56 protein-coding genes, 4 tRNA genes and 1 pseudogene (1 of these 61 cut by a window edge) are annotated in these 54604 nt (G+C 67.5%); 31 read left to right on the top strand and 30 right to left on the bottom strand.

Annotation, left to right across the window (positions count from 1 at the left end; all coding sequences use genetic code 11):
• Both WCE59_RS13095 and lptD read right to left on the bottom strand, forming a co-directional pair.
• Positions 1–49, bottom strand: partial view of a peptidylprolyl isomerase gene (locus tag WCE59_RS13095; protein ID WP_343259212.1) — the start only. The gene continues 1256 nt to the left of window position 1, outside the view; 49 of the gene's 1305 nt are visible here — the first part of the coding sequence; it begins with the start codon at positions 47–49; its stop codon lies off the left edge, out of view.
• 5 nt (positions 50–54) lie between these two features.
• Complete coding sequence (gene lptD, locus WCE59_RS13090) at positions 55–2433, bottom strand: LPS assembly protein LptD (RefSeq protein ID WP_449284168.1); 2379 nt, start codon at positions 2431–2433, stop codon at positions 55–57.
• A gap of 105 nt (positions 2434–2538) precedes the next feature.
• Between lptD and msrB the strand changes: the two genes are divergently transcribed.
• Positions 2539–2946 carry a peptide-methionine (R)-S-oxide reductase MsrB gene (gene msrB / locus WCE59_RS13085; protein ID WP_343259210.1) on the top strand — a complete coding sequence of 136 codons (408 nt, stop codon included), beginning with the start codon at positions 2539–2541 and terminating at the stop codon, positions 2944–2946.
• On the opposite strand, the gene WCE59_RS13080 is transcribed toward msrB, so the two are convergent.
• Genes WCE59_RS13080 through WCE59_RS13070 form a run of 3 tightly spaced genes read right to left on the bottom strand, consistent with a single transcriptional unit; the run spans position 2924 to position 5004 of the window.
• Positions 2924–3850, bottom strand: a complete 927-nt coding sequence (locus tag WCE59_RS13080) for a histone deacetylase family protein (RefSeq protein ID WP_343259231.1) — start codon at positions 3848–3850, stop codon at positions 2924–2926. The two genes, msrB and WCE59_RS13080, sit on opposite strands and share 23 nt — an antisense overlap.
• A gap of 2 nt (positions 3851–3852) precedes the next feature.
• On the bottom strand, positions 3853–4407 hold the full coding sequence (locus tag WCE59_RS13075; protein ID WP_343259209.1) for a cob(I)yrinic acid a,c-diamide adenosyltransferase: 555 nt from the start codon (positions 4405–4407) through the stop codon (positions 3853–3855).
• 12 nt (positions 4408–4419) lie between these two features.
• Complete coding sequence (locus WCE59_RS13070; protein ID WP_343259208.1) at positions 4420–5004, bottom strand: DUF6580 family putative transport protein; 585 nt, start codon at positions 5002–5004, stop codon at positions 4420–4422.
• Positions 5005–5049: 45 nt separating this feature from the next.
• On the opposite strand from WCE59_RS13070, the gene ubiH reads away from it, so the two are divergent.
• Positions 5050–6282 (top strand): 2-octaprenyl-6-methoxyphenyl hydroxylase, encoded by a 1233-nt coding sequence (gene ubiH / locus WCE59_RS13065; protein WP_343259207.1) that lies wholly within the window; start codon positions 5050–5052, stop codon positions 6280–6282.
• Positions 6279–7448, top strand: a complete 1170-nt coding sequence (locus tag WCE59_RS13060; RefSeq protein WP_343259206.1) for an FAD-dependent monooxygenase — start codon at positions 6279–6281, stop codon at positions 7446–7448. Before ubiH ends, WCE59_RS13060 begins: the two co-directional genes overlap by 4 nt.
• Positions 7449–7460: 12 nt before the next feature.
• Here WCE59_RS13060 and WCE59_RS13055 read toward each other — a convergent pair whose 3' ends face one another.
• From WCE59_RS13055 to WCE59_RS13035, 5 genes are all read right to left on the bottom strand, one after another.
• The gene (locus WCE59_RS13055; RefSeq protein ID WP_343259205.1) at positions 7461–7931 is read right to left on the bottom strand and encodes a hypothetical protein; all 471 of its coding nucleotides are present in this window, start codon (positions 7929–7931) and stop codon (positions 7461–7463) included.
• Between the two features lie 131 nt (positions 7932–8062).
• The gene (rlmM, locus tag WCE59_RS13050; RefSeq protein WP_343259204.1) at positions 8063–9112 is read right to left on the bottom strand and encodes a 23S rRNA (cytidine(2498)-2'-O)-methyltransferase RlmM; all 1050 of its coding nucleotides are present in this window, start codon (positions 9110–9112) and stop codon (positions 8063–8065) included.
• A 2-nt stretch (positions 9113–9114) separates the two neighbouring features.
• A complete protein-coding gene (locus WCE59_RS13045) occupies positions 9115–9696 on the bottom strand; it encodes a nucleoside deaminase (RefSeq protein WP_449284172.1) in 582 nt (193 codons plus the stop codon).
• On the bottom strand, positions 9696–10073 hold the full coding sequence (locus tag WCE59_RS13040) for a hypothetical protein (protein WP_343259202.1): 378 nt from the start codon (positions 10071–10073) through the stop codon (positions 9696–9698). Before WCE59_RS13040 ends, WCE59_RS13045 begins: the two co-directional genes overlap by 1 nt.
• A gap of 16 nt (positions 10074–10089) precedes the next feature.
• Positions 10090–11877, bottom strand: coding sequence for a glutamine--tRNA ligase/YqeY domain fusion protein (locus WCE59_RS13035; protein ID WP_343259201.1), 1788 nt, complete (start codon positions 11875–11877; stop codon positions 10090–10092).
• A 212-nt stretch (positions 11878–12089) separates the two neighbouring features.
• Between WCE59_RS13035 and WCE59_RS13030 the strand changes: the two genes are divergently transcribed.
• From WCE59_RS13030 to msrA, 3 genes are read left to right on the top strand one after another with little or no spacing between them, the layout of a single operon-like run.
• On the top strand, positions 12090–14237 hold the full coding sequence (locus tag WCE59_RS13030) for a GGDEF domain-containing protein (RefSeq protein ID WP_343259200.1): 2148 nt from the start codon (positions 12090–12092) through the stop codon (positions 14235–14237).
• Between the two features lie 56 nt (positions 14238–14293).
• Positions 14294–15229: a DMT family transporter gene (locus WCE59_RS13025; RefSeq protein WP_343259199.1), complete on the top strand. Its 936-nt coding sequence runs from the start codon at positions 14294–14296 to the stop codon at positions 15227–15229.
• Between the two features lie 3 nt (positions 15230–15232).
• Positions 15233–15889: a peptide-methionine (S)-S-oxide reductase MsrA gene (gene msrA / locus WCE59_RS13020; protein ID WP_449284171.1), complete on the top strand. Its 657-nt coding sequence runs from the start codon at positions 15233–15235 to the stop codon at positions 15887–15889.
• 19 nt (positions 15890–15908) lie between these two features.
• On the opposite strand, the gene rnk is transcribed toward msrA, so the two are convergent.
• The 4 genes from rnk to ahpC all read right to left on the bottom strand — a co-directional run bounded on the left by rnk (position 15909) and on the right by ahpC (position 19827).
• Positions 15909–16331, bottom strand: coding sequence for a nucleoside diphosphate kinase regulator (gene rnk / locus WCE59_RS13015; RefSeq protein ID WP_343259198.1), 423 nt, complete (start codon positions 16329–16331; stop codon positions 15909–15911).
• A 117-nt stretch (positions 16332–16448) separates the two neighbouring features.
• The gene (gene oxyR, locus WCE59_RS13010) at positions 16449–17402 is read right to left on the bottom strand and encodes a DNA-binding transcriptional regulator OxyR (RefSeq protein WP_343259197.1); all 954 of its coding nucleotides are present in this window, start codon (positions 17400–17402) and stop codon (positions 16449–16451) included.
• Between the two features lie 28 nt (positions 17403–17430).
• A complete protein-coding gene (gene ahpF, locus WCE59_RS13005; protein WP_343259196.1) occupies positions 17431–19023 on the bottom strand; it encodes an alkyl hydroperoxide reductase subunit F in 1593 nt (530 codons plus the stop codon).
• Positions 19024–19263: 240 nt separating this feature from the next.
• Positions 19264–19827 (bottom strand): alkyl hydroperoxide reductase subunit C, encoded by a 564-nt coding sequence (gene ahpC, locus WCE59_RS13000; protein WP_343259195.1) that lies wholly within the window; start codon positions 19825–19827, stop codon positions 19264–19266.
• 248 nt (positions 19828–20075) lie between these two features.
• Between ahpC and prmC the strand changes: the two genes are divergently transcribed.
• Positions 20076–20921, top strand: a complete 846-nt coding sequence (gene prmC, locus WCE59_RS12995) for a peptide chain release factor N(5)-glutamine methyltransferase (RefSeq protein WP_343259229.1) — start codon at positions 20076–20078, stop codon at positions 20919–20921.
• A 47-nt stretch (positions 20922–20968) separates the two neighbouring features.
• The gene (pip, locus tag WCE59_RS12990) at positions 20969–21913 is read left to right on the top strand and encodes a prolyl aminopeptidase (RefSeq protein WP_343259194.1); all 945 of its coding nucleotides are present in this window, start codon (positions 20969–20971) and stop codon (positions 21911–21913) included.
• 26 nt (positions 21914–21939) lie between these two features.
• Here the strand turns inward: pip and WCE59_RS12985 are convergent, their stop codons facing one another.
• The 3 genes from WCE59_RS12985 to WCE59_RS12975 are packed head-to-tail and all read right to left on the bottom strand — an operon-like array spanning position 21940 to position 24037.
• Positions 21940–22494, bottom strand: a complete 555-nt coding sequence (locus tag WCE59_RS12985) for an NUDIX hydrolase (RefSeq protein ID WP_343259193.1) — start codon at positions 22492–22494, stop codon at positions 21940–21942.
• The gene (locus WCE59_RS12980) at positions 22491–23438 is read right to left on the bottom strand and encodes a 5'-3' exonuclease (RefSeq protein WP_343259228.1); all 948 of its coding nucleotides are present in this window, start codon (positions 23436–23438) and stop codon (positions 22491–22493) included. The genes WCE59_RS12985 and WCE59_RS12980 overlap by 4 nt, the downstream gene beginning before the upstream one ends.
• The gene (locus WCE59_RS12975) at positions 23426–24037 is read right to left on the bottom strand and encodes a nitroreductase family protein (RefSeq protein ID WP_343259192.1); all 612 of its coding nucleotides are present in this window, start codon (positions 24035–24037) and stop codon (positions 23426–23428) included. Before WCE59_RS12975 ends, WCE59_RS12980 begins: the two co-directional genes overlap by 13 nt.
• 60 nt (positions 24038–24097) lie before the next feature.
• On the opposite strand from WCE59_RS12975, the gene WCE59_RS12970 reads away from it, so the two are divergent.
• The 3 genes from WCE59_RS12970 to WCE59_RS12960 all read left to right on the top strand — a co-directional run bounded on the left by WCE59_RS12970 (position 24098) and on the right by WCE59_RS12960 (position 29879).
• Positions 24098–26521: a DUF1631 family protein gene (locus WCE59_RS12970; RefSeq protein WP_343259191.1), complete on the top strand. Its 2424-nt coding sequence runs from the start codon at positions 24098–24100 to the stop codon at positions 26519–26521.
• Positions 26522–26617: 96 nt separating this feature from the next.
• Entirely contained in the window at positions 26618–28741 is a 2124-nt protein-coding gene (locus WCE59_RS12965; protein WP_343259190.1) for a DUF1631 family protein, read from the top strand.
• Positions 28742–28781: 40 nt separating this feature from the next.
• Positions 28782–29879, top strand: coding sequence for an NAD(P) transhydrogenase subunit alpha (locus WCE59_RS12960; protein ID WP_343259189.1), 1098 nt, complete (start codon positions 28782–28784; stop codon positions 29877–29879).
• Between the two features lie 14 nt (positions 29880–29893).
• Here WCE59_RS12960 and WCE59_RS12955 read toward each other — a convergent pair whose 3' ends face one another.
• The 3 genes from WCE59_RS12955 to WCE59_RS12945 are packed head-to-tail and all read right to left on the bottom strand — an operon-like array spanning position 29894 to position 31264.
• Positions 29894–30328, bottom strand: coding sequence for a DUF3106 domain-containing protein (locus WCE59_RS12955; protein WP_343259188.1), 435 nt, complete (start codon positions 30326–30328; stop codon positions 29894–29896).
• Positions 30329–30332: 4 nt separating this feature from the next.
• Positions 30333–30728 carry a hypothetical protein gene (locus WCE59_RS12950; protein WP_343259187.1) on the bottom strand — a complete coding sequence of 132 codons (396 nt, stop codon included), beginning with the start codon at positions 30726–30728 and terminating at the stop codon, positions 30333–30335.
• On the bottom strand, positions 30725–31264 hold the full coding sequence (locus WCE59_RS12945) for an RNA polymerase sigma factor (RefSeq protein ID WP_343259227.1): 540 nt from the start codon (positions 31262–31264) through the stop codon (positions 30725–30727). The genes WCE59_RS12950 and WCE59_RS12945 overlap by 4 nt, the downstream gene beginning before the upstream one ends.
• 258 nt (positions 31265–31522) lie before the next feature.
• Between WCE59_RS12945 and WCE59_RS12940 the strand changes: the two genes are divergently transcribed.
• Together WCE59_RS12940 and WCE59_RS12935 are read left to right on the top strand one after the other, a co-directional pair.
• The gene (locus WCE59_RS12940; RefSeq protein WP_343259186.1) at positions 31523–31834 is read left to right on the top strand and encodes an NAD(P) transhydrogenase subunit alpha; all 312 of its coding nucleotides are present in this window, start codon (positions 31523–31525) and stop codon (positions 31832–31834) included.
• Complete coding sequence (locus WCE59_RS12935) at positions 31831–33234, top strand: NAD(P)(+) transhydrogenase (Re/Si-specific) subunit beta (RefSeq protein WP_343259185.1); 1404 nt, start codon at positions 31831–31833, stop codon at positions 33232–33234. The genes WCE59_RS12940 and WCE59_RS12935 overlap by 4 nt, the downstream gene beginning before the upstream one ends.
• A gap of 35 nt (positions 33235–33269) precedes the next feature.
• On the opposite strand, the gene WCE59_RS12930 is transcribed toward WCE59_RS12935, so the two are convergent.
• Positions 33270–33683 (bottom strand): hypothetical protein, encoded by a 414-nt coding sequence (locus tag WCE59_RS12930; RefSeq protein ID WP_343259184.1) that lies wholly within the window; start codon positions 33681–33683, stop codon positions 33270–33272.
• Between the two features lie 99 nt (positions 33684–33782).
• Here WCE59_RS12930 and sufT point away from each other — a divergent pair, with 99 nt between their 5' ends.
• The 4 genes and pseudogenes from sufT to WCE59_RS12910 all read left to right on the top strand — a co-directional run bounded on the left by sufT (position 33783) and on the right by WCE59_RS12910 (position 37150).
• Positions 33783–34334 (top strand): putative Fe-S cluster assembly protein SufT, encoded by a 552-nt coding sequence (sufT, locus tag WCE59_RS12925; protein WP_343259183.1) that lies wholly within the window; start codon positions 33783–33785, stop codon positions 34332–34334.
• Positions 34335–34583: 249 nt separating this feature from the next.
• Positions 34584–36302, top strand: a pseudogene (locus WCE59_RS12920) (S8 family peptidase); the annotation flags it as partial.
• Positions 36303–36344: 42 nt separating this feature from the next.
• Positions 36345–36635 carry a PPC domain-containing protein gene (locus WCE59_RS12915; RefSeq protein ID WP_343259226.1) on the top strand — a complete coding sequence of 97 codons (291 nt, stop codon included), beginning with the start codon at positions 36345–36347 and terminating at the stop codon, positions 36633–36635.
• A 179-nt stretch (positions 36636–36814) separates the two neighbouring features.
• Positions 36815–37150 carry a hypothetical protein gene (locus WCE59_RS12910; protein WP_343259182.1) on the top strand — a complete coding sequence of 112 codons (336 nt, stop codon included), beginning with the start codon at positions 36815–36817 and terminating at the stop codon, positions 37148–37150.
• A gap of 22 nt (positions 37151–37172) precedes the next feature.
• Here WCE59_RS12910 and WCE59_RS12905 read toward each other — a convergent pair whose 3' ends face one another.
• The 3 genes from WCE59_RS12905 to wrbA all read right to left on the bottom strand — a co-directional run bounded on the left by WCE59_RS12905 (position 37173) and on the right by wrbA (position 38697).
• Positions 37173–37661, bottom strand: a complete 489-nt coding sequence (locus tag WCE59_RS12905) for an asparaginase domain-containing protein (protein ID WP_343259225.1) — start codon at positions 37659–37661, stop codon at positions 37173–37175.
• A 104-nt stretch (positions 37662–37765) separates the two neighbouring features.
• Positions 37766–38107, bottom strand: coding sequence for a DUF2069 domain-containing protein (locus tag WCE59_RS12900; protein WP_343259181.1), 342 nt, complete (start codon positions 38105–38107; stop codon positions 37766–37768).
• Positions 38104–38697 (bottom strand): NAD(P)H:quinone oxidoreductase, encoded by a 594-nt coding sequence (gene wrbA, locus WCE59_RS12895; protein WP_343259180.1) that lies wholly within the window; start codon positions 38695–38697, stop codon positions 38104–38106. The genes WCE59_RS12900 and wrbA overlap by 4 nt, the downstream gene beginning before the upstream one ends.
• 97 nt (positions 38698–38794) lie before the next feature.
• Here wrbA and WCE59_RS12890 point away from each other — a divergent pair, with 97 nt between their 5' ends.
• Together WCE59_RS12890 and WCE59_RS12885 are read left to right on the top strand one after the other, a co-directional pair.
• Complete coding sequence (locus tag WCE59_RS12890) at positions 38795–40063, top strand: YihY family inner membrane protein (RefSeq protein ID WP_343259179.1); 1269 nt, start codon at positions 38795–38797, stop codon at positions 40061–40063.
• A gap of 23 nt (positions 40064–40086) precedes the next feature.
• Entirely contained in the window at positions 40087–40665 is a 579-nt protein-coding gene (locus tag WCE59_RS12885; RefSeq protein ID WP_449284170.1) for a redoxin domain-containing protein, read from the top strand.
• Between the two features lie 19 nt (positions 40666–40684).
• Here the strand turns inward: WCE59_RS12885 and WCE59_RS12880 are convergent, their stop codons facing one another.
• The 6 genes from WCE59_RS12880 to hemA all read right to left on the bottom strand — a co-directional run bounded on the left by WCE59_RS12880 (position 40685) and on the right by hemA (position 47006).
• On the bottom strand, positions 40685–41794 hold the full coding sequence (locus WCE59_RS12880; RefSeq protein WP_343259178.1) for an alkene reductase: 1110 nt from the start codon (positions 41792–41794) through the stop codon (positions 40685–40687).
• Between the two features lie 119 nt (positions 41795–41913).
• A complete protein-coding gene (locus WCE59_RS12875) occupies positions 41914–42354 on the bottom strand; it encodes a hypothetical protein (protein ID WP_343259177.1) in 441 nt (146 codons plus the stop codon).
• Positions 42355–42426: 72 nt separating this feature from the next.
• Positions 42427–42945 carry a molybdenum cofactor biosynthesis protein B gene (gene moaB / locus WCE59_RS12870; RefSeq protein WP_343259176.1) on the bottom strand — a complete coding sequence of 173 codons (519 nt, stop codon included), beginning with the start codon at positions 42943–42945 and terminating at the stop codon, positions 42427–42429.
• On the bottom strand, positions 42942–44663 hold the full coding sequence (locus WCE59_RS12865) for an O-linked N-acetylglucosamine transferase, SPINDLY family protein (protein ID WP_343259175.1): 1722 nt from the start codon (positions 44661–44663) through the stop codon (positions 42942–42944). Before WCE59_RS12865 ends, moaB begins: the two co-directional genes overlap by 4 nt.
• Positions 44664–44665: 2 nt before the next feature.
• Positions 44666–45754 carry a peptide chain release factor 1 gene (prfA, locus tag WCE59_RS12860; protein ID WP_343259174.1) on the bottom strand — a complete coding sequence of 363 codons (1089 nt, stop codon included), beginning with the start codon at positions 45752–45754 and terminating at the stop codon, positions 44666–44668.
• Positions 45732–47006 carry a glutamyl-tRNA reductase gene (hemA, locus tag WCE59_RS12855; RefSeq protein ID WP_343259173.1) on the bottom strand — a complete coding sequence of 425 codons (1275 nt, stop codon included), beginning with the start codon at positions 47004–47006 and terminating at the stop codon, positions 45732–45734. Before hemA ends, prfA begins: the two co-directional genes overlap by 23 nt.
• A 79-nt stretch (positions 47007–47085) precedes the next feature.
• Between hemA and WCE59_RS12850 the strand changes: the two genes are divergently transcribed.
• From WCE59_RS12850 to WCE59_RS12795, 12 genes are all read left to right on the top strand, one after another.
• Complete coding sequence (locus tag WCE59_RS12850; protein WP_343259172.1) at positions 47086–48810, top strand: tetratricopeptide repeat protein; 1725 nt, start codon at positions 47086–47088, stop codon at positions 48808–48810.
• Positions 48807–49487: a lipoprotein insertase outer membrane protein LolB gene (gene lolB / locus WCE59_RS12845; protein WP_343259171.1), complete on the top strand. Its 681-nt coding sequence runs from the start codon at positions 48807–48809 to the stop codon at positions 49485–49487. The genes WCE59_RS12850 and lolB overlap by 4 nt, the downstream gene beginning before the upstream one ends.
• 2 nt (positions 49488–49489) lie before the next feature.
• Positions 49490–50398, top strand: coding sequence for a 4-(cytidine 5'-diphospho)-2-C-methyl-D-erythritol kinase (gene ispE, locus WCE59_RS12840; RefSeq protein WP_343259170.1), 909 nt, complete (start codon positions 49490–49492; stop codon positions 50396–50398).
• A tRNA-Gln gene (locus WCE59_RS12835) sits at positions 50361–50437 on the top strand. Before ispE ends, WCE59_RS12835 begins: the two co-directional genes overlap by 38 nt.
• A gap of 31 nt (positions 50438–50468) precedes the next feature.
• Positions 50469–51443, top strand: coding sequence for a ribose-phosphate diphosphokinase (locus WCE59_RS12830; RefSeq protein WP_343259169.1), 975 nt, complete (start codon positions 50469–50471; stop codon positions 51441–51443).
• An 80-nt stretch (positions 51444–51523) separates the two neighbouring features.
• On the top strand, positions 51524–52195 hold the full coding sequence (locus WCE59_RS12825; protein ID WP_343259168.1) for a 50S ribosomal protein L25/general stress protein Ctc: 672 nt from the start codon (positions 51524–51526) through the stop codon (positions 52193–52195).
• A 51-nt stretch (positions 52196–52246) separates the two neighbouring features.
• Positions 52247–52828 carry an aminoacyl-tRNA hydrolase gene (gene pth / locus WCE59_RS12820; protein WP_343259167.1) on the top strand — a complete coding sequence of 194 codons (582 nt, stop codon included), beginning with the start codon at positions 52247–52249 and terminating at the stop codon, positions 52826–52828.
• Between the two features lie 7 nt (positions 52829–52835).
• Positions 52836–53927 carry a redox-regulated ATPase YchF gene (gene ychF / locus WCE59_RS12815; RefSeq protein ID WP_343259166.1) on the top strand — a complete coding sequence of 364 codons (1092 nt, stop codon included), beginning with the start codon at positions 52836–52838 and terminating at the stop codon, positions 53925–53927.
• A 170-nt stretch (positions 53928–54097) separates the two neighbouring features.
• Positions 54098–54183 (top strand) — tRNA-Tyr (locus WCE59_RS12810).
• A gap of 16 nt (positions 54184–54199) precedes the next feature.
• A tRNA-Gly gene (locus WCE59_RS12805) sits at positions 54200–54273 on the top strand.
• A gap of 57 nt (positions 54274–54330) precedes the next feature.
• Positions 54331–54406, top strand: a tRNA-Thr gene (locus WCE59_RS12800).
• Between the two features lie 72 nt (positions 54407–54478).
• Positions 54479–54604: GTP-binding protein (locus tag WCE59_RS12795; RefSeq protein WP_343259224.1), on the top strand; the 126-nt coding region annotated here is incomplete at its 3' end.

Here is a 54604-nt window from a genome sequence, read left to right as displayed (position 1 = left end):
TGCCCGCCAGGGCAGCGGCGGCGAAGAGGGATAGGAGGAGTTTCTTCATGGCCTTCATGGCATGGGATCGAAGTAGTAGTCGTCCCCATCGTTGCCGCGGCCGCCCAATTCGGACGGGGGCACCAGATAGAGGTCGTCACGGTAATAGCCGAGAATAGCACGGCGCAGGCGGTCCTCCATGCCGGGACCGGCCGAGCCCAGGCCCTTCAGTTCAACTTCCAGCTGGATGGAATCGTTGGTTTCGCCCAGCCGATTGCGCACGTAGTGGCGGCCCACCAGGCGGACCGCCAGGCAGCAGCTGTCCCACTGGATGCCGGCGATGCCTTCCAGCGTCTGCTGGTCGCGCAGCGAGTAGTAGTACCGGCCCACGAGGCTCCAGGTGGCGTTGATCGGGTACAGGAAGGAGAAATCCACCTGCTCCAGCTGGCTGCGGCGATAGCGGTATCCGAGGTTGACGATGCCGTCGTCGCCGAGCAGGTAGCGGGTGCGCAGGGCGACCAGGTCGTCGCGCCGGTCCTTGGGATCCCACTGGTAGCCGGCATTGAAGGTCCAGCGATCGTTGACCGCGTAGCTGCCTTCGGCGACCCAGGAAGATTTGCCGTCTTCGATCTGGCCGGATGTGGGAGTCAGTCCCACCCGCGAATCGTCGAAGTAGCGGATCTGGCCCACGCTCAGCGCCAGCTTCTCCTGGCCGTCGGACTCGCGCAGCATGCGCGTGCTCAGGGCCAGGGTGAGCTGGTTGGCGTCGGCCTGGCGGTCGGCGCCGGAGTAGCGGTTGTCGCGGAACAGCTGGCCCCAGCTGAAGGTCAGGTTGCGGGTGTCGAACCGGGGCAGGTCGTCCTGGTAGCGGTAGGGGACGTTCAGGTAGAACAGCCGCGGCTCGAGCGTGTGCAGGTAGTTCTCGCCGCGGAACCGGGTATCGCGATCGAAGAACAGGCCGGCATCCACGCTGGTGATGGGCAGGCTGCGGCTGGGCGAGGTATCCGGCGCGGTGGAGTTGATGCTGCGGGCCAGGGCGTCGTCCAGCTCATAGGCGGTATAACGCCAGGCCATGCTGGGGCGCACATACCATGAAGCCCCTTCTATCGGCAGCGAGACATAGGGCTTGAGGTCGATGCGGCTTCCACCCGGCTTGAAGCCGCTGTCGACATGCGCGAACCGGGTCAGGTCGGTCTGCAGGCCGGTCACCAGCCAGGGGCGGAACGGCTGTTCCCAGTTCGCATACAGCCGCGGCAGGCGGTAGTAGGGCAGGTTGCGCTCGCGCAGGGTGTAATCGGACAGCACCCGGTAATCGGACGTCACTGCCGCATCCCAATAGCGCCCCCTTCCATACACGCCCAGGGTGCTGGTCAGCGTGCTGGGCGAGGATTCGGCCAGGCTGCTGCTCAGATCCTCCAGATAGCGTGGATCGCTGATCCAGTTGAGATTGGCGCGCGCCTGCCAGGTCCGGTTGATGTTGTGGCGGCCGTTGAAGTGGAACATGCCGCGGTCTTCCTTGCGGCGATTCTCAACGATGGGGACTTCTTCGGCTTCCCGTTCGCGGTCGCGCCAGGTCAGATCGTCCGAGGGCAGGTATTCGAACTCCAGGGTGCCGCGGCCGGAGTCGGTCAGGTAGCGGAACTCGGTGCCCAGCAGCAGGCCGCGACGGCTCATCAGCCGCGGCTCCAGGGTCATGTCGTAGTTGGGCGCCAGGTTGAGGTAGATCGGCTGGCGGTAGTCGAAGCCGTTGCGGCTGTTGTAGCCGATGGCCGGGTACAGCAGGCCGGTCTTGCGGCGATCGTCGATCGGAAATTTGAACCAAGGCACGTACAGCACCGGCACCGAGCCCAGCCGCAGCGTGGCGCCTCGCGCGGTGCCGAAGCCTTCTTCCATGTCGATGTCGATCTGGCGCGAACGCAGTTCCCACACACGCTCGTTGGGCGGGCAGGTGGAATAGGTTGATCCGTACAGCGAGCCGTAGTCGCCGGCCAGTTCCGCACGGTCGGCGCCGCCGCTGCCGCGCTGTTCGATCAGCTGGTAACGCACGTTGCCGATGCTGTGCGAGTCCTGCTGCTGGTCGCCCTGCAGGTGCTCGGCCACCAGGCGCATGCCCGAGTCCTGGTAACGGACGCTGCCCTGGGCGGTGTAGGTCCCGGTTTCGGCGTCGAACATCAGGTTGTCGGTGCTGAGGAACTGATCGCCACGACGCAGTGACACGTTGCCGTCGTAGTTCATCACCTGGTCGTAGACGCCGCTGAGCTCGTCGCCTTCGATGTCGGTGGGGTACTGGTCCCGGTCCGCGGACGTACCCGAGGGCGGCGGGGCGTCGGGAAACTCGGGGACAGCATCTTCCAGTGGGCACAGGCGCCACATTCCCGGGCGCTCATCGGCGAGTGCGGTCAGGGAAAAGGCAATGCACAGCGGCAATGGCAGCAGGCGGAGGGCAGGGCGCACGCGGGGTTTTCCGGTCAGTCCAAAAGCGGTCGCCAGCATGCCGCATCCCTTGTAAAGCGGCAATGCAATGCCATCTGAGGCATCATCGAGGCCATGGAAAAAACGATGAGCGACAAGCCAAACGACCGAACCGAGGCTGAATGGCGCGAAGTGTTGAGCGACGAGCAGTATGCGGTGTGCCGCTGTTCCGCCACTGAACCGCCCTTCACAGGCAAGTACTGGGACCTCAAGGAAACGGGCACCTACCTCTGCGTCGCCTGCAGCAGCCCCTTGTTCGGCTCAGACGCGAAATACGAATCCGGTAGCGGCTGGCCCAGCTTCCACGCACCGATCGCCATTGAGTCGGTCAGCGAGCACGAAGACCTCAGTCACGGCATGCGCCGGGTTGAAGTGAAGTGCGCGCGCTGTGAGTCCCACCTGGGGCACGTGTTTCCGGACGGCCCGCCGCCCACCGGGCTGCGCTACTGCCTCAATTCCGCCGCATTGGATTTCAAGGCCGCGGCGGAAGGCTGAGCAGGGCCCGGGCGTGGGCCAGGCAACTTTCCTGCAGCGCACGCAGGTCGTAGCCGCCCTCAAGTGTGGACACCATGCGGCCTGCGGCGTGGCGCACAGCGATATCGCGCAGTTCCGCGGTCAGCCAGCCGAAATCCTCGCCATCCAGCTGCAGCTGGGCAAGCGGATCGCGCCAATGGGCGTCGAAGCCCGCTGAAACCAGCAGCAGCTGCGGCCTGAACCCGTCCAGCTCCGGTAGCAGCCGCTCGCTCCAGGCTTCGCGGAAGGCGCGGCTGCCGGTGCCGGCGGCCAGCGGCACGTTCACCATGTTGCCAATGCCGCGTTCGCGGCGCTGGCCGGTGTCCGGGTACAGCGCTTCCTGATGCGAGCTGAGGTACATCACCCGCGGCTCGGATTCAAAAATGGCCTGGGTGCCGTTGCCGTGGTGGACGTCAAAATCAATGATCGCCACCCGGGTCAGGCCGTGCCGTTCGAGCGCATGGGCCGCGGCGACGGCAACGTTGTTGAACAGGCAGAAGCCCATGACTTCGCCGCCGGTGGCATGGTGCCCGGGCGGTCGCACGGCGCAGAACGCCACCGGCACTTCGCCGGCCATGACCGCATCCACCGCAGCAATGCCGGAGCCTGCCGCGCGCAACGCGGCTTCGGCCGAGGCAGGCGACAGCATGGTGTCCGGGTCCAGGCGAGTGACGCCGGTGACCTCGGTCTCAAGCACCGTCTGCAACAGCGATTCCGAATGCACCCGTAGCAGCTGCCCGCGGCTGGCGGAGGGCGCTTCCATCCAATTGATATCCGGCATGCCGTCGCGCAGGGCCTGGATGACCGCGCCAAGACGTTCCGGGCACTCGGGGTGGTTTTCCCCCGTGTCGTGGGCGATGCAGGCCGGGTGGGTATAGACCCGCAGGCTCACGGCTTGCGCCGGTCGTGATCCCAGAGGACTTCGCCGTGCCCGTCAACGCGGGCCAGCACCCGTGAAAGCACGAACAGCAGGTCGGACAGGCGGTTGAGGTAGTGGATCGCCTGCGGCCGGACCGGCTCGTGGCGGGCCAGGGTTACGGCCTCGCGCTCGGCGCGGCGCACGACGGTGCGTGCCACGTGACAGCGTGCAGCGGCCTCGCCTCCACCGGGAAGGATGAATTCCTTCAGCGGTGGCAGCTGCTCGTTGAAGTGGTCAAGCCTGGCTTCCAGGTGCTCGATATCGGCATCCTGGATCGCGGCGTGGCCGGGAATGCACAGCTCCCCGCCCAGATCGAACATCTGGTGCTGCACACGGGTCAGCACATCGCGCACTTCTTCGGGAAGCTCGCAGGCCTGGATCATGCCGATGGTCGAATTGGCTTCGTCCACCGTGCCGTAGGCGTTGACCCGGACGGAATCCTTGGCAACCCGGCTGCCGTCACCCAGGCCGGTGGTGCCGTCATCCCCGGTGCGGGTGTAGATCTTAGAGAGCCGATTGCCCACCGGCGGCGACCGTCAGGCGGTCTGGCTGCGCAGCGCCGGAATCCGGCGGCGCAGCAGCTCGAACCCGCCGAACAGCATCGCCGACCAGAACAGCGTGCCCAGCAGGGTCCAGTGGAAGAACGGGATCGCGGCGGCGTAGCAAGGCGCCAGGCCTGCCACGCAGTGGGCGTGACCGGGAACCGTGGCGGCCGTGGTCCAGACCATGAAGTTGGTGACCGCGAAGAACAGCACCGAGCCCGCGACCGAGCCGCCCAGCACGCGCGCGCTGCTGACTTTGCCGCGCAGGCCGAAGCCGACCAGGGTGGACAGCAGGATGCAGGCGTAGACCGACAGCGCGACCGGGCTGGTCATGTGCTGCAGGTAGATGCCGCCGTGGGTCGCGGCCAGCGCCAGGTCGGAAACCAGCATGGCGGCCAGCGGCACCAGCATTGCCCAGCGGCGGCCCGCGAAGTAGGCCCCGGCGAACAGCGCGATGGCGATCACCGGCGAAAAGTTCGGCGGCTGCGGCAGCAGACGGGTCAGTGCGGCGGCCACGATCAGGCCCGTCAGCAGCAGGGGACCGAGGGCGAGGCTGGGGGCTTGATCGGAACTGTTCATCGGCTGGTCGCGGAGCTTTGGAGTGGAAGGCGATAGCATAGCGCAATGCCGCAACCCAGCTCCCACTCCAGCCCTCCCTGCCACGACGTGCTGATCGTCGGCGGCGGTCTCGTTGGAGCCAGCCTGGCCATCGCACTCGACCGGTTGGGGATGGATGTCGCCCAGGTCGAGGCATCGCCCGCAGGCTCCCTTCCCCCGGTGTTCGACCAGCGCAACCTGAGCTTTGCCGACGCCACGGTCAATGCGCTCACCGCGCTCGGGGTCATGCAGCAGCTGCATATGCCGCCGGCCCCGATCCGGCGCATCCACGTCAGCCGGGCGGGTGATTTCGGCCGGGTCTGCATGCAGGCGGCCGACTATGGCCGCGAAGCGTTTGGTCAGGTGGTGGTAGCCAGCGATTTTGGCCAAGCGCTGGAAACGCGCCTGGGGCAGCTGCGTGGCCTGACCCGCTATCGGCCTGCGCGCTTCCTGGGCTGCAGAATGGAGAATGATCTGTGTCGGATGCGGATTGCGCAGGACCAGGGCGAGCGCACCGTGCATGCGCGCCTGCTGGTGGGCGCCGATGGCAGTGCCAGCGGCGTGCGCGCTGCCCTGGGCATCGAGGCGGACGAACGTGATTACGACCAGACCCTGCTGGTGGCGCGGGTGCGCGCTTCCAGAGCGCCCGATGGAACCGCCTGGGAGCGTTTCACCGCGCACGGTCCCACCGCGGTATTGCCGCGCGGCGACCGCCACTACGGCGTGGTCCACGGCGTGGCCCGCGGGCAGGCCGAAGCTGCAATGGCCTGGGACGAAGCGACCTATCTTGCGCGTATCCAGACCGCTTTTGGCTGGCGTGCGGGTCGCTTCCTGTCGGCCGGACCGCGCAGCGCCTACCCGATGGTCAGGGTGGTCGCGCGGCGCACGGTGGCTACCCGAGCGGTGCTGGTGGGCAACGCCGCGCAGAGCATGCATCCGGTGGGGGCCCAGGGCTTCAACCTGGGTCTTCGCGATGCGCTGACCCTGGCCGAGCTGCTCGCCGCGCACCGCGACGATCCCGGCAGCGCACAGATGCTTCGCAGCTACGAAGAACAGCGCCGCGAAGACCGCGAACGCACCCTTGAATTTTCCGACGGGCTGGCCCGGGTGACTGCCAACAATGCGCCGCTGCTGCGGCCGTTGCGGACCCTCGGGTTGCTGGCCGTGGACCGCCTGCCTGCGCTGCAGGCGCGAGTGGCGGGCGGGGCCATGGGCTATCGCGGCCAGGTGCCCGCGCTGTGCCGGAGGCCGCAGCCATGAGCCGGCGGATGCGCAGCGACGTGGTGGTGGCTGGTGGTGGCGTGGTCGGCGCGGCGTGTGCGCTGGCGCTGGCTGGCGAAGGATTGCAGGTTGAGCTGGTGGAAGCCGCGCCGGCCCGGCCCTGGAGCCGGGAGCAACCGGACCTGCGGGTGTTCGCACTGGCGCCGGACAATATTGCGCTGCTGGATGCGATTGGCGTCTGGGATGCGATCCGCCTGGCGCGCGCCCAGCCCTACCGGCGCATGCGGGTCTGGGATGCGGCGGGCGGGGACGAGCTGCTGTTTGACGGCGATGCCTACGCGCGCGAGGCGCTGGGCTGGATCGTTGAGAACGGACTGCTGGTGGACCGGCTGCGTGCGGCATTGCCTGCGGCCGGCGTGGAGGTCCATTACCCGGCCCGGGTGCAATCGTTCGAACAGGATGACGACGGCGCCCGGCTGGAGCTCGATGACGGTCGCCGGCTGGCGACGCGGGTGGTGATTGCCGCCGATGGCGCGGAATCCAGCCTGCGCCGCATGGCCGGCATCGGCACCCGTGGCCGCGATTACGGCCAGCGCGGCGTGGTCGGCTACGTGGATACGGAGCTCGGGCATGAAGACACTGCGTGGCAGCGGTTCCTCCCGGGTGGCCCGCTGGCCTTCCTGCCCTGTACTGATGGCAGCTGTTCGATCGTCTGGTCACTGCCCGACGCCGAAGCGGCGCGCGTACTGGCGCTGGATGATGCCGCGTTCGGTGATGCGCTTACCCGGGCGTTCGGCGGTCGTCTGGGAGCGGTGCGCCCGCGTTCACCCCGGGCGGCATTCCCCCTGCGTCTGCGTCTGGCGGATACCGCCCAGCAAGGCCGGCTGCTGCTGCTTGGCGACGCTGCCCACGTCGTTCATCCGCTGGCCGGCCAGGGAGTGAACATGGGCTTGCGCGACGTGGCCGGGCTGCGCGACCTGGTGCGGCACGCGGGCGCAGGCTGGGACTCGCCGCACCGGCTGCGGCGCTGGGCGCGGCGACGCAACAGCGAGAATGCCGTCGCCGCATGCACGTTCGACGGTATTGATCGGGTGTTCTCCAACGATGCGCTGCTGCCCACGCTGCTGCGTGGACAGCTGTTTGGCGCAGCGTCGCGCGTTGGCCCGGTCGCGCACCTGCTGTGGCGCCGGGCCGCCGGACTTTAACGAAGCCAGACTCTAGCGGTTCCAGCCCGCCAGTTCCTCACGGCTCAGCTGGCCGTCCGCATCCCGGTCCACGCCGTCGAATTCGGCGGAAAGGGTCGGGTTGGCCTGCGCTTCGGTGCGGCTGATGGAGCCGTCGCTGTCGGTATCCAGGGTGTCAAAATCGACGCTGTAGTCACCCACAACCGCGCTCGGCGGATGTTCGTGCAGCGTCGCGTCCCGTCCCTGCTGGTCCTGCAGCACATGGCTGGTGGTATCGGACTGCGCAGGCGGCGTAGCCGGAGGAGGCTGGGTTTCATCCGCCCACGGCGGCGTGGCCTCGACCGGGTCGGTGGGCGGTGCCGTTTCAGGCGGGGCGGTGTCGACCGGGGTGAGCGGATCCACCGGAGGTTCGGTCAGGGTCGGCTGTGCGAGCGCGGCGAACGGAATAGCCAGCGCCGTCAGGATCGCAATCCGGAGGCTGCGGATGTTTCGGCTGGGCTTCACGGGATTTCTCCAGTACGGGTGGCCGGCGCCCGTCAGCGCGTATGACTTCAGCGCTTATGACGCCGGTACACCCATGCTGGAGATACAGGGATGAAATCCGCTTGAAATAACCGGTTTACCGCCCCGGGCGTTCAGCGGGCAGTCGCGAAAACCGTGATTTCCTCGCGGTCATGGTAGAGCTGGCGCGCGCGGATGTGCACGGGACGCTCTGATTCTTCCTTGAACAGATCCAGGCTCACCTGGACTTCCTGCCAACGCTTCTTCATCGGCAGCTTCAGGTTGAATATCGCGTGGCGGCACCAGTCATTGCGGAACCAGTCGGCCATGCGGGCGGCAACGCGCCGCGGCTGGTCCACCATGTCACAGACCATCCAGTCCATCTGCCGATCCGGGGTCCAGTGGAAGCCATCATCGCGCAGGTGCCGGACCAGGCCGGTTTCCAGAAGCGCGGGCTGCATCGGACCGTTGTCGATCGCGGTGACGTGGACGTGGCGGCGGGTCAGCACCCAGGTCCAGCCTCCGGGGGCCGCACCCAGGTCGGCGGCGCGCATGCCGGGCTTGATCCACTTCTCGCGCTCGCGTTCGTCGAGCAGCGCCATCAGGGCTTCTTCCAGCTTCAGCGCCGAGCGCGACGGCGCATCGGCATGCACGCGCAGACGCGGGATGCCCAGGGGCCACGACGCACTGTCGGCGGTGTCCGCCCGGGCCAGCAGGATATGGTCGCCGGCCAGCAGGAACACGTGCAGCCGCGGCAGGCGGGGGTCGTCGCGCTCGCTGAGGAAGCCGCGCTTGCGCAGCGCCGGGCGCAGGGCATTGCCAAAGCTCCGCGCCAGGGCCGACAGCGGCCGACCGGCGTCCGAATCAGGGTGTTCCACCCACAGATCGCCGTAGCGGCCCAGGCCCTCAAGGGCCTGCATGACCGGGCTGATCCGGTCGGTGGCGTCGATCTGCGGCAGTTCCGCGATCAGTTCAAGCTTCTGCCGGGCGAACACCAGCCGCTCCCAGGGCACGGCCCGTGACAGCTCGCGGCCTTCCTCGCCGGCGTGGAAGAGGACGTAGCCGTCTCCACGATTGGCCCGGGCATAGCCGGGGAATCCGGCCAGCGCAGCGCGCTCGCCCAGTTCAGCCGCCAGCTCGGGTTCGAAGCCGGCGCGGCAGTAACACAGCAGGGTTCCGGACATGGTCAGTACCGCACGCCGTCGCCGCCATAGGCGGCCAGTACGGTCCGTGCATCATCTCGCAGCAGGTCGCGGACCACGGCAATGCCGCGGCGCTCAAGCTCGCCAACCCAGTCGGTGGGCAGCGGGCCTTCATCAAATTCGGTCAATTCTTCCACGTCCGTCGAGCGGGCGCCGATCAGCAGCCGGTCAACGCCGGCCCATACGGTCGCGCCGTAACACTGGCAGCAGGGCTGGGCGGAGGTTGCCAGTACGTAAGGGCCGATCGGCTGATCGTTGGCATTGCGGTTCAGGCGTGCGCGGCCTACGTGCTGCTGGGCCAGCATGTAGGCCATGGTCTCGGCATGGGCCACCGAACAGCCCTGCGGCAGGACCCGGTTGACCGCAGCGGCGACCACGCGGTCGTCCGGCCCGAACACCACCGCGCCAAACGGGCCGCCGGTGCCGGCTTCCACGTTGCGGCGCGACAGCTCGATAGCCAGCGCCACCTTGGCTTCATCACCGGCAACGGCGTCAATCCCGGCTACGGCCTCTTCGATCCAGTCGGGCAGGGCAAGTTCGACCCGCGCGGGCAAGGCTGCAAGCATCATTTCTGCTCCAACGGTACTGCAAGCTGGTTCACCGCCTCGCAGCGGTTGCTGACGCAGGTGCAGGCCTGGATGTCGCGGAACCCGCACACCGATGCCATGCCGCTTTCCGCGCACTGGGCAAGGACCGCCTCCGGGTCCGGCTCGGCGGCCGTGTTCACGCAGGCCGGAAAGTAGCCGCAGCAGTTGCCGACGTTCTTGACTTCGCAATCGGTGTCGACCTTGCAGCTGTAGTCCAGCTCAGGCAGGCCGCTGGTTGCCGGCTGCGTGGGATCCATGCCGCCGGGTATGCCGGCGTCCGTCGTCGGCGCCGCGCAGGCGCCAAGCATCAGCGCCAACAGGGTGGTTGAGAACAGCAGGAGCAGGCGATGGCACATACTTGATTGCTCCGTATCAGGCTTTGGCGGCCCAGGTATCGCGCAGGGTGACGCTGCGGTTGAACACCGGCGCCTCGGCGCGATGGTCCTGGCGATCGGCAACGAAATAGCCCTGACGCTCGAACTGGAGGCTGTCCTCGGGCCTGGCTTCGGCCGCCGCCGGCTCGATCCAGCCCTGCACGCTGCGGCGCGAGTCCGGGTTGAGATGGTCGCCGTAGGTCTTGCCCTCGGACTCGTCGTCCGGATCAGGTACCAGGAACAGCCGGTCATACAGGCGGATTTCAGCCGCCACGGCCCGGGTCGCGCACACCCAGTGAACGGTGCCCTTGACCTTGCGGTTGGCGCCTTCCATGCCGGGTCGGGATTCCGGGTCCAGGGTAGCGCGCAGTTCGACCACCTGGCCGCTGTCGTCCTTGATCACTTCGTCGCAGCGCACGATCCCGGCGCCGCGCAGGCGCACTTCGCCCCCGGGAACCAGACGGCGCCAGCCCTTGGGCGGCACTTCGGCGAAATCGCCCTGCTCGATCCACAGCTCGCTGGAGAACGGCACCTGGCGGGTGCCAAATGATTCGTCCTTGGGGTGGTTGGCGAAGGTGAGCTGCTCCTCGTGGCCTTCGGGCAGGTTGGTGATGACCAGCTTCAGCGGCTCGATCACCGCCATGCGCCGCGGTGCCACCGCGTCCAGGTCGTCACGCAGCGCGCCTTCCAGCACCGAGAAATCGATCATCGAGTTCTGCTTGCTGATCCCGATCCGGTCCACGAACAGGCGCAGCGCCGATGGCGTGTAACCGCGTCGGCGCAGGCCCTGCAGCGAATACATGCGCGGGTCGTCCCAGCCGTCCACCAGCCCGTCGGCGACCAGCTGGGTGAGCTTGCGCTTGCTCATCACCGTGTAGTTGATGTTCAGGCGAGAAAACTCGATCTGGCGCGGCTTGGCGGCTTCGATCGGCAGGCCCCTGTCCTTCAGCGGCTCCAGCAGCTCGGGATTGCCGGCCAGGTCCACCTTGTCCACGCACCAGTCGTACAGCGGGCGGTGGTCTTCGAACTCCAGCGTGCACAGCGAGTGGGTGATGCCTTCCACCGCGTCGCCAAGTGCATGCGCGATGTCGTACATGGGATAGATGGGCCACTCGTCGCCGGTGTTCTGGTGCGTCACCTTCTTGATCCGGTACAGGGCCGGATCGCGCAGGTTGATGTTGCCGCTGGCCATGTCGATCTTCGCCCGCAGGGTGCGGGCGCCGTCCGGGAACTCGCCGGCGCGCATGCGCCGGAACAGGTCCAGGTTCTCTTCCACCGGGCGGTCGCGCCACGGCGAATTGCGTCCCGGCTCGGTCAAGGTGCCGCGGTACTCGCGCACCTGCTCACCGCTCAGGTCGCACACATAGGCGTCGCCCTGTTTGATCAGCTTCTCGGCGGCCAGGTAGAACACGCCGAAGTAGTCGGATGCGTGGCGCAGGCTGGCCCACTCGAACCCGAGCCAGCGCACGTCATCCTGGATTGCGCGCACGAACTCGGGGTGTTCCTTCTCCGGGTTGGTGTCATCGAAGCGCAGGTTGCACACGCCGCTGAATTCCTCGGCAATGCCGAAGTCCAGGCAGATCGCCTTGGCGTGGCCGATATGCAGGTAGCCGTTGGGCTCGGGCGGGAACCGGGTCTTGATGAAGGTGTGCTTGCCGCTGGCCAGGTCGTCGCGGACGATCTGGCGGACGAAGTCCTGCCGCTCGACCGGCGCCGGGTCCGGCTTGCGGTCGGTGGTGGTGTGCGGACGGGCGGGGAGACTTGCGGGGGTGTCAGAACTGGTCATGCGGAACAATGCGAAAACGGGCGCCTAGTGTAGGCCCTGACGGGTTGGATTGCGGATTTGCCGGGCGGTGGCGTTCCCCGCCTCCCGGATCCCAAATGTGATGCAGATAACGTTTTGATGGCATATTCCAGCTTGGAAGCGGGTTGCACGCGCAGTTGAACCGATCGGGGGGATCAGGTGCTGCAGCAGGGACACAGGGATGGAACCACGCCATGTTGAGGGTCCGGGCTGGCACCCAGCCGCGGCGTGGCGACGTGTGGCATGTCGTCGGATTGCTGCTTTTGCTGGCGCTGGTGGGCAGCGGGTTGGCAACCACTGAACGCGCCCGCACCTCCGCCGTTGCCGTGCAAACGCTCAGCTCCGCCGAGGGCGCCGCCCCCGGGACCTTGCAACTCCGGTTCACGCTGCCTGCGCGGGAGTCGCAGGCGGCGCCATGGGTGGTGTGGGTGCCGCGCCTGTCGCAGCACGCGATCTGGCTTGAAGCCCATGGCTGGAGCAGCGCGGAGCGCGATTTCTTTGCCCCCGATCCGGTTGAGGGGGTGCTGCCTGGCGGCTATGTTTTCATGCTACCGCTGCGTTGGGAGGGGCCGATAGAAGCCACCCTGCACGCCCAGCCGGGGCTGGATGCCGGCCTGCAGCCCCGGGTAATGTCGGCCATTGAAGCAGCGCGGCTGGAGCAGGCGGCTGCGGTGGGCAGCGCGGTGATCTATGCCAGCCTGCTGATGCTGGCGCTGTTGTCCCTGTCGCTTTATGCGGCCGCGCGTGATCGCGTGTTTCTCACCCTGTTCGTCTGCGCCAATGCGCTGGTCCTGATGTTGGCGGCGGTCAACGGACATCTGTACGGCTTGCCGGGCCTGCAGCTGATGGCCCATTGGGGGACTGCAGGGCTGTGGGCGCTGGTGTTCGTGTTCCTGGCCACTTGGGTGCGGCTGATCCAGCAATACGTGGGCCAGTCGCCAGGCGCCACGCGGCTGGACAGGGCCTCGGATATCGCGTTCTGGAGCATGCTTGGCCTGGCCGCGCTGTGCCTGGTGGGCCTGGCACTTCCAACGCTCCCGTGGCGCCAGGTTGCATTTGTCTGCTGGCTCGCAACTGGCGGCGGCAGCCTGCTCCTGTTTGCCGGGGCGGTGCGCCGCCGGGTGGTCATGGCCTGGCCGCTGACCCTGCTGTTGCTGGTTCTGATCGCGGTGACGCTATCGCTGGAGCTGCTGGCGGACATGCACCGGCTTGGCCCGCTGTTGACCCGGTTTTTTTACCAGGGTGCGCTGGTGTTGTTCCTGACCCTGTGTGCGATTGGCCTGGTGCACCGGATCAGTGAATACCGTGAACAGCGCGACCGCGACCAGAAGGCGCGGATTGACAGCGAGCGCAGGGTGCTGCGCGAAACAGCGCGGACCGAGCTGGTCAACGGGCTGCAATCAAAGCTGCGTCAGGTGGGGCAGGGTGAAGTCGCCGGGAGCGGGTTCCAGGTCATGGCCACCCATCTGCTGCCGCTGCTGCCCGTTTCCGGACTGGTGGTGGTGGCCGAGGGCTATCACGGCAGCAGCCTGCTGTTGGTGGAGCCGGGTGATTCTCACGATGCCGTGGTGGCCGAGCTGCGCGAGCGCGCCCTGGTGCTGCGTCGGCAGGCGGCCGCCGGGTTGGCGTTGCAGCAGCCCGTGACGGTTGATTCCGTCGCGTGCACCGAAGCAGTGATCCCGCTCAGGATGAAGGCGCCTGCGTGGGGGGTGCTGCTGCTGCGCCGGGCCGGACAGGAAGGGTTGGCCCCCGATGAGATGGCGCTGGCCAGCGAGTTCTGCCGGACCACCCAGATGCAGGTGGACCAGGCCATTGCAGCGATCCAGTTGCGCCAGTCGGCAGAACTGGACGCCCTGACCGGCAGCCTGAACCGGCGCTCGGTGGACCAGTGGCTGGTGCGCTGTGTTGACGAAGCTGACCGCGATGGCCAGCCGCTTTCGGTGCTGTTTGTTGATCTGGACCGCTTCAAACTCATCAACGACCGCCATGGGCACGCGGCGGGTGACCAGTGCCTGCGGGCGGTGGCCGGCGCCCTTGCAGGAGCGCTGGAAGAGGGGGACATCTTTGGCCGCTACGGGGGCGAGGAATTCGTGGTCATCCTGCCGGGGCGCACCGGCGCAGCGGCAAGGCAGGTGGGTGAGCGCCTGCGCGCAGCGGTGGAGCGGCAGGTGACCGACTGGGAGGGCCAGCCGCTCCGGCTGACCGTCAGCGTGGGCGTGGCCACCCGTCTTGACGGGGATCGCAGCCCGCAGGAGCTTATTGAGCGGGCCGACAAGGCGCTCTATGCGGCCAAGCGTGCCGGACGCAACTGCGTGCACGTGGCACCGGCGGTCTTTACCTGATCGGCGTCATCGCGCGCTGCTAAGCTGCCCGCTCTTTGGTGCCGGTGCGGTGTGAGATGCAGCAGCAGGGTGATGGGCGCAGCAGGGCGCTGCTGTGGATGCTTTCCGGTGCGGCGCTGATCGGCACCAACGCCCTGATGGTGCGCTTTGCCGATACCCCGCCAACCATTTCGGCCTTCTACCGGATGCTGTTCGCCGGCCTCATGTTGCTGGCCGTGATCCTGCTGCAACGCGGATGGCGACCGATGCCGCGCCAGGTGTGGTGGTGGTCGGCGGCGGCTGGCGCGGCGTTCGCCGCGGATCTGTGGTTGTGGCATCGCAGCATCCTGCTGGTTGGGCCGGGGCTGGCGACGCTGCTGGCCAATGGTCAGGTGTTTTTCATGGCGCTGGCCGGAATGGTGCTGTTCGGCGAGCGGGTGGGTCCGCGTTTCATGGCCGGCATTGGCCTGGCGTTTTTCGGTCTTTACCTGATGCTGGGTGGCGACTGGGACACGCTACCGGAGGGCTATCGCTTGGGTGTGCTGGCCGGGCTGGGCACCGGACTGTGCTACGCGCTCTACAACCTGGCGCTGCGACGCGCCCAGGGCGAGGCACATGCGGTCGGTACGGCGGCCGGCCATCTGCGGGCGCCGATTGTCCAGGTGCTCGCCCTGGTTTCGCTGATGTGCGCGTTGTTGCTGGGCATGGCCGGGCTGGCCGAAGGCAGCTCGTTCGTGATTCCGTCCTGGCAGACGCTGGGCTGGCTGCTGGTGCTCGCCGGGTTTGGCCACTGTCTGAGTTGGGTGCTGATCTCGCGTGCGATGGCGCATCTGAGCGTGGCGGTGATCGGCCTGTTGCTGCTGCTGCAGCCGATCGTGGCGTTTCTGCTGGATCTGGTGGTGCTGGATCTGCAGGTTGAACCGCGCGCCTGGCTGGGCCTGGCGCTGACCCTGGCCGGAATTTTCCTGGCCAGCCTCCGAGGGCGTTCCCGACTGCCCGCGCAGGCGGCCTGAACGCTGCCTCGGCCGTGGTTTGGGTGCAGCGGGCAAGCGCTGCATCATGGACACATCGATAAATCGGGAAAACGGCCCATGTCAGGCATGCATAACGAACACCACGTGCACGGACGTCCACTGCGCGGCGGGTTTGAAGGGGCCGGCCGGGTGCATTTCGGCATGGGCTGCTTCTGGGGCGCGGAGCGCATTTTCTGGAGCGTGCCGGGCGTGCTCACCACGGCGGTCGGCTATGCCGGGGGCCACACGCCCAGTCCCAGCTACCGCGAAGTGTGCAGCGGGCAGACCGGCCACGCCGAAGTCGTGCTGGTGGTGTATGAGCCCGGGCAGCTGCCGTTCGAGGAGCTGATGCGCATCTTCTGGGAAAGCCATGACCCCACCCAGGGCATGCGCCAGGGCAACGATGTCGGCAGCCAGTACCGTTCCGTCGTCCACTGCGAGACGCCGCAACAGCAGCGCATCGCGCTGGCCAGCCGGGATACGTACGCTGAACGACTGCGCGCAGCCGGGCTGGGTGGGATCACCACTGAAATCGTCCAGCCTCCGCCGCACTTCCATTATGCGGAGGACGAACACCAGCAATATCTTTCAAAGAACCCCGGCGGCTACTGCGGCATTGCCGGTACCGGGGTGTCATGTCCGGTCGGCGTCGGGGCGTAAACCGGAAGGGAAGCGCCGCTCAGGCAGCGCCATCCGCTGCAGGCGGCTGGACGGCAGTGACTTTCAGGTGCAGCTCGCGCCCGTCGGGATTGGGCCAGTCAATGTGCTGGCCGGCGGAAAGACCGATCAGCGCGCTGCCCATCGGCGCCAGCACCGAGACCCGGCCGGTGGCAACGTCGGCTTCATGGGGGTAGACCAGCGTCAGGTGGTACTGCTTGCCGGTCTCCGCGTCTTCGCATTCCACCCGCGAATGCATGCCTACCACGCCGGCGGGCATCTCGCCCGCGGGGCGTACTTCGGCCCGCAGCAATTCATCCTGCAGCGCCTCGGCGGCGGGCAGGTCGCGCCAGCGCGGCGATTCGAGCAGCGCCTCCAGGCGGGCGGCGTCGAGGCTGGAGACGATCAGCCCTGGGGGCGGAGTGCTGTGCCGGCTGTCGGTCATGGGTCTGGTTCCTGGAAAGGCCCGGTCGGGGCATTGGCTCATAAGCAAAAGCGGGCGACGCATCGTGCGCCGCCCGCAGTCGGTCTGTTCCTAACGTAGCCCCGGTTGCGGCCGCATTCAAGCGTCCGGCGGTGGCTCCATCCCGGCAGCGCCGGATCGGAAATCCGGATCATAGGCGAACAACTCCGGCGGGAGTAGCCTGAATACTTCGCCCAGGTTGCGCAGGAACCCATCCTGGGCAGAGCTGCGCCGCCATACCATCGCAATCCGGCGGCTGGGCGGGGGATCCTGGAATGGCAGCAGGTGGATATCGGGCGATTGCGCTACCGGCGGCTGCACGGCCAGGGTTGGTAGCAGGGTCAGGCCCACGTTGGCGGCCACCATCTGGCGCAGGGTCTCCAGGCTGGTGGCGCGGAACTCGCCGCGCTCATGGGCGCCGGCCAGGTGACAGACTTCCAGCGCCTGCTCGCGCAGGCAGTGGCCGTCTTCGAGCAGCAGCAGGCGTTCGTTGTCCAGGTCCTGCATGCGCAGGGGGCCGCGGCTGGCCAGCGCATGGCCCTTGGGCACCGCCAGCACGAAGGGTTCTTCAAACAGCAGTTCGGTGTGCAGCTGGTCGTCAGGCAGCGGCAGGGCCAGGATCGCCGCGTCCAGGCGGCCATCGCGTAGCCTGGCCAACAGAACGTCGCTCTTTTCCTCCACCAGGAGCAGTTCAAGCTGCGGGAACCGTTTGCGGATCCGGGGCACTACATGAGGCAGCAGATAGGGACCCAGGGTGGGGAAGATGCCGAGCCGGACAGCGCCGGACTCGGGGTCCTGTTCCCTGCGGGCGGCCTCCTTCATCTGCTCCACCTCCGCCACGATCCGCCGGGCGCGCTCGACCGCATCAAGGCCGGCCGGGGTCAGCATGACCCGGCGCGGCGTCCGCTCCACCAGGGCCACGCCGAGCTCTTCTTCAAGCTTGCGGATCTGGGTGGACAGGGTCGGCTGGCTGACAAAGCAGGCGGCCGCGGCGCGGCCGAAATGCTTGTGGTCAGCGAGCGCGACCAGGTAATGGATGTCGCGCAGGTTCACGGCCGTGCCGCCTGGCCCGCGCGCGCGATCATGCCGCTGCGCCTGCCGCCGTAGCGGCTGCGGGCGCGCTGGTGCGGATGAGATGGTCGAACGCGGACAGGGCCGCACGCGAACCTTCGCCCATTGCGATGACGATCTGCTTGTACGGCGTGGTGGTGCAGTCGCCCGCAGCAAACACGCCCGGCACGCTGGTGCGGCCATGGCCGTCGGTGACGATCTCGCCGCGGTCGGACAGCTCCACCGTGCCCTTGAGCCACTCGGTGTTGGGCAGCAGACCGATCTGCACGAAGATGCCGTCCAGCTTCACCTCGTGGCTGTCGCCGCTGGCGCGGTCGGTATAGACCAGGCCGTTGACGCGCTTGCCATCGCCCAGCACCTTGGTGGTCTGGGCACTGGTGAGGATGGTCACGTTGGGCAGGCTGCGCAGTTTGCGCTGCAGCACTTCGTCGGCGCGCAGCTTGGTGTCGAATTCGAACAGGGTGACGTGGGCGACGATGCCGGCCAGGTCGATCGCGGCCTCGACGCCGGAGTTGCCGCCGCCGATCACCGCCACGTGCTTGCCCTTGAACAGCGGACCGTCACAGTGCGGGCAGTACGCCACGCCCTTGTTGCGGTATTCGTTCTCACCCGGCACGTTCATCTGCCGCCAGCGTGCGCCGGTGGACAGCACGACCGTCTTCGCACGAAGCGAGGCGCCGTTGGCCAGCTTGATCTCGTGCAGACCATCATCACCTGCCGGAGCCAGCGCTTCGGCGCGCTGCAGATCCATGATGTCGACCTCGTATTCGCGCACGTGCTGCTCAAGCGCGCTGGCCAGCTTCGGGCCTTCGGTGTGCGGCACGGAAATGAAGTTCTCGATCGAGAGGGTATCCAGCACCTGGCCCCCGAAGCGCTCGGCGGCAACGCCGGTGCGGATGCCCTTGCGTGCGGAATAGATCGCCGCAGCCGCGCCGGCCGGCCCGCCACCAACCACCAGGACCTCGAACGGCTCCTTGGCGGCGATTTTTTCGGCCTCGCGGGCCTCGGCGCCGGTGTCGATCTTGGCCACGATCTGCTCCAGGCTCATCCGGCCCTGGTCGAACACTTTGCCGTTGAGGAATACGGTCGGGACCGCCATCACCTCGCGTGATTCAACCTCGTCCTGGAACAGCGCACCGTCGATCGCCACGTGGCGGATGTTCGGGTTCAGGGCCGCCATCAGGTTCAGCGCCTGGACCACGTCGGGGCAGTTCTGGCAGCTGAGCGAGTAATAGGTCTCGAATACAAATTCGCCTTCCAGGCCGCGGATCTGCTCCAGCGTTTCCTGGGCCGCCTTCGACGGATGGCCACCAACCTGCAGCAGGGCCAGCACCAGCGAAGTGAACTCGTGACCCATCGGCAGGCCGGCGAAGCGCAGGTGGATGTCCTGGCCCGGGGTGGTCAGGGCGAACGACGGCTTGCGCTCGTTGTCATCGCGCACGACTTCGACGCTGATCTGGCTGCTGGCCGACTTCAGGTCTTCCAGCAAGGCGAGCATTTCGGTGGACTTTTCACCGTCGTCGACGGACGCGGTGATCTGGATCGGGCGCGTCACGCGCTCCAGGTAAGCCTTCAACTGGGCTTTCAGGTCGGCATCCAACATGGGAAATCTCCTGCAGGCGATAGCGGGGTTCGCGACGCGCACTGGGGCGCATCGGACGTAGGGGAGGGGGGGGGAGGGAGTGAACCGGAGCCGGCGCCGGCTCCGCGCTGATTCGCGGGGGCTGGCGGCGACTGGCTGGCCGCGGGCGCGGGCTCTGGTTCACTCCCGTCCCCGCAGCGGCGGGGACGGGGTGAGGTGGATCAGGTCAAGCCTGTCAGATCAAACCTGCTGAAGCAGGACTTAGATCTTGCCGACCAGGTCCAGCGACGGCTTCAGGGTCTTCTCGCCTTCCTTCCACTTGGCCGGGCAGACCTCGTTCGGGTTGGCGGCGACGTACTGGGCAGCCTTGAGCTTGCGCAGGGTCTCGGTGACGTCACGGGCGATGGCGTTGTCGTGCACTTCCATCGTCTTGATCACGCCTTCCGGGTTGATCACGAAGGTGCCGCGCAGGGCCAGGCCTTCGTCATCCAGGTGCACGCCGAAAGCGCGGGTCAGCTGGTGGGTCGGGTCGCCGACCAGCGGGAACTGGGCCTTGCCCACCGCGTCGGAGGTCTCGTGCCACACCTTGTGCGAGAAGTGGGTGTCGGTGGTGACGATGTAGACCTCGGCACCGGCCTTCTTGAACTCTTCGTAGCTTTCGGCGGCGTCTTCGACTTCGGTCGGGCAGTTGAAGGTAAAGGCGGCCGGCATGAAAATCAGGACCGACCACTGACCCTTCAGGTCGGCGTCGGTGACTTCGATGAACTCGCCATTGCGGAAGGCGGTGGTCTTGAACGGCTGGACTTCAGTGTTGATCAGGGACATGTATTCCTCGTTTCTGGGGTTGGAGAGGGGGGAGAGCGGCCGGGCGATGCCGGCGACAGGGAGAATGATAGGCGGGGTGAATCGATATGGGAAATCGATTGATATTATATACACAATAGGCCTTGCCTATCAAGCCAGTTCGACCCGGGAGTGTCTGAGGGCTGCGTTCAAGGCCTGTGTTCAAGGCTTTCCTGCAGTGATGGATGGACGCGTTGTGGCCGTCGCCCTAGCATCGACCAATGAACGGAATGAACCCCACGCGTCCGGATGAGCTGCTGCGCGACGCGCGCGCCCGCGTTGCGCCCGAGGACGCGATGCATCTGCTGGCACATGTGATGCAGCGCCCGGTGTCATGGCTGTACGCGCATGGAGACAGGCCGCTGGACGATGAGGCTGTCGCCAGCTTCCAGGCGCTGGTGGAGCGGCGCGAGGCGGGCGAACCTGTGGCCTACCTGACCGGCCGGCGGGGCTTCTGGACCCTGGACCTGGCAGTCAGCCCCGACACCCTTATCCCGCGCCCGGACACCGAACGTCTGGTGGAGCTGGCGCTTGAGCGGCTGCCGACCCAATTGCCGTCCCGGGTGCTCGACCTGGGCACCGGCAGCGGCGCGATTGCCCTGGCCCTGGCCAGCGAGCGGCCGCAGGCGCAGGTATTGGCCACCGATCAAAGCGCCGACGCGCTGGCGGTGGCGAAGGCGAATGCGCGGGAGCATGGGTTGGCCAACGTCGCTTTCGCCCAGGGCGACTGGTTCGCGCCCGTATCTGGCCAGCAGTTCGATCTGATTGCCTCCAATCCCCCGTACATCGCTGCCGGGGATGTCCACCTGGATCGCGGCGACCTGCGCTTTGAGCCACCTGCAGCCCTGGCTTCGGGCCGTGACGGGCTGGACGCGCTGCGGATCATCGTGGCCGGCGCCCCCGGGCACCTGGTGCCCGGAGGATGGCTGCTGGTCGAACACGGCCTGGAGCAGGGCGAGGCCGTGCGCGCGCTGTTCACCGGCGCAGGACTGGAAGCCGTGCAGACCGGGCGCGATCTGGAAAATCGGGACCGCGTGACCCTGGGTCGGCGGCCTGTAACGGCGGAAGGGAGTTGAGCCGCTGTTAGACTTTGCGGTTGGAAAAGACCGTGGAGAGGCGCCGAATGCGCACGCTGTATCCGGAGATCGAGCCCTATGACAGCGGCATGCTGCAGGTTGACGGGCGTCATGCGCTTTATTACGAGCAGTGTGGCAATCCCAAGGGCAAGCCGGTGGTGTTGCTGCACGGCGGGCCGGGCAGCGGTGCCGGCGCCAAAATGCGCCGCTTCCATGATCCGGCCCGGTACCGGATCGTGCTGTTCGACCAGCGTGGGGCCGGGCGCTCCACCCCCAATGCGGAGCTGATCGACAACACCACCTGGCACCTGGTGGACGATATCGAAAAACTGCGCGAGCACCTGGGAATTGATACCTGGCAGGTGTTTGGCGGCTCCTGGGGATCGACCCTGGCGCTGGCCTATGCCCAGCAGCATCCGCGCCGGGTGCGCGAGCTGGTGCTGCGCGGCATCTTCATGCTGCGCCGCTGGGAAGTGGAGTGGTTCTATCAGCAGGGCGCTTCGCGGCTGTTTCCGGAAGCCTGGGAGCAGTACGAGGCCGCGATTCCCGCAGACGAGCGCGACGACTTTATCGCCGCCTACAATCGCCGCCTGACCAGTGACGATGAAGCCACCCGGCTGGATGCCGCGCAGGCCTGGAGCGTGTGGGAGGCTTCGACCTCATTCCTGCATCAGGATCCGGAGTTCGTCAGCGGCCACGGCGACCCCGCTTTCGCGCTGGCCTTTGCCCGCATCGAGAACCACTACTTCCACAACCGCGGATTCTTCGAAGTGGATGGCCAGATCCTGCGCGACGTGTACCGGATGGTGGATATCCCCGGCGTCATCGTGCACGGCCGCTACGACGTGGTGTGCCCGGTCAACAATGCCTGGGATCTGCACAAGGCGTGGCCGAAGGCCGAGCTGGTGATCACCCCGGCGTCCGGACATTCGGCATTCGAGCCGGAAAATACCGACGCGCTGGTGCAGGCCACCGACCGCTTCGCCGAGTAGGCGGGCGAAGCCGGCAAACCCGCCGCTCAGGCGGGACTGCCATCCGGGTTGCGGTCGATCATCCACAGGCCGGCCCACAGCTTGAGATCCAGCGCGTAGCCTTCGGCGTGCTTTTGCATCAGCCAGGCGGGGGCGTCGGCGCGTGGGATGGCATGCACGATGATGTTTTCCCCACCCACGCCGCCGCCGGCGCCGACCTGGCGCAGATCCCGGGCGCGGACCATCACGATGCGCTCGTTGCTCATGCCGGCGCTGGTGGGGCCGCCCACCAGCACCTCGACGTGGCCCGGCTCCCAGCCGGTTTCCTCGATCAGCTCGCGCCGGGCGGCCGCTTCGATGGTGTCGTTGTCATCGTCATCGCCCACCAGGCCTGCCGGCATCTCGATCGCGCTTGCGCCGAGTGCTTCGCGGTACTGCTCCACAAACAGCACCCGATCGTCGGGAGTGACGGCAATGACCTGCACGGCCAGGCCAAGGGCGCTGTGGGTGCGTTCGCACCATTCCCAGCGGCCGCGCTTGACCAGGCGCAGCCACTTGCCTTCGTGAAGCAGTTTGATGTCTTCAGCAGGGGAGTTGTTCATCGATATGCGTCCGCGGCAGGGGTGAATGGCAGGTTCGCAGCTTCGTGCAGGCGGCGCCGGGTGAGCGGGCCGAAATCCATGGCATCGCACAGGGCCCAAAGCGCGTCGGCTTCGGCCTCTCCGCGTGGGAACGGGGCGGCACTCTCGCCCAGCGGTACATCGCAGGCAATGGTGGTCAGCTGCCGGTACAGCAGGACTTCTTCGCGGTGCGCGCGCAGCGAGGCGGCCACGCGCGCCGCGCCGCGCAGGCGCAGGAATGGCACCTCGTCGGTCCGTTCGAGCAGGGCATCCAGGCTGCCGAAGTGGGCGAGCAGGGCCGCCGCCGTGCGTGCGCCCACGCCCGGCACTCCGGGGATGTTGTCAACGCTGTCGCCGCACAGGGCCAGGTAGTCGGTGATCTGGTCGGGGGTTACGCCGTGGCGGGCATGCACGCCATCGGGTCCCCAGCGCATTCCGCGGGCGAAGTCCCACTGCTGGTCTCCGAGCTGCAGCAGCTGGGACAAGTCCTTGTCCGCCGATACGATCACGCCACGATGGCCAAGTCCTCGACCCTGGTGCAGGGCGCTGCCGATCAGGTCGTCGGCCTCGTACTCGCCGTGGCCCAGCACGTTCAGGCCCAGCACCATGCACAGCGCCCGGCAGTAGGCGAACTGGCGCTTGAGCGTGTCCGGCGTCGGCGGCCGGTTGGCCTTGTAGGGCGGATAGAGGGTGTTGCGGAAGCAGCCGTTCAGAGCGTCGTCGAATGCGATCACGATGTGCCGTGGGCGCTCACGCTCCAGCAGTTCCAGCAGGAAGCGGGCAAACCCGTGGACGGCATTGGTAGGCCAGCCGTCGGCGTCCTGGAATTCGTCCGGCATGGAATGCCAGGCCCGGAATACGTACAGGCTGGCATCCACCAGGTGCAGTGGCGGACGGGTGCTGAGCTCCGTCGTCACGGTTGCCAGGTGGTGAGCAGCGCGGCCGTGTCCGGCCGTTCGCGCTCGGGAGCTGCGTGGGTGGGAGTGCCGATATGGATGAAACCGGCAATCCGCTCCTGCTCCGATAGCCCCAGCCGGTTGGCCACGTTCCTGTCATATGCGGGCCAGCCGGTCAGCCACTGGGCACCAAAGCCTTCCGCCTGGGCCGCCAGCAGCAGCGAGAAGCACACGCAGCCGGCAGTGAGCAGGCGCTCCTGTTCCGGGATGCGGGTGTCTTCCTCGTCGAGCACCGCCACCACTGCCACCACCAGAGGCGCGTGGGTGAAGCGCTGCTGGTCCTTTTCAATCGCGGCCGGCGTGGCATCGGGGTCTGCGGCAAGGGTGATCCTGGCCAGCTCCTCGCCCAGTGCCTGGCGGGCCTGGCCTTCAATGGCGATGAAGCGGAACGGCTCCCGCCTGCCATGGTCGGGGACCCGGCTCGCGGACGACAGCATCTTCATCAGGGTGGCCGAATCCGGAGCTGGTTCGGAAAGCTGGCGTGCGGGGGTGGAGCGCCGGTTCAAAAGCAGCGAGCGTCGCTGATCGGCGGCATCTGGAATGGGGTTCACAGACTCGTCGTTGTTCATTCAGGATGGTATACATGTGTGGCACGCAGTCCGTGCCGCTCCCCCCTGATTGTGACCCGAATGCCGTCCAGAGACGACATCGCCGAAAGACCGTCCCCTCGCACTGCGCCTTCCGGAAGCCGGGATGCGGAGCGCATTCTCGAGCGTCTGAAACGTGAGGCCGTCACCGAACTGGTCGGCGTGCTGTCCGGATTCTGGAGCACGATCGAGGAGCAGGCGCGGCTGGCGGCGCTGGCCGGGCACAACTTCAGCGCCGCGCAGGAAGATCGCGTGGCCGTGCTCGCGCTCAGCCACCGGGCGCTGGAGCTGGCCAACCGGTATCGCGAATCGATCGAGGAGTCGTTCGAGTTCTGGCGTGAGCCCTCCGCCGAGCCCGAGCGGCCCGAAAATCTGGAGCTGATGTCCGAGGGTGAGCTGGAGACCTATCTGGCCGGGCAGCAGATCGTGGAGCTGCTGGAACACCAGTTTCTTCATCCGCTGGCCCAGCTGGATGAAAGGCTGGAGGCGCTGGCCGCCAGCATCGGTATCGAAGGGCAGCCGCGCAATCCGCTGCGCCCGGAAGTGGCGGTGTCGTCTTTCGTCGATCTGTTTGACGAGGACGACCTGACCCCGGGTCTGCGCACGATGGTGTTCCAGCAATTCGACAAGCGCCTGCCCAAGGTCCTTGGCGAGGTCTACGTGATGGCCAACCGCACCCTGGCCGAGGCGGAATACGGCGGTCAGGGCGCGGGTGCTGCACGGCGCGGCTATTCCTCCGGCCGCGGGCGTGATGCCGGATCTTCATCCCGGGTTGCCGAGGCCGCTGACGCCTGGGTGCCGGACGGTGGGGTGGTGGATCCCATCACGGGGCAGGGCGGAAGTGGGCAGGCCGGAGTGGAGCAGACGGGTGAAAGGCAGGCCGGTGAAAGGCCTGCCGGGGCCAGCGTCGGTGGTTTTTCCGCGGGGACGGGCGCACGGTTGCACGGGGATGTTCCGGGTGACGGACAGCCGCTGCGCTACCGCGATATCGTCCGTGAACAGCTGCGTGCATGGCGTGCCAGCGGCGGCCTGCATGCGGTGCCGGCCGATGACGGCGCCAGCGTGGCCGAGGACGCCGGGGCGGTGGCCGAGGCCGCTGCCGAAGCCGCGGGCCAGGTGCTGGACACCGAGGACATGCTCAGCGTCGCCTCGCTGCTGCAGGGAGAGGACCCTGCTCCCTACGCAAAGGTGCTTGCCGGAGAAGACCAGCGCGCGCTGGCCGATGTGATCCGCACCGAGATCCTGGGAGGCGTGCGCCAGCTGGGGTTCGATCCTTCGACGACGCGCTTTGCCGCCGACGAGGAGGATGCGATCGACTTGGTCGGCATTCTTTTCCAGTCGCTGTGCGACGCCAACGACCTGCTGCGCCGTGCCCAGTCGATGTACGGGCGTCTGGTGGTGCCGTACGTGAAGGTCGCGCTGACCGATGATTCCATGTTCAACCGTCGCAGCCATCCCGCCCGGCGCCTGCTGGATGCGCTGACCGAGGCCTGCGACGGCAACACCGGGCAAAGCCCGCAGGACCGGGAAACCCTGGATCGTGCCGAGCACGCCGTGGACCGGGTGGTGGAGGAATACCAGGACGACCAGGCGATCTTCGAACTGGCTGCCAGCGAGCTGCGCGACCAGCTGGATCAGCAGCGTCGCCGCTCGGGCGTGGCGGAAAAACGCGTGGCCGAGGCTATCCACGGTCGCGAACGGCTGCAGGCTGCACGCACCAATGCCGACAGCCTGGTGGCCTCGCGTCTGGCCCAGCGGCCGCTGACCCAGCCCATTGCCCATTTCATCGACGAACACTGGCGCCACTACCTCACCCAGACCTGGCTGCGCGACGGGCCGGATTCAGAGCGGCATCGCCGTGCGATCGGCCTGGGAGATGCGATGGTGCAGGTGGATGCCGACGCGGCGCAGGTGCGCGGCTCGGCTGTTGCCGATCAGCTGCTGGCCCTGCAGGCTCCGCTGGGCGAGTGCTACACCAGCTGTGGCCTTGATGCCAACGCCGCCCGTGACGCCGTGGCGCGGATCATTTCCGCGCTGGCCATGCCCGACACCGCGCGTTCCGTCCACCAGCCGCACGGTGACGCCCTGGACGAAACCGCTGACGAGGAGGCCGGGATTCCCTTGCGCCTGGCCGGCGGACTGGACAGCCTCAAACATGACCCCGCCATCGCCGCGCGCATGCGCCGCTTGCGGGTGGGCCAGGGCCTGCGGCTGGTCGATCGCCACGGCCGTGAATCGGCCGCGCGGATTGCCTGGATCAGTCCGCTCACGTCACGCTTTCTGATCGTCAACCGCCGCGGCGTCAGGCAGATGGTCGTGTCGCCGGAAGAGCTCGCCGCGCTGGTCGGCAATGGCAGGGTCGTGGTGCGCTCGGTGGACGCTCCCTTCGACGAGGCGATGAAGCAGCTCTGGCAGCGCCTGAACCAGCCGCCCGCTCCGCCGCTGCGGGCGGTCAACGACGACTGATCGCGTTCCGCATTCTCCACGTTAAACTGCGACCTCTGTCACGAACTGGTGTGTTCGGTGAGCGGTCAGGAGAGTGGATTGGTGGAAAGGGACGTCATGCAGAAGGGGCAGTTCGGTCTGGACAGGCGTGATGATGGCGCCGGCATCCGCTACGCCGCGCTGGTGGAGGCGCTCGAAGCCGGGGTGGCGGCGCAGTTGTTGCCGCTGCTTACCGACTGTCTCGAGGCGGAGAAGGCTGCGCTGCTACGACAGATGCGCGCTGAAGAGGTTCCGCAGGACGGCGCGGAAGACATTGCCAATCTGAACATTATTGCCGGTCAGATCCTCGCCTACGAGCGGCGCTGGAAGACCTACTTCCACCGCGCGTTTGCGAAATGGCCGGAACCGCCCCGGGTGGAGGTGCACGACGCGTTCAGCCTGGTGTCGGATGACGAGCTGCAGGCACAGCTGATCGGGCATCCGACGATCGAGGCCCTGGAGCGGCGCCACGCCGATGTGCTTGACACCATTGACCGGCGGCTGTGGTCGCTGGCGGCTGAAATGGGGGGCAAGGTGCGCCCTGCCAACCCGTTTTCGCCGCAGCACCTTGTTGACAGCTTCCTCTACACCTTCACTCCGGCCGATTGCGGTCCGCGCCTGCGCGGCGCGCTGTTGCGCCACTTTGAGCGACTGGCAGGCGAAAGCCTGGTGGGGGTCTACGGCTGGTGCAATCGCCAGCTGGCCGATGCGGGATGCGCGCTGGCCGGGGTCAGCGATTACGCCACGCTTGCCGCAACCATGGTCAGCGCGCGCAGGGGCGATGCGGCGCGGGGCTGGGGCGAGGACAGAGCGCTCGCCCCGGCTTCGCAGAGCCGGAGCGACGCATTGCGGGGCAACATCCTGCGACACCGTGTCCGCTCCCGGCGGGATGCGCGCGGTGAGCGGGTGCCTGGCGTGCGCAGTCTGCGGGCGGAGGAGTTTCTGGCCGTGCTTTCCCTGTCGCAGGGCGAGCCGGTGCCGCCTATGGTCGCGCACACCGGGTACGGGCGGCTGATGCGAAACGACCTGGACCGCATGGCCAGGAGTCTGGGAATCGACAGCGCCAGCGCGCGGCCTTCGGTCGAGCAGGACGACGCGGTTGACCTGATCGGCATGCTGTTTGATCAGTTGGCCGCAAACCACCACCTGTCATCCAGTGCCCTGGAATGGCTGGCCCGGCTGTCGCTGCCTTACCTGCGCCTGGCGCTGGCTGAGCCGGGATTGTTCGAACAGGCCTCGCAGCTGCCCGCGATACGACTGCTATCGGTGCTGGTGGAGCTGTGGGACGGCAATCGCCGTACCGGGCCGCATGACGCCGAACTGCACGGCCTGGCTGACGACGCGGCACGGGAAGTGGTCGACGGATATCAAGGTGACGACGCCATTTTTGTCGGGGCGTTGGCCCGGCTCGAGCGTGCGCTGGAGCCGCTGCGCAGACGGGCCGCGGTCAGCGAACGCAGGGCCTGGCAGGCAATCGAGGGCGGGGAACGTCTGCAGGCGGCGCGGCGTGCGGCCGACCGTGAACTGGCCTCACGCCTGCACGAACGGCCGCTGCTGCCAGCCGTGGCGGCGTTCCTGGACGAGTACTGGCGCCCGTCGCTGGTGCAGGCCTGGCTGCGTGCCGGCCCGGACTCGGAGCGCCATGACACTGCGCTGGCGCTGGGTGATGCGCTGGTGCGGCTCGATGCAGACGCGGCACAGGGTCATGGGGCGCAGGTGGCCACGCGCCTGATCGAGCTGCAGCCGCGCCTGCACGACTGCTATGCCGCTTTGGGTCAGGAGCCGGCGGGTGCCGGATCGCAGGTGGCGACGCTGGTGAGGGAGCTCGCCAGCCCGGACGCGCCCCGCCGGGTGCACCCTTTTGAGCAGCTTGCCGAGCCACTTGCCGAGCCGGGCGGGGTGGACAGCCATCTCGCGCTGCCTGCCGGGCTGGACGGGCTGGAAGGGCTGGAACCGGGCAGGATCCTGGTGCAGATGGAAGCGGGCGAGCCGGTTCGTGCGCTGCGACTGGCCTGGCGCAGCCCGCTCAGCGGCACCAGCCTGCTGGTGGGAGCGCAGGGCACCCGCGAGCTGCTGCTGTCACCGCAGGATTTGGCGGCAATGCTCATCGATGGGCGGCTGCTGGCGCGTCCTCCCGAAGATGCGGTGGAGGCTGCGCTGCAGCGCATCGAGACGACCCTGACCGGCCCGGCGACGGAATGATTCGCGCTAGGATGTCCGATCTGGGAAACGGAGGCGAACGATGACGCTGACCATTGGTGTCGCGCGTGAGACCGCACAGGGGGAGCGGCGCGTAGCACTGACCCCGGAAACCTGCCGCAAGCTCGCCACCACCGGTGCGCGACTGCTGGTGGAGCGGGGTGCCGGTGCAGGCGCCCACTTTCCCGATCAGGCGTACGCCGATGCCGGCGCCACCCTGGTGGACTCAACCCGCGATGCGGTGACCGATGCCGATCTGGTGCTCTGCGTACAGCCCCCTGCGGCGGGCGCGATCGCGGGCCTGAAGCAGGGCGCGGTGCTGGTAGGCATCTTGCAGCCGCAGGCTGATCCGGCGCGCGGAGAGGCGCTGGTCGCGCGCGGAATTCTTGCTTTCCCGCTTGAACGCCTGCCGCGGACAACGCGGGCCCAGGCCATGGACGTGCTCAGCTCACAGGCCGGCATGGCCGGCTACAAGGCGGTACTGGCTGCAGCCTGGCTGGCTCCCCGGTTTTTCCCGATGCTGACCACCGCCGCCGGCACCATACGACCCTCAAAGGTGCTGGTGATCGGCGCCGGCGTGGCCGGCCTGCAGGCGATCGCCACCGCCCGCCGGCTGGGGGCACAGGTGGAAGGCTTCGACGTGCGGCCGGAAACCCGCGAGCAGATCGAATCGCTTGGCGGGCGCTTCCTCGACCTGGGTGTAAGCGCCGCGGGCGAAGGCGGCTACGCGCGCCAGCTCACCGATGAGGAGAGCGCGGAACAGCAGCGGCGTCTGGGCGAACACCTGAAGAATATCGACGTGATCGTGTGCACGGCCGCGGTGCCGGGACGGCCGGCACCGAAGATCATCACCGCGCACATGGTCCAGGGCATGAAGCCGGGCACGGTGGTGATGGACCTGGCGGCCGAATCCGGTGGCAACTGCGAACTCACCCGTCCGGGTGACACCTTCGTACACGACGGAGTGACGATTGCCGGGCCTTTGAACCTCGCCAGCGAGGGCGCCCAGCACGCCAGCGAAATGTACGCGCGCAACGTGTTCAACTTCGTCCAGCTGCTGATCGCGGACGGCGCGCTTGCGTTCGACTGGGAAGACGAGCTGCTGGCCAGGACCGTCTGGCCCCCGCGAACCGAGCCGTAGAGGCGTCTGGAGAGTCAGCGGCGCGGCGGGTTCTGTTCGAGCCACTCGCGGCGCTGGTCGGGGGTCATGTCCTTCCACCGCTCGTGCAAGGCGCGGCGCTCGGCTTCGGGCATCGTGCGCATCCGCTGGTAGAGGGCGCGGGCCTCCTCGCGACTTTCCGGGCTCATGTCGCGCCAGCGCTTCATGCCGTGGTGGGCGCGCTGGCGTTCTTCCGGTGACATCTGCTGCCAGCGCTCGGCGTGGCGGAGCATGCGCGCGCGCTGCGCGGGGGCGTCATTCCAGCGGTCGCGTACGGTGGTGATCAGTGCTTCGCGCTGCTGGCTGGTCAGCTGGTCCCATTCGGGGAGCTCCTGCGAGGTCTGCGCCTGGGCCGGTCCGGCGAGTCCGGCCAGCCCCAGGGCGAGCGCCATCGCAAGCGTGGGGGCAGCGGCAAGTGTTGGGATTCGCATGTGTCTACTCCATCGCGACCGGCTGGGCATCAGAGGCCAGCCAGACAAACAGGTCGGGATCCTCGTCGAACGTGCTCAGGGGATCGTCGTAGGGGTCGAAGGCGGGCGCCGCAGCGGGCGCGCCTGAATCGGCCATGGTTTCAACCGGGAACGGCTGGGGATCGAGGGCATCCGGGGACACCAGCACGTACAGGCCAGCTGCGAATACAAACATCGCCGCGCAGGCGGTTGCCAGTCCCCAGCCAGCGGGCCGGGCCAGCCAGGTGGGGCGGGCGGGTGCCGACTGTGGGCGCGGGCGCAGCCGGGCCAGTGTCTGTGCCGGTACGTGGGCCACGGCACTGGCGTGCAGCGACCGGGCAATCTGGTCAACACGCTGCGAATTGTGGGTGTCGCCGCTCATTGGAACTCCTCCAGTTTCTTTTGCAGTGCGCCGCGCGCACGCGACAGGTGCGTTTTTACCGAGCCCTCGCTGCAGCCCATCACCCGTGCGGTGGTGGCCCCGTCCAGCTCTTCCAGCACGCGCAGGGTGAAGGCTTCGCGCTGCCTGCGCGGCAGTGCGCGCAGCGCTTCAACCAGTTGCGCCCAGGCCTCGCGGCTGTCGTGCGCCCGTGAGGGGTCGGGGGCGTCGTCGGCCCACTCGGGGCCCTCGATTTCCCGGTCCTCGGAGCTGGTCATCCAGCCGAGGCGGAACGTGCGCCGGCGCTGGATGTCGATGATCCGGCTGCGCAGGATGGTCCAGAACAGGGTGGGCCACTCCTCCGCGGGCCGTTCGCGATAGCCCAGCATCCGGGTCATCGCGTCCTGCACGGCATCCAGGGCATCGTCGCGGCTGCGCAGGCCGATCTCGGCAAAGCGGAACGCACGGGCGCGCACGCCGGCGAAGAACGCCTCCAGGGTTTCTTCCCTGGCTTGGGCGGGCCTGGACTGGGCAGGCATGCGCGGCTCGACGCTGGGGTCTGGTTTGCTCACCAGGCCCAGCTTACCGCTGCGGCGCGGGGCCGGGCGCGCCGTAGCCGTGCCGGGGTATTCAATTTGCCTGGCGGAATTGCCGTCCATGCGGTTGCCTGGTGCACCTTGCTTGTCGGGGTCTGCCACTGACAACGCGTGGATGCGGCTGCGGTTGACCGGCTGGTATGTAATTGATGTGTGGTTATGATGCGGTTCAACCTCAGGGTTCCGGGCAGGGAGTAGGGCATGGGCGATGGGTTCGTGGCGCTGTACATCTTCATGCTGGCGGCAATCGCCGGCCACGTGATCATTTCGCGGGTGCCGGTGATCCTGCATACGCCGCTGATGTCCGGGTCCAACTTCATCCACGGGGCGGTGCTGATCGGCGCAATGGTGGTGCTGGGTCACGCGGATACGACGGTGGAAAAAATCATCGGTTTCGTTGCGGTGGTGATGGGGGCGGGCAACGCCGCCGGCGGCTATGTGGTCACCGAGCGGATGCTGGAGATGTTCAAGAGCAGCAAGCCCGGTGCTGGCGGCAAGGGGAGCGGGTCATGAGCTGGACCGGGCCGGAAATGCTGTCGCTGGTGGTCAAGGTCAGCTATCTGGTGGCTGCCACGCTGTTCCTCCTGGGCCTGCAGCGGATGGCGTCGCCGCGTACTGCCCGCAGCGGCATCCAGTGGGCCGGTCTGGGCATGGTGATCGCCACGGTGGCCACCTTCCTGCTGCCCGGACTGGAGAATATCGCCCTGATCCTGGTGGCGCTCGCGGTCGGTGGCGCGCTGGCCTGGTATTCGGGCAAGAAGGTGGCGATCACCGATATGCCGCAGATGGTGGCCCTGTACAACGGCCTGGGTGGCGGCTCCGCGGCTGCGATCGGCGCGGTGGAGCTGCTGCGCTGGTCGGATGCAGGGGCTACGCCTGGCGTGGTGGTGCCGCTGCTGGCGGTGACCGGTGCGCTGATCGGCGCCGTGGCTCTGTCCGGCTCGCTGATCGCCTGGGCCAAGCTCGACGGGCGCATGGACAAGCGCTACGCCTTCCCCGGCATGCAGGTCTTCAATGCGGGCGTGTTCGTGGCCGCGATCGTACTGGGCGGACTGGCGATGTGGACCCTCGGCGTGCCGTGGATCATCGCCTTCTTCGCGGTCGCGCTGGCCTTGGGCGTGCTGATGACGCTGCCGATTGGCGGCGCCGACATGCCGGTGGTGATTTCGCTCTACAACGCGCTGACCGGTCTGGCGGTGGCGTTCGAGGGCTACGTGCTGGGCAACGAGGCGCTGATTATCGCCGGCATGATGGTGGGCGCGGCCGGCATCCTGCTGACGCGGCTGATGGCCAAGGCCATGAACCGCTCAATCAAGAGCGTGCTGTTTTCCAACTTCGGCGCCAGCGGCGAGGCGCAGGCGATTGAAGGCAGCCAGAAGCCGATCGAGGCCGGCGACGTGGCGGCGATGATGGCCTACGCCGAGCGTGTGGTGATCGTGCCCGGCTATGGCATGGCCGTGGCCCAGGCCCAGCACAAGATCTGGGAGCTGAGCCAGCGGCTGATCGAGCGCGGGGTGAAGGTGAAGTTCGCCATCCACCCGGTGGCCGGGCGCATGCCCGGGCACATGAACGTGCTGCTGGCCGAAGCCGGGGTGCCCTACGACCTGATCGTGGACATGGACGACATCAACCCCGAGTTCAAAAACACCGACGTGAGCCTGGTGATCGGCGCCAACGACGTGGTCAACCCGGTGGCCAAGACCGATCCGGCCAGCCCGATCTACGGCATGCCGATCCTGGACGTGGTGGACTCGAAGAACACCATCGTGATCAAGCGCGGCAAGGGCACCGGCTTCGCGGGCATCGAGAATGCGCTGTTCTACGCCGACAACACACGCATGCTTTACGGGGATGGCGCGGACATGGCCAGCGCTCTGGTCAGCGAGCTCAAGGCGCTCGACGGCGGGCACTGAACGCCCGCCGCTTGCCAATCGCCACCAGCCGCCGCTCAGCGCGAAAGCACGGCGGCGATCACCAGGCCCGCGGCCAGCCAGGCCATTTCGGCTGCGCCGTGGGTTGTCTGGGTCAGCACCCAGGCATGCTGGGGGCCCAGTTTCAGCGCGGCCTCCCATGGAGAAAGTCCCAGCATCCGGCCCAGCAGTCCGGCCACTACCACCCACACCGACAGCACGATGCAGCCGGCGGTGGCCAGCACGCCCCAAAGGGCGCGCGAAAACCCGGGGCGGACACGCACCAGGCGCAGCAGCAGGGCGGCATCCAGGGCGGCGACTACCGCCATCCAGCTCACCGTGCTGCCCGTGGCCATCGACACCAGCACCCACAGCGCCGCGCAGCCGGCGATGCCCAGCAGCAAAAACAGCAGGGTGAACCAGAGTGGCGTCGCGGCGGGACGGGAAGTCATGGGCGCATGGGGTCCGGGGGCGCGACAGCATACCGCCCCGGGGCAGCGGCGATACAATGCAGCTTGTGAGTGCGCCGCACTGCCCCCATTGACCAGCCTATGTATTCCCGAACCAGTGAACCCGTGCGCCTTGAGCGCGATTGCCCCGCCGTCCTGGTCCCCCAGGGCGATTCCGTGACCCTGCCTGCTGGCAGCGTCGGCTACATCACCCAGGCCCTCGGCGGCAGCTACACCGTGTTTGTCGAAGGCAACCTGTTCCGGATCGCCGGTAGCGACGCGGATGCGATCGGCAAGGAGGTTCCTCCGCCGATCGAACTGCCCGATGGCGCCGACGAGACCGAGGTGGAGAAGCTGGTATGGCAGCAGCTGCGCACCTGTTTTGATCCGGAGATCCCGATCAACATCGTGGACCTGGGCCTGGTGTACGAGGCGAAGGTCGAGCCGGTGGGGGATGGGGGGCGTCTGGTGGAGATCAAGATGACCCTCACCGCCCCGGGCTGCGGGATGGGCGATGTGATCGTTGACGATGTGCGCCACCGGCTGGAGATGATCCCCACCGTGACCGAGGCGGACGTGGATCTGGTGTTCGACCCGCCGTGGAATGCCAGCATGATGTCCGAGGCCGCACGCCTGCAAACGGGCATGTTCTGACCCTCAGGGTCACTGATTTTTCAACCCGGATTCCCGATCCGTGACGAAAGTCATGGTTGGCATGCGCTGACCGACTGTTTTGCTCTTGTGGCAGGGACTGCCCGGGCATAGCGTCAGCAAGCGGGCGCAACCCTCGGCCCGCGACCTGTCGGGACGTTGTGCGGCCAGCAAGTCCGCTGTACCCCCATCCGCGCTTCGCTCCGTGTCCGTCTTCCTGACGTCACAGTCCAGCAACCGGGGTACTCCTACATGTCCAGCACTTCCCATCACCGCATGCGTCCGCGTGCGATTGCCGCCATGGTGGCGCTCATCCTGTCGCCGCTGGCCGCCGCGACGGCCTCCGAACGGGTCCAGCTCAGCGGGTTGCAGTCTGCTGACGGCCATGACCGTTTCATCGTCAAGTACCGCGATGACAGCCGCCAGTTTGCCGATCCTGCAGCGTTGCGAAATTCCCTCGATTCCGCTGCCGCCAGTGCGCGCCGCGGTGGCCAGCTGAAGGTCGAGCATCTGCGCCGCATGGCGACCGGGGCGGATGTGATCCGCACGCCGCGCAAACTTGATCGGGTGGAAGCGGAGGTCCTGATGCGCCAGATCGCCACGGACCCCAGTGTGGAGTACGTGGAAGTCGATCAGCTGTTGCAGCACGCGCTGACCCCCAACGATCCCCGTTACAACCAGCAGTGGGGCTATTCCAGCGCCAGCGCGGGGATTCGCGCCAACCAGGCCTGGGACCTGAGCACCGGGGCGGGCGTGGTGGTGGCGGTGCTGGATACGGGCAGCACCAGTCACAGCGACCTCAACGGCAACACCATTGCCGGCTACGACATGATCAGCGACGCGACGGTGGGCGGGGATGGAAACGGGCGTGATTCAAACCCTGCTGATCCGGGTGATTACTACGGTGGCAGCCCGTCCAGCTGGCACGGAACCCACGTGGCGGGAACCGTGGCGGCGCTGACCAACAACGGCGTAGGCGTGGCCGGTACCGCGTTCAACGCCAAGGTGTCCCACGTGCGGGTGCTGGGGCGCGGTGGCGGTTACACATCCGATATCGCCGACGGCATCATCTGGGCTTCCGGCGGTTCGGTCCCGGGCGTTCCGGGCAACCAGAATCCGGCCGAGGTCATCAATCTCAGCCTGGGCGGGCAGGGCAGCTGCGGCAACACGACCCAGAACGCTATCAACGGCGCGGTCTCGCGCGGCACCACGGTGGTGGTGGCCGCCGGCAACAGCAACATGAACGTGTCCGGCTTCACCCCGGCCAACTGCGGCAACGTGGTTGCCGTGGCAGCCACCGACCAGAACGGGTCGCGCGCGAGCTTCTCCAACTATGGCACCGGCATCGACGTCTCGGCGCCGGGCGTGGGCATCATGTCCACGCTCAACAGCGGCACCACCACGCCGGGTTCGGAAAGCTACGCTTCCTACAACGGCACCTCGATGGCGGCGCCGCACGTGGCCGGCGTGGTGGCGCTGATGCAGTCGGCGGCCCCCACGCCGCTGAGCCCGGCGCAGGTTGAATCGATCCTCAAATCGACGGCCCGGTCGCTGCCGGGATCCTGCTCCGGCGGATGCGGGGCCGGGATCGTGGATGCCCACGCCGCAGTGCAAGCGGCCATGGGCGGGGGCGGAGGTGATCCCGGCCCTGGTCCAGGACCCGGTCCGGGCGAGCTGCAAAACGGGGCCCCGGTCAGCGGCGTGTCGGGCGGGTCCGGAAGCACGCAGTACTGGACCCTCACCGTGCCGGCGGGCGCCACCAACCTGCAGATCCGCACCACAGGGGGCACCGGCGACGTTGACCTCTACGTCCGCCGCGGGTCGCAGCCGACCACGTCAAGCTGGGACTGCCGTCCGTACCAGTCAGGCAACAACGAGACCTGCAGCGTTGCGTCGCCGCAGGCGGGCACCTGGCACGTCATGCTGCGCGGGTATTCCGCGTTCTCCGGAGTCACCCTCACCGGCAGCTACCAGGCTGGCGGAAGCGGTGGCGGCAACCAGCTGCAGAACGGTGTGCCGGTCTCAGGACTGTCCGGCGCGGCCAGCAGCGAGCGCAGGTACACCTTCACCGTGCCGGCCGGCGCGCCGAACATGGTGATCGGCATCAGCGGCGGCAGCGGCGATGCCGATTTGTACGTTCGCCGCAATGCGCAGCCGACCACCTCAACCTACGACTGCCGTCCCTACCGGGCGGGCAACAATGAGTCCTGTACCTCCACGACCGCTGCCGGTGGCACGTATCACGTGCTGGTGCGGGGCTACAGCGCATACTCCGGGCTCACGTTGACGGGCAGTCACGACTGACGAACGCGTCGCAAGCGCGGCTGCAACCAACGGGCACCCCGGCACGCGTCGGGGTGCCCGTCTGATTTTCGATGAGGAGGATTGCGATGATCCGGTGGTTTGCGGTGGCAACGGTTGCGTGCATGCTGCTGGCAGCGGCTTGTGTGAGCATGGCAACGCGGGAGGATGGTGTGCAGACAATGCAGCAACTGGACGGCGACGGGCCGTGGCAGCGTTTCATCGTCAAGTACAACCCGGACAGCGCGCCGGGTCGGGATCCGGAGCAGGCTCGGGCGAGGCTTGAAAGTACGAACTACCCCGGGAGCGTGGCCGGAAGCGGGGATGGGCCTTTTCCACAGCTGCAGTGGCAGCGCCGGCTGGGGGTGGGGGCCGACCTTTTCATGACCGCCCAGGCGCTGGACCGCAGAGATGCGCAGCGGCTGCTGAAAGCCCTGGCCAGCGACCCGGAGGTCAAATACGTGGAAGCCGAGACGATGATGCATGCGCTGCCGGCACAGCCGCAGCGCCCGCGCTGAAAGCCTGCCCTGAAGGATCGGGTCAGCCCGCCGCTTCGAACCGGTTGGCATCCACGTTCTTGCGCACGCCGCGCGGATCCCAGATGCGGCCGTTCATGGCGATATAGACCCCGGGCGCGAGCGATTGCACCGCGCCCACGGCGGTGCCGATGTTGAACTCGGCGTCCGAGCCGCGGTACCGCGCCGGATTGAGCGCGCCGGTGAGCACGATGGTCTTGTCGACCAGGCTTTCCAGCGTCCGCGCTGTTTCCACCATCGAGTCGGTGCCGTGGGTGATCAGCACGTGCCGCGATGCCTGGGCGGCGATGGTGGCGCGGATCAGCGCGCGGTCCTCATCGTTGAGGTGCAGTGAATCCTTGCGCAGGATCGGGATGACCCGGAAGCGGAACGCAACGCCCAGCTCCTGCAGGATCTGCCCGATCTGGGGTTCGCCCACCTGGAAGTCGGACTTGTCGTCGAAATACACCTTGTCGATGGTGCCGCCGGTGGTGACGATCAGCAGTTCTTCCATAGGGCGTTCGGGCAATCAGGCAGCGGAAAGAACGTGCATTCTATCCGTCCCGCGCCGATGCCGGCGCATCGACCGCCGCGTCGATCAGCGTTCTGAGCGCGGAGTCAGCCGGAGCGTTTCCTGCGTCGGGCGGCCAGGCCCGGCCAGCTCGCCAGCACGATGATCGCCAGCGCCAGCAGGATTTCGGTGAGGGCCAGCCAGCGATCCGCCGGCGCGCTCCAGGCTTCCATCACCCCGTGACTGAACCACAGCAGCCCGCCCACGCCGGACCAGAACGCCGCCAGCCGGCTTCCGACCAGCACGCCGATGCCCAGCAGCAGCGGCGGGCCGATGAAGACCACCAGCGCCGTGGCCATGTGGCCGCGGTCCAGGTACCACAGGGCGAACAGGCCGGCGAGGGCAATCAGGGTGGCGGCGTGGACGATGCGCAGCGTGCGTGGATTCATGACGCCAGCTTCGCCGCAAGCGTTGCCACGCGCCGGCCCAGTGTCCGGGCGAGGGTGGCTTCATCATCGCTGATACGCGCATCGTCACCCGTACCAGCCACGTGGCTGGCGCCGTAGGGCGTGCCGCCGCTGCGGGTGCTGCTGAGCGTCGGCTCGGTGAACGGGATGCCCACGATCACGCAGCCGTGGTGCAGCAGCGGGATCATCATCGACAGCAGGGTGGATTCCTGCCCGCCGTGCATGGTGGACGAGGAAGTGAACACCGCGGCGGGCTTGTCCACCAGGGTGCCGCTGGCCCACTGCGCGCCCAGTCCATCGATGCAGTGTTTGAGCGGCGCAGCCATGTTGCCGAAACGGGTGGGGCTGCCGAGCAGCAGGCCCTGGCACTCGTCAAAATCCGCTGCCTCCACGAAAGGCGCCCCTTCGGCGGGCACCGGCGGCTCGGCGGTGACGGTGACGGGCGCCACCGGCGGGACAGTGCGCAGCCGTGCACGACAGCCGTCCACCTCCTCGACGCCGCGCGCGATCTGCCGTGCCAGTCGTGCCACCGCGCCGTTGCGGCTGTAGTAGAGCACCAGAATTTCGGTCATCTTCCCGCCCTTTGAAAGCGGCAAGGATAGATCATCCGCGCACATTGGCAGGAGCAGCCCAGCGGATGCGCTGCCGTGTTCGGGTAATCTCGCTGCGATGGAATCAACGACGTACCGCTGGAAGGACCGCCTGGCTGACCGCGCACGCGCGCGCTCCTTCGTGCGCTTCCTGGGGCGGCGGTTCTTCGACGACCGGCTGCTTGAAGCCGCCGGCGCGCTGTCGTTCACCACGGTGCTGGCGCTGGTGCCGCTGTCGATCGTGATCTTCGGCGTGCTGTCCGCGTTTCCGGTGTTTGAGCAGTGGAGCGCCGTGCTGCAGCAGTTCATCTTCAGCAACTTCGTCCCCAGCGCGGCGCAGGCGGTGGAAACCTACCTGTGGCAGTTCTCGGCCAATACCGGCCAGCTCACCGCGGTCGGCGTGATCACCCTGGTGGTGACGGTGCTGATCACCCTGCAGGGCGTGGAAACCAGCTTCAACCGGATCTGGCGGGTGAAGGCGGCACGGCCGCAGATCACCCGCTTCCTGGTGTATTGGACGGTGCTGACTCTGGGCGCGCTGGTGGCCAGTGCGTCGATCGCCGTAGTGACCAGCGTGTTTGCCCTGGATGTGTTCCGCACCGTGTCGGGTGCCTGGCTGCAGCGCAACCTGGTGGGACTGGCGCCGTTCGCGGTCGAGCTGCTGGCCTTTGCCACCATCTACCGGGTGGTGCCGCACCGCACGGTCAAATGGCGGCATGCCTTCGCCGGCGCGCTGTTGGCTGCGGTGCTGCTGGAGCTGCTCAAGCGCCTGATGGCGGCGTATCTGGGCAGTTTCGATGGCTATGAGCGCATCTATGGCCAGCTGGCGTTCTTCCCGATCCTGCTGTTGTGGATCTACATGGCGTGGGTGTCGGTGCTGCTGGGGGCCTCGTTTGCCGCCTCGGTCTCGGCATTCCGCTACCAGCCGGCGGCGATGCGCCTGCCGGAAGGTTATGAAATCTACGGACTGCTGCGCCTGCTGGGCCGCTTTGCCCAGGCCCGCAAGGACGGCAAGGGGCTGCACAGCGATGAGCTGCAGGCGCTGGAGCCCTGCCTGACCGACAGCCTGGTGCAGCAGATGCTGGCGCAGCTGATGGAGATCGGCCTGGTCATGCGTGCCGAAACCGGTGAATGGCTGCTGGCCCGGGATCTGGATGACCTGAGCCTGGCCGATCTTTACGAAGCCTGTCAGCTGCGCGTGCCAATCTCCGAAGCGCGCCTGCCGTGCCGCGACGATGCGCTGGGCGCAGCCGCGGCAGCCGCAGTGGACGCGCTTCGCCTGCCGCTGCGCGAGCACCTCAAGCGCAAGGTCGGCAGCGTGTATGACTTTCCCAAGGAGGACACATGAACAAGCGTTACACGCCGGCAGCGATGCTGGCCGGCACGATCCTGATCTGTACCCTGCTGGCCGCCTGCCAGCGTGAGGCTGCGCCGCCAGTGGAGCCGGACGTCGCGGCGCAGGCGCCGGCGACCACCGTTCAGGAGCAGCCGGAAGAAAGCCGCGCCCCCGTGGTGCCCACGCTGCAGTTGCAGGCCCTCGACGGGTCGCAGTACGACCTGGCTGACCACCGCGGCAAGTGGGTGGTGGTGAATTTCTGGGCCACCTGGTGCGCGCCGTGCCGCGAGGAAATGCCCGAACTCTCGGCGCTGGCCAGCATGCGCGAGCACATCGAGGTGATCGGGCTGGCCTATGAGGACATCGAAGAGGATGCGCTGCGCGGTTTTCTCGATCAGTACCCGGTGACCTATCCGATCGCGATCATCGATGTCTACGACCCGCCGGCGGACTTCGATACGCCCCGGGGGCTGCCCATGACCTACCTGATCGCGCCCGATGGCAGCGTGGCCCGGCAGTTCCTGGGGCCGATCAGCGCGCACGACATCGAGGTTGCGATTGCCGAAGCAGGTGGGCCGGCTGTCGGTGGAGAGACCCCGGAGCCGGTCGGATAAAACCGGCCCGGGTGTTCCGCTACGCCGTTTCCGATTCCTCTTCGAACGCCGGATAGTCGGTGTAGCCCGCGGCCCCGCCGCCGTAGAAGCTGCCTTCATCGGCTTCGGCCAGTGGCCAGCCGTTGCGCAGGCGCTCGACCAGGTCCGGGTTGGAGATGAACGGACGGCCGAAGGCGACCAGGTCGCCAAACCCGTCGCGCAGGTCGGCCTCGGCCCCGGCGCGGTCGTAGTTGCCGGCAATGATGAAGGTGCCTCCGCAGGCGGCACGGAACTCCTTCAGGAAATCGCGCCCCGCGTTGGCCAGCACGCTGCCGCGGTTGCTCAGGTGCACGTAGGCAAGCTTGCGCTGCTCCAGCTCCGGAGCCAGTGCCATCCAGGTATCCGCTTCGCCGTCATAGGCGGGCATGTCGAAGATGCGGTTGAACGGGGACACCCGCACGCCGGTCCGGTTGGCGCCGATGGCCGCGGAGACGGCATCCACCGTCTCCAGCAGCAGGCGCAGGCGGTTGTCGATATCGGCGCCGCCATAGCGGTCATCGCGGGTGTTGAGGCCGGCATTGATGAACTGTTCGAACAGGTAGCCGTTGGCACCGTGGATCTCGACGCCGTCGAATCCGGCCTCGATCGCGTTGCGTGCCGCGGCCACGAAGTCGGCGACGATGCCGGGGATCTCATCGGTCCGCAGCGCACGCGGCGTGCTCACCGGCATCTGGCCCGGGGTGCCGTCTTCGCGGTAACCGAAAGCATTCACGTCCTTGGCCGCCACTGCCACCGGGGCCACCGGCGCACGCTCGTAGGGCTGCACCGAACAGTGCGCCACCCGGCCCACGTGCCAGAGCTGGGCGAAGATCGCGCCACCGAGCTCGTGCACGGCGGCGGTCACGGCCTCCCAGCCCTGCACCTGGGCGGCGGTGTGCATGCCAGGCGTGAACAGGTACCCACGGGCCTGTTCGGACACCTGGGCGCCCTCGGTGATGATCAGGCCGGCGCCCGCGCGCTGGCCGTAATAGGTGGCGGTCAGCGCGTCGGGCACCGTGCTGGGAGCGCGCGAACGCGTCATCGGCGCCATCACGATGCGGTTTCGCAGCGGCAGCCCCTGCAGATCGAAGCTCTTGAACAGTGTGGACATTGGGCAGATTCCGGGAACTGGTAACAGATGCGCCCAATTTACGGGGTCTGGCCCGGCTTGTGGCGCTGACTGATGGAACGCAAGGTCCCGTCGTGTCAGGCGCCGGGCGTCAAAAGCGTCTAGGGATCCTGTGCATCGCGCAGCCTTGCGGCGCGCTCGGCCTGCGCGGTATCCAGCGGCGGGGGGCGGGCCGTTGCCGGCTGGACCTGATGCTGCCATCCCGGAAGCCGGGTCACCGTTTCGGCGGCTTTCAGCAGTCCGTAATTGATCCCCAGCAGGATGTAGCCGCCGCTGAGGGACACATCCTCCACGCTGGGCGGCTCGTTCCAGCGGCGCTGGAAGGTATTGGTGTCCGGATCAAACAGCGGTCGGAACGCGAACGGATCCACCCACTCCGTGCGCTTGCCGACGACCCGGACGGTGTCGAAGTTGGTGACCCCGGCGGCAGGCTCCTGCGGATCTGCATGGGTGGAATCGTCGAAGTCATCCCGCGGGGTGGCTTCGTCCTGCGCCTGGGGCTGAGCTCTGGCGTCGTGACTGGACAGGCCAAGCAGCAGCACGCAGGCCAGCGGCAGCAGGCACCAAGGGTGCCGCTGCGCTGTCCTTTTCCGGGCGGCTGCCGGCGTGATGACCTATTCCTTCAGGCGCGGCCGGAGCGTGGACAGGTTGCAGGGGCCGGTGCGGGCATCCAGCTGGTCGCGGATGATCTTTTCCCAGCCGGTGCGGCACGCCGAGGTGGAGCCGGGCAGGCAGAACACGAAGGTGCCGTTGGCCACGCCCGCGAACGCGCGCGACTGCAGGGCGGAGGTGCCGATCTCCTCGTACGAGAGTGCGCGAAACAGCTCGCCGAAGCCGTCCATCTGCTTGTCCAGCAGCGGCAGCAGGGCTTCCGGGGTGGAGTCGCGTCCGGTAAAGCCGGTGCCGCCGGTAACGATGATGCCGTCCACCGCTTCATCGGCGATCCACTGCGACACCTTGGCTCGCAGCAGGTAGCGGTTGTCGATCAGCAGGGCGCGGTCGGCCAGGCGATGGCCTTCCGCCTGCAGGGACTGCACCAGCCAGTCGCCGGAGGTGTCGTTTTCAGGGGTGCGGCTGTCGGAAACGGCCAGCACGCAGATGGAAAGTGGGGTGGATTGATTATTTGTGCTCATGATCCAAGGCTACCCGTTCGGGGTGGGGTGGGGAGCCGCTGATGCATGCGCGTCGCGGCGGCGAGGAAATCCGTGGCAAAGCCGTCCATGTCGAACAGGCCCGTGCTGGAACGTCGCGCTTCAAGCTCGGCGCGCACGGACGCCAGTTGCCCGCGGTCATTGCCCAGCTCGATGGCTCGGGCAATGAATGCGTCGTCATCGGCCATGTTCATGTGGTCCATGCCCACGTGGTGGTTCAGGCTGGCGGCCACCCGCGACGCGAAGGTCGCGCCGGGCCGGGTCAGGACCGGGCAGCCGGCCCACAGCGCGTCCGACGCGGTGGTGTGGGCGTTGTATGGATTGCAGTCCAGGAACAGATCGGCAAGCTGCAGTCGCGCCAGGTAGTGGGCCTGCGGCTGCTTGGCCATGAACACCAGCCGCGATGGATCGACGCCCGCTTTGTCCGCGGCTCTGCGCAAGCGGGCATCGGCCTGGCCTGGGCCGGACAGCAGCCACAGCACACTGTCCGGCACGCCGCGCAGAATCTGCATGAACCGGGCGAACGATGCCGGATTGATCTTGTAGCTGTTGTTGAAGCAGCACAGCACCGTGGCTTCCTCGGGCAGCCCGCATGCGTCGCGCGGCGGCGGCGGCGGGATCTCCCGGCGCGTATCCGAGGGCTGGAAGCAGCGCGGCAGGCGCACCACCGTTTCGGAGAAATGCGCTGCCAGCTCATCCGGCAGCACCACCGGATCAGCCAGCACGTAATCGATCCATGGGGCGCCCGAGGTTCCGGGATAGGCCAGCCAGTTCACCTGGACCGGAGCCGGACGCATCGCCAGCACTTCCGGGCGACCGCCGCCTCCCCAGCCACGCAGGTCGAACAGCACATCGATGCCGGCCTGGCGGATCTGTGCCGCAACGCCAGCGTGCGGCTGGGCGGACACATCGTGCATCCGGGAGATAGCTGCCAGGCGCTGGCGGATCGCGCTGCCATCGTCGCCGTTGAGCGCGAACAGATGGATATTGGAGCCCCCGCGGGCGGCGAGCGCCTCAAGGAACGCAACGGTCAGCAGCCCGGTCGGGTGCGAGCCAAAGCCGTTGGAGAGAAAGCCCAGTCGCAACGGGCCGCCGCTGCGTGGCGGTGCCGGGGGCAGCGGCGTGACCCGCGCGGCCACTTCATGCGCCCGCAGGCGTGCACAGGCGAGCTGTTCGGCGGGGCTGGAGTCTTCGCTGAGGAAGGCGAAGGGTTCCATTGCTCCCTGTCCGGCCCGCAGCGCGTCGCGCACCTGCCGGGACAGGTGGTCCAGATCGGTCCAGTCGCACAGACGCCGGCGCCATGCCAGCAGGTAGCCGGCGATCTGCGGATGTTCGGGAAGCAGGGTGTGGGCGCGCGCGTAGCTTTCGCTGGCGGCTTCGGCTTCGCCGGTGTCTTCCAGTACGTGCGCCAGCCACACGGCAATGCCGGCGTGCTGTGGAGCCTGCCGCGCGGCTGCGCGCAGGCTGTCTGCGGCAGCCGCAAGGTGGCCAAGCATCCACTGGCCACGTCCAAGTCGCGCCAGCGCTTCTGGATGGCCAGGTGCCAGCTGCAACGCACGTTGCGCGGCGGCGGCCCCGGTGCGCGCATCGCCGGCCTCCAGCTCTACATCCGACAGCATGATCCAGGCCATTGCGTTGCCAGGGTCGCGTTTGACAGCGTGACGGGCCTGCAGGCGGGGATCGTTGGCGGGCGTGTGCATGTTCAGCTGCCGGACGCGGCCATCTGTGCCAGCTCTTCGGCCTGATGCTCACTGGCCAGGCGGTCGATCAGCCCGTCCAGGCCGCCTTCCAGCACGTTGGGCAGGTCGTAGACGGTCAGGCCTTCCACCCGATGGTCGGTGATCCGACCCTGCGGGTAGTTGTAGGTGCGGATCCGCTGGCTGCGGTCGCCGCTGCCGACCTGCAGCTTGCGGGTTTGCGCCGTGGCGGCGGCGCGGCGGGAGGCCTCGGCCTCGGCCAGCATCGCCTTCAGTCGCTTCATGGCCTTGTCGCGGTTGGCGTGCTGGGAGCGCTCGGTCTGCGATTCCACCACCACGCCGCTCGGCAGGTGGGTGATGCGGATGGCCGAATCGGTCTTGTTGACGTGCTGGCCGCCGGCACCGGAGGAGCGGAAGGTGTCCACCCGCAGGTCGGCGGGGTTGAGTTCGACCGGTTCGGTTTCGTCTTCGACCGGGATAATGGCCACGGTGGCGGCCGAGGTGTGGATCCGCCCCTGGGATTCGGTTTCCGGCACGCGCTGCACGCGGTGGGTGCCGGATTCGAACTTGAGCCTGGCGTAGGCGCCTTCGCCTTCGATGCGCGCAATCACCTCGCGGAATCCGCCGTGTTCGCCCTGGTTGGCCGATTCGACTTCCAGCCGCCAGCCGCGATTTTCTGCGTAGCGGGTGTACATGCGCAGCAGGTCGCCGGCGAAGATCGCGGCTTCGTCACCGCCGGTGCCGGCGCGGATTTCCAGGTACAGGTCGCCGTCGTCACGCGCGTCGCGCGGCACCAGCAGGCCCAGCAGCACCTGGTTCAACTCCTCCAGCCGGGCGCTTGCGCTGGCGATTTCCTCCTCGGCCAGCTCGCCCAGTTCGGGATCGCTGCGCATCGCCTTGGCTTCGGCCAGGTCGGCGCGGGCGCGGACTTCACCGGCCAGCGCGACCGCCAGCGGTTCCAGCTGCGAAAATTCCCGGGAATAGGCGCGGAACCTGGCCTGGTTTCCGGCCACTTCGGGATCGGCAAGCAGGCGTTCGAGTTCATCACGACGCTCGGCCAGCGCCTCCAGCTTATGGCGAAGGGTCGGAAGCATCGCGGGTGCGTTCAGAAGTGAGGATCCGGTCGAGGGCGTGGGCCAGCTCGGTATTGCCGCTGCGGGCGGTTTCGCGCACAGCGGCGGTGGGCGCATGCAGCAGGCGGTTGGTCAGGGTGCGGGCGAGACGTTCGATCACCTGCTCCGGATCCTGGCCTGCGGCCAGCTGGCGGCGGGCCCGTTCCAGCGCATCCTCGCGCGCGCTCTCGCCGTGTGCCCGCAGCCGGGTCAGCGGGCCGGTCATATGGCTGACGGCCAATGTTTCGGAAAAACGCGCCACCTGCAGCTCCACGATGGCTTCCGCCGCTTCCGCCGCCTCACGCCGGTTGCGGCGGTTGTCCTCCACCGAGCGCTCCAGGTCGTCCACGGTGTAGAGGTAGGCGTCCTTCAGGTTGGCCACTTCGGGCGCGATGTCGCGCGGCACTGCCAGGTCCAGCAGCAGCATCGGCCGCTGTCGGCGCGCCTTCAGGGCGGCTTCCACCTGATCGTGGCGCAGCACCGGCTCGCGGCTGGCGGTGGCGGAAAACACCACGTCGGCCTGGGCCAGGTGGCGGTCGATCTCCGCCAGCGGCACGGCCACTCCGCCGTGGCGGGAAGCCAGGTCCTGGGCGTGGGCGAGGGTGCGGTTGGCCACCATCAGCCGCTTCACCCGGGCCTGGGACAGGTGCCGGGCGGCCAGCTCAATGGTCTCGCCGGCGCCTACCAGCAGCACGCTCGATTCATCCAGCCGGGCGAAGGACTCTTCCGCCAGCCGCACAGCGACCGATGCCACCGAGACCGGGCTGTTGCCGATCCGGGTCTCGGTGCGTGCCCGCTTGGCAGTCACGAAAGCCTGCTGAAACAGCCGGTCGAGCTGGGTGCCAAGGGACTTGGCGCTGCGTGCGGTGGTCCAGGCGTCCTTCACCTGGCCCAGGATCTGCGGCTCGCCCAGCACCAGTGAATCCAGCCCGGTGGCCACCCGGAACAGATGCCGCACCGCCTCGCTGCCCTGGTGGTGGTACAGGTAGGCGCGCAGATCGCCAGCGCCGTCAGGCACTGCCCCCAACCAGTCGACCAGCGATTGACCGCCGTCATCCGTCACCGCATACAGCTCGGTGCGGTTGCAGGTGGAGAGCAGGGCGGCTTCACGCACCGTGGGCAGGGCGCGCATCTGGCCCAGCGCAACGGGCAGCGCATCGCCGGAGAATGCCACCCGTTCGCGCAGGGCGATGGGGGCGCTCCGATGATTGATGCCCAAGGCGATGATGCTCATGTTGCTGGCGTCTGGTCCGTTCAGTGGCTTGCTATAAGCTTGCTTCCGATTCCCCTATTTTACGGCCCCCCCGCCCGCAATGCCTGTTCCACACGCCAAACACCGCCTTCCAGTCCGTGGCCGGGGGCTGATCGGCCCTGTGCTGCTCGGCTGGTTGCTGGCCGCGGCGCTCATGTCGCCGGCCGCTGCAAACCCACATGAGCCGGCTTCCGATGCGCTTGGCGATGCCGTCGGCGCCACCATGGCGGCCGAGTTCTCGCTGCGCGCGGGGAAGCTGAACGAAGCCGTGCGCTGGTTCCTGCAGGCATCCACGGCGGTGGGCGGCGACGCTGCCCTGGTGGAGCGGGCGGTACAGGTGGCCCTGGTGGAGAACGACGATGCCCTGCTCGGCGATGCGCTGCAGCAGTGGCGGGCGCTGGCGCCGGAAAGCCTGTCCATGCGCTCGGCCCAGGCCAGCTGGCTGCTGCGAACGGGCCGTGACCGGCGTGCCCGTCGCGAGCTGGAAAGCCTGCTGCGCGATCCCGATCCGCGTGCCTGGGGCTACGCCGTGGGCGCCCTGGGGACCGGCACCCGCGACCAGCAGGCATCGGCCCGGATTCTGGGGCGACTGCTGGATGCCGACGCTGTGCCCGACGACTTTCGCGCCTGGCTCGGCTTTGGTGGGCTGGCACAGCGCTTTGGTGACGCCAAGCTGTCCGATCGCATCGTCACCGAAGTGGTGCAGCGGTTCCCCGACGAGCCGCGCGTGGCCCTGCTGCGTGCATCCCAGGCCCGGGAGGGCGGTGATGAACAGGCCGCACGCGAAGCGCTGGAGCGGATCGAAGCCCAGGCGCTGCAGTCTCCCGAGCTGCGGCTGGCAATCGCCGCCCAGTATGAGCAGCTGCAGGAACTTGATTCCGCCGCACGGGTGATGGCCATGGGGCCGCAGGATGAGCGCAGCTATGCCATGCGCGCCTCGCTGCTGGTGCGGGCCGAAGACAGCGAGCGCCTTGAAGCGCTGTACGCCGAACTGTCCGAGCGGGCCGACGCTCCGCATCCCGGCTGGCGCCTGCTGCTGGGGCAGCTGGCCGAATATCTGCAGCGTCCCGACCAGGCGTTGGAGTGGTACCGCAGCGTTCCCGGTGGAGTGCAAAAGGATATCGCCCGGCTGCGCGCAGCCAAGACCCTGTTCGACCTGGATCGTCGCGAAGACGCCTTCGCCGAACTGCGCACCCTGCAGGCCGACGCTGCCATCGACGAAGACCTGCGCCGGGACTCCTACCTGCTGGAGGCCGAACTGCGGCGCGAAGCCGGTGATGATCCCGGCGAACTGGACGCCTACGCCCGCGGCCTGGCCGCCTGGCCGGACGAGGGCGCGCTGCTGTACGCCCGCGCGCTGATGTGGGAGCGGCGCGACGATATCGACCGCGCCGAAGCGGACCTGCGGCGCCTGCTGGTGGCCGAGCCGGAGAACGTCCACGCGCTCAATGCGCTGGGCTACACCCTGGCCGACCGCACCGGTCGCTATGAAGAGGCGCTGGCCCTGATCGACCGTGCGCGCCTGGCCGAGCCCGGCAATGCCCACATCATCGACAGCTACGGCTGGGTCCTTTACCAGCTGGGCCGGCATGAAGAGGCGCTGGTGGAGCTGCGCCGCGCCTGGTCGATGCTGCGCGACGCGGAGGTCGCAGCGCACGTGGGGCAGGTGCTCTGGACGCTTGGGCGGCGGGAGGAAGCGCGGGAATTTTTCCACAAGGCGCATGAGCTGGACCCTGAGAACCGGTCCCTGCTCAGATCGCTGGAATCCACCGGAGTTGAGCTGTGAATGTGACGATCCGGTTGTTGGGCCTGCTTGCCGTGCTGGTGCTCGCCGGCTGTGTGAGCCGCCCGGTGCGCGCGCCGGATGCGGCGCAGCTGACCGGGCCGGCGCTGGCCGCCGCCCAGGCCCAGGTGTCCGCCCGCGAAGCACAGTTGGCGGCTGCCGGCCCGGTAGCCTTCAGCGGACGGGTGGCTCTTTCCAACGGCAGGGACGGTGGCAGCGGGCGGCTCGAGTGGTGGCAGGCGGAGCGGCAGTACCAGGTCATGCTCAGGGCGCCGATCACGCGCCAGGGCTGGAGCCTGTCCGCCGGCCCGGACGGTGCCCGCATCGATGGTCTGGACGGCGGGCCGCTGCACGGGCCGGACCCGATGGAGCTGTTGTACGAGGCCACCGGCATGCAGGTGCCCATTGCGGCGCTGGCGGCGTGGGCGGCCGGTACCCGTGCCGACCAGGCCACGTTCGGGGTCGCGCAGCTGGAATTTTCCGCCGAAGGGCGGCTGGTGCGGATCCGCCAGGGCGGTTGGACGATCGACTATGTGCGCTGGCAGCCACAGGACACCGCGGAGGCCGGCGAGCAGGCAATGGCGTTGCCTGCCCGGATCGACGCCGAGCGCGGCCAGGCCCGGGTGCGGCTGATGGTTGACGAGTGGTCTCTGGGCGCGCCTGCGCCCGGCGGAAGCTGAGCATGGCCGGACCTGACGGGGACGGCTGGAGCCGCTGGCCGGCGCCGGCCAAACTCAACCTCTTCCTTCGCATCACCGGCCGGCGTGAGGACGGCTACCACAGCCTGCAGACGGCGTTCCGGATGCTCGACTGGGGCGATATGGTGCACCTGCGCCCGCGTGCTGACGGTCTCATCCGGCTGCATGGCCGCGGGCTGGCCGGCGTTCCCGACGATTCCAACCTGCTGCTGCGGGCTGCCCGGCTGCTGCAGCAGGCCAGTGGCGCGGGGCAGGGCGCCGATATTGCCGTGGACAAGCACATTCCCATGGGCGGCGGCTTTGGCGGGGGCTCTTCCAACGCCGCCACGGTGCTGATGGTGCTGAACCGGCTCTGGAGCGCCGGCATGGATGCCTCCGGGCTGGCGGCGCTGGGCCTGCAGCTGGGCGCGGATGTGCCGGTCTTCGTGCATGGCCACAGCGCCTGGGCCGAAGGGGTCGGCGAGCAGCTGACCCCGCTGGAGCTGCCCCCGGCCTGGTATCTGCTGGTTGATCCGGGGGTTCGTGTCGGAACCGCGGAGCTCTTCCAGGCCCCTGAATTGACGCGCAATGCCCAGCCCGCGACAATAGCGGACTTTGTTTCGGGAGCTACGCTCGGCAATGCGTTCGAGCCGGTGCTGCGCCGCCGCGAACCGGTCATCGATGCCGTGTTCGCCGAACTGGCGCGGGTCGGCTCGCCGCGCTTGACCGGGACGGGCAGCGGCTGTTTCGTCGAGTTCGCATCCTGCGAGGCCGCCGAAGCGGCGCGCGCCGCGCTGCCAACCAGCCTCCGGGCCTGGGTGGCAGAAGGCACGGCGCGCTCCACGTTGCATCAAGCACTTGAAAATACGGTTCCACAGGGGCGTCGCCAAGAGGTCCAAGGCACCGGGTTTTGATCCCGGCATCCGCAGGTTCGAATCCTGCCGCCCCTGCCATTCCGGCACTTTCCGTCACGGCAATCAGCACATGCGCACACATCACATGAAGGAAGATCGCAACATCCTGATCTTCTCGGGCAATGCCAACAAGCCGCTGACCCAGGCCGTGTGCCGACAGCTCGGCGCGCGTCAGGGCAAGGCACTGGTGTCCAAGTTCTCCGACGGCGAAGTGCAGGTCGAGATCGAGGAGAACGTGCGCCGGCAGGAAGTGTTCGTGCTGCAGCCCACCTGTGCGCCCACCGCCGAAAATCTGGTGGAACTGCTGGTGCTGGTGGACGCGCTCACCCGCGCCTCGGCCGCCAGCGTGACCGCGGTAATCCCGTACTTCGGCTATGCCCGCCAGGACCGCCGCCTGCGCTCGTCGCGGGTGCCGATCACGGCCAAGGTGGCAGCCAAGATGATCGGCGCGGTCGGCACCGCGCGGGTGCTGACCATCGACCTGCACGCCGACCAGATCCAGGGATTCTTCGATATCCCGGTCGACAACGTCTATGCCTCGCCGCTGCTGTTGGCCGATATCTGGCGCGCGCACGGCACCGACAACATGGTCGTGGTCAGCCCCGACGTCGGCGGCGTGGTGCGGGCCCGGGCGATTGCCAAGCGCCTGGACGATGCGGATCTGGCCATCATCGACAAGCGCCGTCCGCGCGCCAACGTGGCCACCGTGATGAACATCATCGGTGACGTGCGCGGCAAGACCTGCGTGCTGGTCGACGACATCATCGATACCGCTGGCACCCTGTGTGCCGCGGCCGCGGCGCTGAAGGAAAACGGCGCCAACAAGGTGGTGGCCTACTGCACCCATCCGGTGCTGTCCGGTGCCGCGATCAGCAACATCAACAACTCCCAGCTCGACGAGCTGGTGGTCACCGATACCATTCCGCTGTCGGAGGCCGCCATGGCCTGCGACCGCATCCGCCAGCTCAGCGTTGCCGAGCTGCTGGGCGAAACCATCCGCAGGATCGCGTTCGGCGAGTCGGTCAGCTCGCTCTACGTGGACTGAAGCAATCCAGGCTCTTCTGGTCGCGGAAGAGTCATTCAGGCTGCCGTGAGGCGGCCCAACAACCAAGGTAATAGGAAAACATGTCCATTTCACAGGAAATCAAGGTCCAGCGCCGCGAGGACGAAGGGAAGGGTGCGAGCCGCCGCCTTCGCCACAGTGGCCAGGTGCCTGCCATTGTCTACGGTGGCGATCTGCCGCCGGTCAGCATCCAGCTCAGCCACAATGATGTGCTGCTGGCCAGCGAGCACGAGTGGTTCTACTCGTCCATCCTGGACCTGAGCCTCAACGGTGATGTGCAGAAGGTGCTGCTGCGTGACATGCAGCGCCATCCGTACAAGCAGCAGATCATGCACCTGGACTTCCAGCGCGTGACCGCCGGCGAGAAGCTGCGCACCGCGGTGCCGCTGAACTTCATCAACGAGGAAATCTCCCCGGCCGGCAAGCTGGCCGACGTGCTGGTCAGCCACGAGCTGCGCGAGATCACCGTCGAGTGCCTGCCCAAGGACCTGCCGGGTTCGGTCGACGTGGATCTGTCGGCGCTGGTGCTGGGCGATACCCTGTACCTGTCGGACATCAAGCTGCCGGAAGGCGTCGAGATTCCGCAGCTGGCGCTGGGCAAGGACCACGACGATGCGATCGTGACCGCGCGTCCGGCCCGCGTCGAGATCGAGGAAGATCCGGTGGAAGGCGAGGAGCCGTCTGCAGACGTGCCTGCCGCCAAGGTGTCCGGCGACGACAAGAAGGGCGAGTAATCGCACCGCCTGCCGCGTCCGCACCGGGCGCGGCAGGATTGCGTTTTCACGATGGCAGGTTTGCGTCTTATCGTTGGGCTGGGCAACCCCGGCCCGCAATATGCACAGACCCGGCACAACGCCGGGTTCCGCTTCCTGGATACGCTCGCCGAGCGTGCTGGTGAGCGCTTCCGGCTGGACGCCAAGCTGTTTGGCGAGACCGCACAGGTCCAGTTGGGCGGTGAGCCGGTACGGCTGCTGAGGCCGGCCACTTTCATGAACCTGTCGGGCAAGTCGGTGCTCGCCGCGCTGCAATTCTGGAAGATTGATCCGGAGCAGGCGCTGCTGGCGCACGACGAGCTCGATCTTCCCCCGGGCACGGCCAAGCTCAAGTTCGATGGCGGCCACGGCGGCCAGAACGGCTTGCGCGACACCATGCGGGTGCTTGGTCACGGCCGGTTCCACCGGCTGCGCATCGGCATCGGTCATCCGGGCCACAAGGATCTGGTCACCCCCTGGGTGCTCGGGCGTCCTTCGGCGGACGACGACATTCTGATTGCGCGGGCGATCGACAGCGCCCTGGATGCGCTGCCACTGGCCGCGCAGGGCAACTTCATGGACGCCATGACCCGGCTCCATACACGCACGGACTAGAACTCACATGGGCATCAAATGCGGCATCGTCGGCCTGCCGAACGTCGGCAAGTCGACCCTGTTCAATGCGCTGACCAAGGCGGGCATCGCGGCGGCCAATTTCCCCTTCTGCACGATCGAGCCCAACGTGGGCGTGGTGCCGGTCCCTGACCCGCGCCTGCAGCAGCTGGCGGAGATCATCAACCCGCAGAAGGTGCTGCCGACGGTGATCGAATTCGTCGATATCGCCGGTCTGGTGGCGGGGGCGTCCAGCGGCGAAGGCCTGGGCAACAAGTTCCTGGCCCACATCCGCGAGGTCGACGCGATCGCCCATGTGGTCCGCTGCTTCGAGCACGGGGATATCGTCCACGTGGCGGGCAAGGTGGATCCGATCTCGGATATCGACACCATCGACACCGAGCTGGCCCTGGCCGACCTGGAGTCGGTCGAAAAGGCGCGCCAGCGTGCCGAGCGGGCGGCGAAGGGCGGCGACAAGGACGCCATCGCGCGCATGCCGGTGTTGGAAAAGCTTTTCAAGGGGCTGTCGGACGGCACCCCCGCACGGGCGATCGGCCTGGACGAGGAAGAGCGCGAACTGGTCCGCGACCTGTTTCTGTTGACCCTCAAGCCGGTCATGTACGTGCTCAACGTGCTGGAAGACGGCTTCATCGACAATCCGCACGTGGAAGCCGTGCGCGCCCGGGCCGAAGCCGAGGGTGCAGAGGTTGTGCCGGTATCGGCGGTGATTGAGGAAGAGCTGGCACAGCTGGATGAGGCCGACCGGGGTGAATTCCTGGCCGACCTGGGGCTGGACGAGCCGGGCCTGAACCGGGTGATCCGCGCCGCCTACCAATTGCTGGGCCTGCAGACGTATTTCACTGCCGGGGTGAAAGAGGTCCGTGCGTGGACGGTCAAGGGTGGCGCTACTGCGCCACAGGCGGCCGGTGTGATCCATACCGATTTCGAAAAAGGCTTCATCCGCGCCGAAACCATCGCTTTCGATGACTTCATCCGCTATCGCGGCGAAGCAGGGGCCCGCGAGGCCGGCCGGCTGCGCCTGGAAGGCAAGGAATATCGGGTGAAGGAAGGCGATGTGCTGCACTTCCGGTTCAATGTCTGAGTCGGGCCTGTTGCATTTCGCGGCCTGAACAGGCATCTTGCCTGCCCCCGGACTGCTTCGCAGAGATGTTGAAAGCGGGTTTTTTCGGGAAATGAGTTTCATGCGTTGACAACGGCCCGTTTTATGGTGAAAATTACGGGCTGATTCACCGGCTTCGAGAAATGTCGACCGGAGGGATACCCAAGCGGCCAACGGGGGCAGACTGTAAATCTGCTGGCTTACGCCTTCGGTGGTTCGAATCCACCTCCCTCCACCACGATGCTTCAAGCGGCGCGGGAGTAGTTCAACGGTAGAACCTCAGCCTTCCAAGCTGATGGTGCGGGTTCGATTCCCGTCTCCCGCTCCATTGTTCTTCCCGCGGTTGGCAGAATTTCCAGGCAGGCAAGGCAACACAGTTCAATACGCTCACGTAGCTCAGTCGGTAGAGCACCTCCTTGGTAAGGAGGAGGTCGATGGTTCGATTCCATTCGTGAGCACCACATACAGGCACCCCCGGCAGGGGGTGTGCGCGGTTCCCCACTTCCATCCCAGTTCCGACGAGATACGCAACCATGGCAAAGGACAAGTTCGAGCGCACCAAGCCCCACGTGAACGTGGGCACGATCGGTCACGTTGACCACGGCAAGACGACGCTGACGGCGGCGCTGACCAAGGTGGGTGCGGAACGTTTCGGCGGT

Origin of the sequence: Luteimonas qiangzhengi (assembly GCF_039548515.1) — a bacterium.
Taxonomy (GTDB): domain Bacteria; phylum Pseudomonadota; class Gammaproteobacteria; order Xanthomonadales; family Xanthomonadaceae; genus Luteimonas.
The sequence above is the reverse complement of the archived record's forward strand: the minus strand, read 5'-3'. Positions and strand labels throughout refer to the sequence as shown.

Excerpts from the sequence above, each read along its gene's own strand:
- msrB (WP_343259210.1), top strand. The coding sequence starts at position 2,539 with ATGAGCGACAAGCCAAACGACCGAACCGAGGCTGAATGGCGCGAAGTG.
- WCE59_RS13070 (WP_343259208.1), bottom strand. The coding sequence starts at position 5,004 with ATGAACAGTTCCGATCAAGCCCCCAGCCTCGCCCTCGGTCCCCTGCTG.
- ubiH (WP_343259207.1), top strand. The coding sequence starts at position 5,050 with ATGCCGCAACCCAGCTCCCACTCCAGCCCTCCCTGCCACGACGTGCTG.
- WCE59_RS13060 (WP_343259206.1), top strand. The coding sequence starts at position 6,279 with ATGAGCCGGCGGATGCGCAGCGACGTGGTGGTGGCTGGTGGTGGCGTG.
- rlmM (WP_343259204.1), bottom strand. The coding sequence starts at position 9,112 with ATGTCCGGAACCCTGCTGTGTTACTGCCGCGCCGGCTTCGAACCCGAG.
- WCE59_RS13045 (WP_449284172.1), bottom strand. The coding sequence starts at position 9,696 with ATGCTTGCAGCCTTGCCCGCGCGGGTCGAACTTGCCCTGCCCGACTGG.
- WCE59_RS13040 (WP_343259202.1), bottom strand. The coding sequence starts at position 10,073 with ATGTGCCATCGCCTGCTCCTGCTGTTCTCAACCACCCTGTTGGCGCTG.
- WCE59_RS13035 (WP_343259201.1), bottom strand. The coding sequence starts at position 11,877 with ATGACCAGTTCTGACACCCCCGCAAGTCTCCCCGCCCGTCCGCACACC.
- WCE59_RS13030 (WP_343259200.1), top strand. The coding sequence starts at position 12,090 with ATGTTGAGGGTCCGGGCTGGCACCCAGCCGCGGCGTGGCGACGTGTGG.
- WCE59_RS13025 (WP_343259199.1), top strand. The coding sequence starts at position 14,294 with ATGCAGCAGCAGGGTGATGGGCGCAGCAGGGCGCTGCTGTGGATGCTT.
- rnk (WP_343259198.1), bottom strand. The coding sequence starts at position 16,331 with ATGACCGACAGCCGGCACAGCACTCCGCCCCCAGGGCTGATCGTCTCC.
- ahpF (WP_343259196.1), bottom strand. The coding sequence starts at position 19,023 with ATGTTGGATGCCGACCTGAAAGCCCAGTTGAAGGCTTACCTGGAGCGC.
- ahpC (WP_343259195.1), bottom strand. The coding sequence starts at position 19,827 with ATGTCCCTGATCAACACTGAAGTCCAGCCGTTCAAGACCACCGCCTTC.
- prmC (WP_343259229.1), top strand. The coding sequence starts at position 20,076 with ATGAACCCCACGCGTCCGGATGAGCTGCTGCGCGACGCGCGCGCCCGC.
- pip (WP_343259194.1), top strand. The coding sequence starts at position 20,969 with ATGCGCACGCTGTATCCGGAGATCGAGCCCTATGACAGCGGCATGCTG.
- WCE59_RS12985 (WP_343259193.1), bottom strand. The coding sequence starts at position 22,494 with ATGAACAACTCCCCTGCTGAAGACATCAAACTGCTTCACGAAGGCAAG.
- WCE59_RS12975 (WP_343259192.1), bottom strand. The coding sequence starts at position 24,037 with ATGAACAACGACGAGTCTGTGAACCCCATTCCAGATGCCGCCGATCAG.
- WCE59_RS12970 (WP_343259191.1), top strand. The coding sequence starts at position 24,098 with ATGCCGTCCAGAGACGACATCGCCGAAAGACCGTCCCCTCGCACTGCG.
- WCE59_RS12965 (WP_343259190.1), top strand. The coding sequence starts at position 26,618 with ATGCAGAAGGGGCAGTTCGGTCTGGACAGGCGTGATGATGGCGCCGGC.
- WCE59_RS12960 (WP_343259189.1), top strand. The coding sequence starts at position 28,782 with ATGACGCTGACCATTGGTGTCGCGCGTGAGACCGCACAGGGGGAGCGG.
- WCE59_RS12955 (WP_343259188.1), bottom strand. The coding sequence starts at position 30,328 with ATGCGAATCCCAACACTTGCCGCTGCCCCCACGCTTGCGATGGCGCTC.
- WCE59_RS12950 (WP_343259187.1), bottom strand. The coding sequence starts at position 30,728 with ATGAGCGGCGACACCCACAATTCGCAGCGTGTTGACCAGATTGCCCGG.
- WCE59_RS12945 (WP_343259227.1), bottom strand. The coding sequence starts at position 31,264 with ATGCCTGCCCAGTCCAGGCCCGCCCAAGCCAGGGAAGAAACCCTGGAG.
- WCE59_RS12940 (WP_343259186.1), top strand. The coding sequence starts at position 31,523 with ATGGGCGATGGGTTCGTGGCGCTGTACATCTTCATGCTGGCGGCAATC.
- WCE59_RS12935 (WP_343259185.1), top strand. The coding sequence starts at position 31,831 with ATGAGCTGGACCGGGCCGGAAATGCTGTCGCTGGTGGTCAAGGTCAGC.
- WCE59_RS12930 (WP_343259184.1), bottom strand. The coding sequence starts at position 33,683 with ATGACTTCCCGTCCCGCCGCGACGCCACTCTGGTTCACCCTGCTGTTT.
- sufT (WP_343259183.1), top strand. The coding sequence starts at position 33,783 with ATGTATTCCCGAACCAGTGAACCCGTGCGCCTTGAGCGCGATTGCCCC.
- WCE59_RS12910 (WP_343259182.1), top strand. The coding sequence starts at position 36,815 with ATGCAGCAACTGGACGGCGACGGGCCGTGGCAGCGTTTCATCGTCAAG.
- WCE59_RS12905 (WP_343259225.1), bottom strand. The coding sequence starts at position 37,661 with ATGGAAGAACTGCTGATCGTCACCACCGGCGGCACCATCGACAAGGTG.
- WCE59_RS12900 (WP_343259181.1), bottom strand. The coding sequence starts at position 38,107 with ATGAATCCACGCACGCTGCGCATCGTCCACGCCGCCACCCTGATTGCC.
- wrbA (WP_343259180.1), bottom strand. The coding sequence starts at position 38,697 with ATGACCGAAATTCTGGTGCTCTACTACAGCCGCAACGGCGCGGTGGCA.
- WCE59_RS12890 (WP_343259179.1), top strand. The coding sequence starts at position 38,795 with ATGGAATCAACGACGTACCGCTGGAAGGACCGCCTGGCTGACCGCGCA.
- WCE59_RS12885 (WP_449284170.1), top strand. The coding sequence starts at position 40,087 with ATGCTGGCCGGCACGATCCTGATCTGTACCCTGCTGGCCGCCTGCCAG.
- WCE59_RS12880 (WP_343259178.1), bottom strand. The coding sequence starts at position 41,794 with ATGTCCACACTGTTCAAGAGCTTCGATCTGCAGGGGCTGCCGCTGCGA.
- moaB (WP_343259176.1), bottom strand. The coding sequence starts at position 42,945 with ATGAGCACAAATAATCAATCCACCCCACTTTCCATCTGCGTGCTGGCC.
- WCE59_RS12865 (WP_343259175.1), bottom strand. The coding sequence starts at position 44,663 with ATGCACACGCCCGCCAACGATCCCCGCCTGCAGGCCCGTCACGCTGTC.
- prfA (WP_343259174.1), bottom strand. The coding sequence starts at position 45,754 with ATGCTTCCGACCCTTCGCCATAAGCTGGAGGCGCTGGCCGAGCGTCGT.
- hemA (WP_343259173.1), bottom strand. The coding sequence starts at position 47,006 with ATGAGCATCATCGCCTTGGGCATCAATCATCGGAGCGCCCCCATCGCC.
- WCE59_RS12850 (WP_343259172.1), top strand. The coding sequence starts at position 47,086 with ATGCCTGTTCCACACGCCAAACACCGCCTTCCAGTCCGTGGCCGGGGG.
- ispE (WP_343259170.1), top strand. The coding sequence starts at position 49,490 with ATGGCCGGACCTGACGGGGACGGCTGGAGCCGCTGGCCGGCGCCGGCC.
- WCE59_RS12830 (WP_343259169.1), top strand. The coding sequence starts at position 50,469 with ATGCGCACACATCACATGAAGGAAGATCGCAACATCCTGATCTTCTCG.
- WCE59_RS12825 (WP_343259168.1), top strand. The coding sequence starts at position 51,524 with ATGTCCATTTCACAGGAAATCAAGGTCCAGCGCCGCGAGGACGAAGGG.
- pth (WP_343259167.1), top strand. The coding sequence starts at position 52,247 with ATGGCAGGTTTGCGTCTTATCGTTGGGCTGGGCAACCCCGGCCCGCAA.
- ychF (WP_343259166.1), top strand. The coding sequence starts at position 52,836 with ATGGGCATCAAATGCGGCATCGTCGGCCTGCCGAACGTCGGCAAGTCG.